This is a genomic window from Carboxylicivirga longa (genome assembly GCF_050589825.1).
GTDB lineage: Bacteria > Bacteroidota > Bacteroidia > Bacteroidales > Marinilabiliaceae > Carboxylicivirga > Carboxylicivirga longa.
In genome coordinates this window covers 57,672-115,342 of record NZ_JBNGOZ010000008.1, presented here as the reverse complement: position 1 = coordinate 115,342, position 57,671 = coordinate 57,672, and the positions used below count along the sequence as shown (strand labels likewise).

At 44.8% G+C, this 57,671-nt stretch carries 50 protein-coding genes (2 of these 50 cut by a window edge); 32 read left to right on the top strand and 18 right to left on the bottom strand.

Translation table 11 applies throughout. The features are described 5' to 3' along the window. The 8 genes from ACRD7A_RS08980 to ACRD7A_RS08945 all read right to left on the bottom strand — a co-directional run. Nucleotides 1-493, bottom strand: the start of a protein-coding gene (locus ACRD7A_RS08980; RefSeq protein ID WP_430810616.1) for a sensor histidine kinase. The gene continues 3,296 nt to the left of window position 1, outside the view; the window shows 493 of its 3,789 coding nt (coding positions 1-493); it begins with the start codon at nt 491-493; its stop codon lies off the left edge, out of view. A 109-nt stretch (nt 494-602) separates the two neighbouring features. Further along, nucleotides 603-2,105 carry an MBOAT family O-acyltransferase gene (locus ACRD7A_RS08975; protein ID WP_430810617.1) on the bottom strand — a complete coding sequence of 501 codons (1,503 nt, stop codon included), beginning with the start codon at nt 2,103-2,105 and terminating at the stop codon, nt 603-605. After that, entirely contained in the window at nt 2,090-3,445 is a 1,356-nt protein-coding gene (locus ACRD7A_RS08970; protein WP_430810618.1) for a GDSL-type esterase/lipase family protein, read from the bottom strand. Before ACRD7A_RS08970 ends, ACRD7A_RS08975 begins: the two co-directional genes overlap by 16 nt. Before the next feature lie 161 nt (nt 3,446-3,606). Then, nucleotides 3,607-5,139, bottom strand: coding sequence for a lytic transglycosylase domain-containing protein (locus tag ACRD7A_RS08965; RefSeq protein WP_430810619.1), 1,533 nt, complete (start codon nt 5,137-5,139; stop codon nt 3,607-3,609). 9 nt (nt 5,140-5,148) lie between these two features. After that, a complete protein-coding gene (locus ACRD7A_RS08960) occupies nt 5,149-5,802 on the bottom strand; it encodes a DUF5683 domain-containing protein (protein WP_430810620.1) in 654 nt (217 codons plus the stop codon). A 31-nt stretch (nt 5,803-5,833) separates the two neighbouring features. Then, the gene (locus ACRD7A_RS08955) at nt 5,834-6,718 is read right to left on the bottom strand and encodes a ParB/RepB/Spo0J family partition protein (protein WP_430810621.1); all 885 of its coding nucleotides are present in this window, start codon (nt 6,716-6,718) and stop codon (nt 5,834-5,836) included. Between the two features lie 51 nt (nt 6,719-6,769). Next, the gene (locus ACRD7A_RS08950; RefSeq protein ID WP_430810622.1) at nt 6,770-7,549 is read right to left on the bottom strand and encodes a ParA family protein; all 780 of its coding nucleotides are present in this window, start codon (nt 7,547-7,549) and stop codon (nt 6,770-6,772) included. A gap of 132 nt (nt 7,550-7,681) precedes the next feature. Beyond that, entirely contained in the window at nt 7,682-8,683 is a 1,002-nt protein-coding gene (locus tag ACRD7A_RS08945) for a bifunctional heptose 7-phosphate kinase/heptose 1-phosphate adenyltransferase (protein WP_430810623.1), read from the bottom strand. A gap of 136 nt (nt 8,684-8,819) precedes the next feature. Between ACRD7A_RS08945 and ACRD7A_RS08940 the strand changes: the two genes are divergently transcribed. Both ACRD7A_RS08940 and ACRD7A_RS08935 read left to right on the top strand, forming a co-directional pair. Then, nucleotides 8,820-9,389 carry a FecR domain-containing protein gene (locus ACRD7A_RS08940; protein ID WP_430810624.1) on the top strand — a complete coding sequence of 190 codons (570 nt, stop codon included), beginning with the start codon at nt 8,820-8,822 and terminating at the stop codon, nt 9,387-9,389. Nucleotides 9,390-9,437: 48 nt separating this feature from the next. Next, on the top strand, nt 9,438-11,303 hold the full coding sequence (locus ACRD7A_RS08935; RefSeq protein WP_430810625.1) for a glycoside hydrolase family 13 protein: 1,866 nt from the start codon (nt 9,438-9,440) through the stop codon (nt 11,301-11,303). 97 nt (nt 11,304-11,400) lie between these two features. On the opposite strand, the gene carB is transcribed toward ACRD7A_RS08935, so the two are convergent. Then, the gene (carB, locus tag ACRD7A_RS08930) at nt 11,401-14,616 is read right to left on the bottom strand and encodes a carbamoyl-phosphate synthase (glutamine-hydrolyzing) large subunit (protein ID WP_430810626.1); all 3,216 of its coding nucleotides are present in this window, start codon (nt 14,614-14,616) and stop codon (nt 11,401-11,403) included. Between the two features lie 480 nt (nt 14,617-15,096). Between carB and argR the strand changes: the two genes are divergently transcribed. The 18 genes from argR (at nt 15,097) to ACRD7A_RS08840 (ending at nt 32,891) form a co-directional block, all read left to right on the top strand. Next, a complete protein-coding gene (gene argR, locus ACRD7A_RS08925) occupies nt 15,097-15,576 on the top strand; it encodes an arginine repressor (RefSeq protein WP_430810627.1) in 480 nt (159 codons plus the stop codon). 149 nt (nt 15,577-15,725) lie between these two features. After that, the gene (locus tag ACRD7A_RS08920) at nt 15,726-16,373 is read left to right on the top strand and encodes a GNAT family N-acetyltransferase (protein ID WP_430810628.1); all 648 of its coding nucleotides are present in this window, start codon (nt 15,726-15,728) and stop codon (nt 16,371-16,373) included. 33 nt (nt 16,374-16,406) lie between these two features. Beyond that, nucleotides 16,407-17,624 carry an argininosuccinate synthase gene (locus tag ACRD7A_RS08915; RefSeq protein WP_430810629.1) on the top strand — a complete coding sequence of 406 codons (1,218 nt, stop codon included), beginning with the start codon at nt 16,407-16,409 and terminating at the stop codon, nt 17,622-17,624. Then, complete coding sequence (argC, locus tag ACRD7A_RS08910; protein ID WP_430810630.1) at nt 17,617-18,579, top strand: N-acetyl-gamma-glutamyl-phosphate reductase; 963 nt, start codon at nt 17,617-17,619, stop codon at nt 18,577-18,579. The genes ACRD7A_RS08915 and argC overlap by 8 nt, the downstream gene beginning before the upstream one ends. Nucleotides 18,580-18,750: 171 nt before the next feature. After that, a complete protein-coding gene (locus ACRD7A_RS08905; RefSeq protein ID WP_430810631.1) occupies nt 18,751-19,881 on the top strand; it encodes an aspartate aminotransferase family protein in 1,131 nt (376 codons plus the stop codon). 13 nt (nt 19,882-19,894) lie between these two features. Beyond that, nucleotides 19,895-20,485: an HNH endonuclease gene (locus ACRD7A_RS08900; RefSeq protein ID WP_430810632.1), complete on the top strand. Its 591-nt coding sequence runs from the start codon at nt 19,895-19,897 to the stop codon at nt 20,483-20,485. 98 nt (nt 20,486-20,583) lie between these two features. Further along, nucleotides 20,584-21,384, top strand: a complete 801-nt coding sequence (proC, locus tag ACRD7A_RS08895) for a pyrroline-5-carboxylate reductase (protein WP_430810633.1) — start codon at nt 20,584-20,586, stop codon at nt 21,382-21,384. A gap of 3 nt (nt 21,385-21,387) precedes the next feature. After that, entirely contained in the window at nt 21,388-22,476 is a 1,089-nt protein-coding gene (gene proB / locus ACRD7A_RS08890) for a glutamate 5-kinase (protein ID WP_430810634.1), read from the top strand. 33 nt (nt 22,477-22,509) lie between these two features. Then, nucleotides 22,510-23,757: a glutamate-5-semialdehyde dehydrogenase gene (locus ACRD7A_RS08885; protein WP_430810635.1), complete on the top strand. Its 1,248-nt coding sequence runs from the start codon at nt 22,510-22,512 to the stop codon at nt 23,755-23,757. Nucleotides 23,758-23,806: 49 nt separating this feature from the next. Then, entirely contained in the window at nt 23,807-24,757 is a 951-nt protein-coding gene (locus ACRD7A_RS08880; RefSeq protein ID WP_430810636.1) for an N-acetylornithine carbamoyltransferase, read from the top strand. A 6-nt stretch (nt 24,758-24,763) separates the two neighbouring features. Further along, nucleotides 24,764-25,546 (top strand): acetylglutamate kinase, encoded by a 783-nt coding sequence (argB, locus tag ACRD7A_RS08875; RefSeq protein WP_430810637.1) that lies wholly within the window; start codon nt 24,764-24,766, stop codon nt 25,544-25,546. Nucleotides 25,547-25,550: 4 nt separating this feature from the next. After that, a complete protein-coding gene (locus ACRD7A_RS08870; protein WP_430810638.1) occupies nt 25,551-26,618 on the top strand; it encodes a M20 family metallo-hydrolase in 1,068 nt (355 codons plus the stop codon). Between the two features lie 184 nt (nt 26,619-26,802). Then, nucleotides 26,803-28,134 (top strand): argininosuccinate lyase, encoded by a 1,332-nt coding sequence (argH, locus tag ACRD7A_RS08865; protein ID WP_430810639.1) that lies wholly within the window; start codon nt 26,803-26,805, stop codon nt 28,132-28,134. A gap of 46 nt (nt 28,135-28,180) precedes the next feature. Continuing rightward, a complete protein-coding gene (locus tag ACRD7A_RS08860) occupies nt 28,181-29,521 on the top strand; it encodes a citrate/2-methylcitrate synthase (RefSeq protein ID WP_430810640.1) in 1,341 nt (446 codons plus the stop codon). A gap of 289 nt (nt 29,522-29,810) precedes the next feature. Next, the gene (gene carA, locus ACRD7A_RS08855) at nt 29,811-30,893 is read left to right on the top strand and encodes a glutamine-hydrolyzing carbamoyl-phosphate synthase small subunit (protein WP_430810641.1); all 1,083 of its coding nucleotides are present in this window, start codon (nt 29,811-29,813) and stop codon (nt 30,891-30,893) included. 144 nt (nt 30,894-31,037) lie between these two features. Next, entirely contained in the window at nt 31,038-31,268 is a 231-nt protein-coding gene (locus ACRD7A_RS08850) for a putative signal transducing protein (protein ID WP_430810642.1), read from the top strand. Between the two features lie 5 nt (nt 31,269-31,273). Beyond that, nucleotides 31,274-32,221, top strand: coding sequence for a pyridoxal-phosphate dependent enzyme (locus tag ACRD7A_RS08845; RefSeq protein ID WP_430810643.1), 948 nt, complete (start codon nt 31,274-31,276; stop codon nt 32,219-32,221). 322 nt (nt 32,222-32,543) lie between these two features. After that, nucleotides 32,544-32,891 (top strand): hypothetical protein, encoded by a 348-nt coding sequence (locus ACRD7A_RS08840; protein WP_430810644.1) that lies wholly within the window; start codon nt 32,544-32,546, stop codon nt 32,889-32,891. Between the two features lie 97 nt (nt 32,892-32,988). Here ACRD7A_RS08840 and ACRD7A_RS08835 read toward each other — a convergent pair whose 3' ends face one another. Continuing rightward, entirely contained in the window at nt 32,989-33,420 is a 432-nt protein-coding gene (locus ACRD7A_RS08835; RefSeq protein WP_430810645.1) for a Rieske 2Fe-2S domain-containing protein, read from the bottom strand. 158 nt (nt 33,421-33,578) lie between these two features. Between ACRD7A_RS08835 and ACRD7A_RS08830 the strand changes: the two genes are divergently transcribed. From ACRD7A_RS08830 to ACRD7A_RS08780, 11 genes are all read left to right on the top strand, one after another. Beyond that, the gene (locus tag ACRD7A_RS08830; RefSeq protein WP_430810646.1) at nt 33,579-33,977 is read left to right on the top strand and encodes a hypothetical protein; all 399 of its coding nucleotides are present in this window, start codon (nt 33,579-33,581) and stop codon (nt 33,975-33,977) included. A 328-nt stretch (nt 33,978-34,305) separates the two neighbouring features. Further along, the gene (gene greA / locus ACRD7A_RS08825; protein WP_430810647.1) at nt 34,306-34,770 is read left to right on the top strand and encodes a transcription elongation factor GreA; all 465 of its coding nucleotides are present in this window, start codon (nt 34,306-34,308) and stop codon (nt 34,768-34,770) included. A gap of 13 nt (nt 34,771-34,783) precedes the next feature. Next, a complete protein-coding gene (locus ACRD7A_RS08820; RefSeq protein ID WP_430810648.1) occupies nt 34,784-35,176 on the top strand; it encodes an HIT family protein in 393 nt (130 codons plus the stop codon). Nucleotides 35,177-35,769: 593 nt separating this feature from the next. Beyond that, a complete protein-coding gene (locus ACRD7A_RS08815; RefSeq protein ID WP_430810649.1) occupies nt 35,770-37,524 on the top strand; it encodes a T9SS type B sorting domain-containing protein in 1,755 nt (584 codons plus the stop codon). Then, nucleotides 37,521-38,459 (top strand): PorP/SprF family type IX secretion system membrane protein, encoded by a 939-nt coding sequence (locus ACRD7A_RS08810; protein ID WP_430810650.1) that lies wholly within the window; start codon nt 37,521-37,523, stop codon nt 38,457-38,459. Before ACRD7A_RS08815 ends, ACRD7A_RS08810 begins: the two co-directional genes overlap by 4 nt. A 15-nt stretch (nt 38,460-38,474) precedes the next feature. Then, nucleotides 38,475-39,872 (top strand): PKD domain-containing protein, encoded by a 1,398-nt coding sequence (locus ACRD7A_RS08805; RefSeq protein ID WP_430810651.1) that lies wholly within the window; start codon nt 38,475-38,477, stop codon nt 39,870-39,872. After that, nucleotides 39,872-40,843: a hypothetical protein gene (locus ACRD7A_RS08800; protein WP_430810652.1), complete on the top strand. Its 972-nt coding sequence runs from the start codon at nt 39,872-39,874 to the stop codon at nt 40,841-40,843. The genes ACRD7A_RS08805 and ACRD7A_RS08800 overlap by 1 nt, the downstream gene beginning before the upstream one ends. A 60-nt stretch (nt 40,844-40,903) precedes the next feature. Beyond that, on the top strand, nt 40,904-44,098 hold the full coding sequence (locus tag ACRD7A_RS08795; RefSeq protein WP_430810653.1) for a two-component regulator propeller domain-containing protein: 3,195 nt from the start codon (nt 40,904-40,906) through the stop codon (nt 44,096-44,098). A 136-nt stretch (nt 44,099-44,234) separates the two neighbouring features. Continuing rightward, nucleotides 44,235-44,582 carry a hypothetical protein gene (locus tag ACRD7A_RS08790; protein WP_430810654.1) on the top strand — a complete coding sequence of 116 codons (348 nt, stop codon included), beginning with the start codon at nt 44,235-44,237 and terminating at the stop codon, nt 44,580-44,582. Between the two features lie 192 nt (nt 44,583-44,774). Further along, nucleotides 44,775-45,998, top strand: a complete 1,224-nt coding sequence (hydF, locus tag ACRD7A_RS08785; RefSeq protein ID WP_430810655.1) for a [FeFe] hydrogenase H-cluster maturation GTPase HydF — start codon at nt 44,775-44,777, stop codon at nt 45,996-45,998. Nucleotides 45,999-46,070: 72 nt separating this feature from the next. Then, the gene (locus ACRD7A_RS08780) at nt 46,071-48,548 is read left to right on the top strand and encodes an AMP-binding protein (protein WP_430810656.1); all 2,478 of its coding nucleotides are present in this window, start codon (nt 46,071-46,073) and stop codon (nt 48,546-48,548) included. A gap of 141 nt (nt 48,549-48,689) precedes the next feature. Here ACRD7A_RS08780 and ACRD7A_RS08775 read toward each other — a convergent pair whose 3' ends face one another. The 8 genes from ACRD7A_RS08775 to ACRD7A_RS08740 form a co-directional block, all read right to left on the bottom strand. Then, nucleotides 48,690-49,235 carry a hypothetical protein gene (locus ACRD7A_RS08775; RefSeq protein ID WP_430810657.1) on the bottom strand — a complete coding sequence of 182 codons (546 nt, stop codon included), beginning with the start codon at nt 49,233-49,235 and terminating at the stop codon, nt 48,690-48,692. 162 nt (nt 49,236-49,397) lie between these two features. After that, nucleotides 49,398-50,840, bottom strand: a complete 1,443-nt coding sequence (locus tag ACRD7A_RS08770) for a lyase family protein (RefSeq protein ID WP_430810658.1) — start codon at nt 50,838-50,840, stop codon at nt 49,398-49,400. Nucleotides 50,841-50,845: 5 nt separating this feature from the next. After that, nucleotides 50,846-52,009 (bottom strand): sigma-54-dependent transcriptional regulator, encoded by a 1,164-nt coding sequence (locus tag ACRD7A_RS08765; RefSeq protein WP_430810659.1) that lies wholly within the window; start codon nt 52,007-52,009, stop codon nt 50,846-50,848. A gap of 10 nt (nt 52,010-52,019) precedes the next feature. Continuing rightward, the gene (locus ACRD7A_RS08760; protein ID WP_430810660.1) at nt 52,020-52,949 is read right to left on the bottom strand and encodes a Ppx/GppA phosphatase family protein; all 930 of its coding nucleotides are present in this window, start codon (nt 52,947-52,949) and stop codon (nt 52,020-52,022) included. Nucleotides 52,950-53,050: 101 nt separating this feature from the next. Beyond that, a complete protein-coding gene (locus ACRD7A_RS08755; protein WP_430810661.1) occupies nt 53,051-54,403 on the bottom strand; it encodes an ABC transporter permease in 1,353 nt (450 codons plus the stop codon). Between the two features lie 6 nt (nt 54,404-54,409). Beyond that, complete coding sequence (locus ACRD7A_RS08750; RefSeq protein ID WP_430810662.1) at nt 54,410-55,339, bottom strand: ABC transporter ATP-binding protein; 930 nt, start codon at nt 55,337-55,339, stop codon at nt 54,410-54,412. Nucleotides 55,340-55,402: 63 nt separating this feature from the next. Next, a complete protein-coding gene (locus tag ACRD7A_RS08745) occupies nt 55,403-55,843 on the bottom strand; it encodes a hypothetical protein (protein WP_430810663.1) in 441 nt (146 codons plus the stop codon). A gap of 95 nt (nt 55,844-55,938) precedes the next feature. Then, entirely contained in the window at nt 55,939-56,838 is a 900-nt protein-coding gene (locus ACRD7A_RS08740) for a CHAD domain-containing protein (RefSeq protein ID WP_430810664.1), read from the bottom strand. A 106-nt stretch (nt 56,839-56,944) separates the two neighbouring features. On the opposite strand from ACRD7A_RS08740, the gene ACRD7A_RS08735 reads away from it, so the two are divergent. Beyond that, nucleotides 56,945-57,671, top strand: the 5' portion of a protein-coding gene (locus tag ACRD7A_RS08735; protein ID WP_430810665.1) for a hypothetical protein. Its footprint extends 314 nt past the window's final position; only the first 727 of its 1,041 coding nucleotides appear in the window; its start codon is at nt 56,945-56,947; its stop codon lies off the right edge, out of view.

Sequence of the window (57,671 nt, the reverse complement as noted above, 5' to 3'; positions counted from 1 at the left end):
TTTCTTTAAGCGCCTCCGTCATGTTGGTGGCTACCTTGTTCTCAATTTTGTAAAGGCGGTTTTCTCCCGAAATCATGCGTGCCATGCCCCAAATGGTGCCATTCTGTGTTTCGCAAAATGTTACATTGTCCACAAAGCAGGTGGTATCAGAGGCTAATACTGAATTGAACCGCAAGCCGTCATAACATTGAATACCCTTGGGGGTGGCTATCCATAGCTTGTAATTTTTATCGTGAAAAATACCCAGTATCAGGTTGTCAAAGAGTCCGTCTTTTTTGGTGTACACTTCGAAATTTTTGCCATTGAAACGGCAAAGCCCACCTCCGTTGGTGCCCAGCCATAGATATCCAAATTGATCCTGTGCCATGGTGTTTACCTCCGATTGGGGTAAGCCTTCCTCTAGTGCATATTGCTTAAAATGGAAATGTTGTGCCACAGTTGTATGGGGCAGGAGACATATTAGAAGTATGAGTATTAATAGGCGGTATTTCATGTATCTTCTATTGTTAGCTAAATATACCGTTTTACCCTTAGCATAACAAATTCCTTTTGATAGCCCCCGGTATATTTACTTTAAATTGGTTAGTGTTCGAGGGAATCGGTTAAAAACGGAAATAGATAAATGGCAACAGAGTGCTTTGGTGCAGGGCATAAATAATATAGAGTGTAGTTGCTGTCAATATTATTTTTAGCCATGACGGACTCTTGATAAAGCGTATTTTAATGGCTAAGCGCAATTTTTCGGGCATCCAGTGAATCATAAACCCTGTTATTAGCAAAAGGAAGATGTAGGGCATGGAACCGATGATAGCGTTCACCTGGCCAAAATTCTTGAAGTGGATCATTCGATCAAGCATTATCTGGGCATTACGTATGGAGTCAACCCTGAATATTATCCAGGTAAATACAACAAAATGAAAGGTGAGCAACCACCCAATACCCATAATCAGTTTGTTTTTACCCCTGATGATATTATTCAACAGGCGGTTGATGATAAGCCCCAATCCGTGCATACCTCCCCATATTATAAATTTAAGGGCTGCCCCATGCCATAGTCCCCCTATCAGCATGGTAAGCATCAGGTTGATGAACATGCGTATTTTGCCTTTGCGGCTGCCACCCAAAGGAATGTAAAGGTAGTCGCGAAGCCATGACGAGAGACTCATGTGCCAGCGACGCCAGAAATCGCTGATGGAAGTTGCCTTGTAGGGGTGGTTAAAGTTTTTTGGTAATCGAAAGCCCAATAACAAGCCAATACCCAGGGCAATATCGGTATAGCCCGAGAAGTCACAATAGATTTGCAAGGCATAAGCGTAAACAGCCGTAAGTACTTCAAAACCAGAGTAGGCAATGGGGTGCTCAAACACGCGATCCACAAAGTTAACGGAGATAAAATCCGAGATAAGCATCTTCTTAAACAAGCCTCCTGTAATGAGCAGGATGGCCCACCATATCCATTTTTCGGATAGTATCAGTCGCCGGTGTATCTGTGGGATAAAGGTTTTAGCTCTAACGATGGGGCCGGCTATTAGCTGTGGGAAGAAAGATACATAAAATCCAAAGTCGATAATGTTGCGCAGGGGTTTCACCTCTTTTCGGTAAACATCAATGGTGTAGCTGATGGTTTGAAAAGTAAAAAACGAGATGCCCACCGGGAGCGTTATGTCAGCAATTGAGAAGGAGGTTCCCAGTACTTTGTTGGCAAAGGCTGCCAGATAGTCATGAGCCGTTAAGGGGGTGTTGGTCCACGATGCCACCAGATCGACCAGGAAGTGCGTGTATTTAAAATAGATTAGCACCGACAGGTTAATGAGCAGGCTGAGTGCCACCAGTAGTTTACGGGCTAGCGTCCTCTCTGTTTTTCCCAGTGCCAGACCAATGCTGAAATCAAGCACAGTAGAAAGCAGCAGTAAACTAAAAAAGTAGCCGCCAGTTTTGTAATAAAAGAAAAGGCTGGCCAGCAGCAGAAAGCTGATGCGTAGCGATCGCCTGTCCTTCAGGATAAGGTTGAAGAGCAGCACCACTGAGAAAAATACCCAGAAAGCCAGGTGCGTAAACAAAAATAAGTCGGACTGTCCTGTTAATTGTTTTAGTAACTCTGCCATGCTTCCCTTTTTAATGTTATCGCGCTGCTATCGGCGCTCTCCATTTCGTTAAATTGTGCCCACAAGGCTTTTGTGAGATAACCCGCTGCTTCTTTGCCACCTCGCCGCGAAAAGTGGATATAGTCGCTAAGCGCCCACGGTGGTGATTTTTGCGACCATTCAATGATAGCTCCGCCGCCTCCCATGGCTTCGTACAAATCAAAAAATGCAAAATCATATTTCAGGGCAATGGCCTTTTGTGCTTCGTTAATGCGGTTGAGATGATCATAGGCTTGCAGCTGTCCGTCGTGTAGGTGGGCGGCATCGGAAATACCTAGCACTACCACGGGTACATCGGGGAAGAATTTTTTGATGAGGTCGAACTGGCGGGCTAACTGCACCTGATAGAAGCGGTAGTTAGGAGCAATGGTGGGGATTATATTGGTACCAAACTGAAAGATCAGCATGCCGATATTGAGTTGTTCGGCCATGGCTTTATATAACTGTTCATCAGTTCGGTGTAGCAGAGGCGTGCTTTGTCCGCGCAGGGCAATATTATCTACCGACACACCGGCGGTGCTGTCCAGCGCACAGCCCAGTATGTGCACATCATCATGGCTGCGTAGTTCAAAGCTAATGGCCGGTGACACCTGTTCAAACTCCCAGTTTATCTCGGTCAGATTGATCGAGGGGGGCAATGAGTCATTGATCACTTGTGCTTTTTTGATGTGTCCTTTTATGAAGAGGGTATCGGTGTGGGGCGCAATAAACAAACGTACTTTTTGATAGCGAGTGGCGTGGTCTTCGGCCCAAGGTGAGGCATTCAGGCGAAAATAGCCCGGTGAATTCGCTGACAGGGAGGCCGTTTGACCCATCAGGCCGTAGGTATTATCAGGCAGGGAGCGTCGTCGGTTATAAACACTGTGTATGCGCCAGTCACCCTCGCTGTCAAGCCATACCGAGGGGTTGATGCGTTGGGGATCATAAACGGTGGTGAGACCCGGTCCGCTGCCGCCGAAACGTTGCTGAAAAGCCTCACGTAGGTAGGCTGTGATGCGGTCTCCTTCAATTTGTGAGTCGCCGTAGTGTAGGATACGAATATTTCTGTGATATGCGGCAGCTTCCTGCAAGCGTGCGTGTAAGTAATTTAGCTGCTGACAGAAAGTTGATGTGTAGCTCAGGAAATGTCTGGTAATGACCGTATCGCGGATCGGCTCGACAGGGGGCTGAAGCAGCGTGTCGGGTGGGATGCGGGGTACTGATTCTGTGCTGTCCAGGTTGCTTATGGCCACCTCTTCATGATTGTGTAGCCTCCACTGATCCGGTTTAATAGGAAACGGTAGAAAATGATGCAGAACCATTGCGATCGCAATTATGAGAAGTACATAAAGTAAAATGCGAAATTGTTGGCTCATAGAATTTTAATAGAAGCTTTAAAATAGGAAATATCTTTTAAAAAACAGAACAGGGGTGAATATTATCCTCGAATAATACGCACCCCTGTGATGTGTTGATGATCATATCAGGACTTAGGCCTGATTTTTAGTTTTTGGCCTACCCATAGTTTGGATTTTTCAGACAGGCCGTTGAGCTGCATCAGGTCTTTATTGGAGATGCCACTGTATCTCTTTGCAATGGACCACAGGTTATCGCCTGAGCGCACTGTGTAATATTCGAAGCCGGCATCCATAGGTGCATTTACCTTTGGCTGGGCATTGGCTGTCACCGTTTTGCTGCTAAGGTTTTGCTTTTGCGCAAAGGTCATGTTGTTTATACGACCGTAGTAGTCGGTTTTGTTTTTAGGTACATACACGCGCAGTCGTTGTCCAACGCGAATAATATTACGGCGTATGTTATTCCAATAGCGCAGATCGGAGGTGCGTACATCATACCAGTCGGCAATAAGGCCCACGGCATCGCCCGATTTAACAGTGTAGTACACCGTGGCTTTATTTTTGGGTGTGTCCGGCGTATAGGCCGTGTATTGGGGTTTCACCGTGCTCTTGCCATCCACAAAATAGGTGTTACGCTTGTGGGCATAGATGGAGTCTTCCTGTGCTGCAAAGTTGGAGGCATCAGCCAGGGCCAGGCGCAGAGCATAATCATCGCCGGCAGGTATCAGATCCTTGCGGTATTGCGGGTTAAGGCTTCTAATATAATCCACGTTCACATCCAGCATTTCGGCCACTTGCTTAAAATGGAGGGGCTGACTGACGGAAATGGTATCGGTCACCATCGGCAGGCTGTTGGGTTTAGCATACAGTTGATGCTCTTTGGCATACATAAAGGTATAGGTGGCGGCAATAAAGGCCGGCACATAACCCCGTGTTTCGCGCGGAAGGTGGTAGTATATTTTCCAGAAATCACGGTGTCCGCCCGATCGGCGTATGGCTTTATTAACGTTGCCGGGGCCGCAGTTGTAGGCTGCGATCACCAGAAACCAGTCTTTATAAATAGCATATAAATCATCGAGGAAGTTAATGGCGGCCACGGTTGATTTATAGGGATCGCGTCGCTCATCCACGTAAGAGTTGATGGTAAGGCCGTATTGTTTGCCCGTGTAATACATAAACTGCCATAGCCCCGAGGCACCCGCACGCGAGTAGGCTTTGGGGTTGAGCGCTGACTCAATGATGGGCAGATATTTAAGCTCCATGGGCATCTGCCGGGCATCAAGCTCCTGCTCAATCATCGGAAAGTAATACTTCGATAGTCCCAGCATGTTTTGCACCAGTTCGCGACGACGCACCGTATACAGCTCAATGTGGCTTTTTACAATGGTATTGTAGGTGTAAGGCATGGGAGAGTTAATGGCGGCCAGGCGCGCAATATAAAGCGAGTCGCTTACCTTGGGGAGTGGGGTTTCTGCTGTTGTATCCTGCGATAAGCGATCGTCAGCTTTGCTGATGTACCACTGGTTTACGAGGCTGTCTAAACATGCTTCAAGATAAGGCGGCGTTTCCTTTTCCAGGATTAAATCCACTTCACTCTGTGCTTTTGCAAACACCCCAACAATCATCATACTGGCCAATAATGCCATCTTCACCTTTTGCATAATCAAGTCCTAAAATTTGAATTTCAATTGCAGACCTAGGCCCGCAAAATCTCCGGGCGCCGGTGCCATCATCGAGGGCTTTACCTGCATTGTTAAATCATCACTCACGTCGAAGTTATAGAAGTGGGCATCTACGGCGGCATCTACAATCTGAATGACATAAATACCTACCATGCCGATGTAACTTAAATCGCGATAGCGACGGTAGTATTGTTTCTTACTGTTTAAAGCCTCTTCAAACCATTGTTCGTATTCACCATAGATGTCCTTCTCCTCCAGCCCTGTTGGAATAAACTCCAGATAGCTTTTGTTACCGGGGTCACGTATGATAAAATCGCGGTAGGCGGCTTTGTATTTTTTATAATATTTTGAGTTAAAGTGTATGGCGTAGGCCACACCGCCAATGCCGGCATACAGGATAGGTATTTTCCAGTACTTTTTATTGTAGGCCTGCCCCAGGCCGGGTAATATGGCCGCGTAAAAAGAGGCTTTATGGGGCGAGTGTTTTTTTTCTATGACGGGTGCCCCTACCTGCGGCACCTGTTGCACTACCGTATCGCCCTGTGTGATCATTGCGTCGCTTAGTTGTGCCTTTAGCGAAAAGGATGTGCTAAGCAAGGCCAGCAGACACCACAGCCATTTATGATGTGTATTTGTGGTCAAAATATGTTCTTTTACAAGCAATTAAATGGACTTATTTTGTTTTGTCCAGTATGCTAATGATTTTTTCCAATTCATCATCGGACGTAAAGGGTATAACAATTTTGCCTTTCCCCTTATCGCTTCGTGAAAATTGAATGTTGGTTCTAAAGAACGTTGACAACTGAGATTTCAATGCCTCGTACTCTTCCGGTAGATTTTTTTTCTTTTTGGCAGGTTTTTCCTGGCTCACGCCATTATTTAGGTCACGCACCATCTGTTCTACCTTACGAACAGATAGGTCGTTTTTTATGGTCTCTTCAAAAATCATCAACTGCGCCTGTGGGTCCTCAACGCTGATGATGGCACGGGCATGGCCCATACCAATTTGTTTTTCAACCAAGCCGAGCTGTACTTCAGCCGGTAATTTTAGCAATCGCAGGTAGTTGGCAATGGTCGATCGCTTTTTTCCCACTCTTTCCGACATGCTTTCCTGCGTGAGTTTACACTCTTCGATCAAACGCTGATAACTGATGGCTACTTCGATGGGATCCAGATCTTCGCGCTGTATGTTTTCCACCAGTGCCATTTCCAGCATGGTCTCATCATCAGCGGTACGAATATAGGCGGGCACGGTGTTTAGGCCGGCCATTTTGGAGGCTCTGAAACGACGCTCACCGGCAATCAGTTGATACTTGTCGGGTCCAACCCTGCGTAGCGTTAATGGCTGTACAATACCAATCTGTTTGATGGATTCCGATAACTCGGTCAAACGCTCCTGATCAAACTTGGTTCGTGGCTGCCAGGGATTGACCTCAATCTTATCAACTTCAATTTCGTTAATTGATGCCGCAGGTTTGGTCTCCCTTTTGTGAGTTACCTCATCGGCATTTTCAATTAATGCACCCAGTCCACGTCCTAAAGCGTTTTTTCTAGCCATTGTTTACTTATCGTTTATTCTTCTGGTCAAATATCTATACGTCAGAAAGGATTATTTCTTTTCCGACAGGTTATTCTTTTTTAAGAGTTCACGTGCCAGGTTCAGGTAATTTACTGCACCTTTAGAGGTGGCATCGTACATCACTACGGCTTTACCGTAGCTGGGTGCCTCGCTTAGCTTAATATTGCGCGATACGAGTGTTTTGAATACCATATCCTGGAAATGACGCTGTACTTCCTCCACCACCTGATTGGACAGGTTAAGGCGCGAGTCGTACATGGTTAGCAGGAAGCCTTCAATTTCCAGCTCCGGATTTAATCGGCTCTGGATTATCTTAATGGTGTTCAGTAGTTTACCCAGTCCCTCAAGCGCAAAATATTCGCACTGTACCGGTATAATAACTGAGTCAGCAGCCGTTAAGGCATTCACCGTGATTAAGCCAAGTGATGGCGAGCAGTCAATTAAAATAAAGTCGTACTGATCGCGTACCTTATCCAATACCTTGGTGAGTACATTCTCCCGATCGGGCAGATTCAGCATCTCTATTTCAGCACCAACCAGGTCGATGTGTGAAGGCAGTACATGTAAATGCTCAATTTCGGACTGAAGGGTTGCCTCGCGCGGATCGGTGCCGTCAACGATACATTCGTAAATACTATTTTCAACTTCCCTTAAGTCAAAACCAAGGCCTGATGTGGCATTGGCCTGAGGATCAGCGTCAACAATAAGAACGTTGTACTCCAGTACCGCTAAGCTTGCAGCCAGGTTAATGGCTGTGGTGGTTTTTCCAACGCCTCCTTTTTGATTTGCCAACGCAATTACTTTTGCCATATTGTGGTTTTTTTTGTGAATGAGGTTAAGGGTTACAAAATGGTTATTTTATTCTAAAAAGCCAAAGTTAAAATTTTCTCAAATATATAGCTTAGCTACGGACAAAAATACCTGAGGTTTCAATTATTTAATCTATTCGTTGGTCAATTTCTCAAAGCATTCGTCCAGTAATGCCTGTTTGTCGATCGGTACCACACCGGAGTACTCACACACCAGTCCGCCTGCCATATTGGCGATGCCTGCCACATGCTTTTGATCCAGTCCGCCCGCTAGGCATAAGGCACTTACGCTAATTACTGTATCGCCGGCACCCGACACATCGGCTATTTTTCGCACCTGAGCCGGTATAAAATGGTGCTGTTGCTCGTTAAGTATCAGCACGCCCTTTTCGGCCATGGTGAGCATGAAATGACGGATTCCTTGCTGTTTTGCAAAGTCCTTAGCCGCTTTCAGCAGTCCTTCGCGGTCGTTGCCGTTGATCTCCACCTTGGCCCCCTCCTTAAACTCTTTTAGGTTGGGTTTAAAAAAGGTAACCTCATTGTAGGCCAGGAAATTACGTTTCTTGGGATCAACAAGGGTGGGTATTCCTTTGCTCTGGGCCAACTTAACCGTATACTCGATGGTCGCCGGTGTCAGCACCCCTTTGTCGTAATCCTCAAATATGATGGCATCAATGCGATAAGTATTCAGCAAATCTTCGATATGGGCCTGCAACTTACCCTCCAATGATTCGTCAAGTGGGGTATTGGCTTCCTCATCAATGCGCAGCAGGTGCTGTTGTTGGCTGATGATGCGGGTTTTTACGGTTGTTTGTCGCTTGCCGGTAGTGATAATACCCTGTGCCGGTAGTTTATTCTCCTTCAGAAGATCCATGAAAATAGAGCCGGCCTCATCTTTGGCAATCACCGAGCACATAATGGGTGTAGCCCCCAGTGCCTGAATATTCAGCGCTACGTTGGCAGCACCGCCCAGTCGGTTTTCGCGTCCGGTGGTGGCAATGATGGGCACAGGTGCCTCTGGCGAAATACGACTCACATCGCCCCATAGGTAGGAGTCGATCATGACATCACCAATGATTAATACGTTCATCGTATCAAATGCACCAAAAACCCGGGTAAGCTCCTTTCTTGTCATGCTTATTCAATTTTGCAGCAAAGATAGAAAAAAGGGGCCAGCTTTTGTAAGGGCATATTTTTTATAACAAAACCTGGGTTTATGCGTATTTCAATGCGTTGAATATTTTCTATTAGAACGAAATTAAATTGCATTCATGTTGAAACAATCATTTTTTATCGCTTTTATCAATGTATGTCTCATGGCAGTGTGCCTGAGTTGCTCTGCACCTTCGGTGCGCACAGGCGACAAGGCTCAGTTAGTTAAACTGTCCGATGGATCCCAGGTAGTACTTAATCAGCATTCTGTTTTGCAGTATGAGATCAACGATGAGCATCGTGATGTGACGCTTCAGGGCGATGCCTTTTTTAAAGTTAATAAAACCGGAATTCCTTTTAAAGTGCATACGGCCCACGGGTCGGTTACCGTGCTGGGTACAAGTTTTGCTGTGGCCACCACCGAGGAGAGCCTGGCTGTGGAGGTGGATGAAGGTGAAGTGGAAGTGGAAACAGTACAGGGAAGTAAGCGCGTGAAGAGGCGGGAGCGTGTTTTTTACAGCGATGTGAAAAAACTATTTAAAAAGGGGCATGCCGAGTTTAAACACCATATCTGGACTGATGAATTTAAGGACGATATGCGTGCTTTGGGCAAGGAAATTGAAAGAGGCGGAAAAAAGGTGGGTAAGGAATTGAAGCGTTTGGGGCGCGACTTGAACATTAAAATGTAATGGCTATCTTCGTATTGTATCAACGCAATACTAATGAAAGTCAGGCTTATGAAACGTTTTTTTCTTTTGGGTTTTACCCTTTTGGTAACCCTTGCAATGGCTCAGGCCGCCTATAAAATTGAACGCGTCGAACCGGCTTTTTGGTGGGCTGGCATGGAAAATGAAAATCTTCAGTTGCTGGTTTATGGCCAAAATATTTCCGATTTGCGGCCCAGTATTAATTACGAGGGGGTTCTTTTGGATCGAAGCGTACAGGTGAAATCGCCCAACTATCTTTTTCTGTACCTTAAAATTGATAAAGATGTCAAACCCGGGCGTTTTGATATCGTTTTTAATCGAAAGAATAAAGCACAGCTAAAATACAGTTATGAGTTAAAGAAGCGTCGTGAGGGTTCTGCCCAGCGGCAGGGTTACAATACTTCTGATGTGATGTACCTGATTACGCCCGATCGCTTTGTTAATGGAGATCTTTCCAATGATGAAGTGGAGGGCATGAAAGAGGGGCTTGACCGGTCGGCCGAGTTTGGCCGGCATGGTGGCGACTTAGCGGGTGTCATCAGTAAGCTCGATTATATTGAAGAGATGGGCTATACCACCTTGTGGCTAAATCCGGTGATGGAGAACGATATGCCTGAAGGCTCCTACCATGGCTATGCCATCACTGATTTTTATAAGACCGATGCGCGGCATGGGAGCAATGAGGATTATGTGAAGCTGTCGGAGGAGTTGAAGAAACGCGATATGAAGCTGGTGATTGATATGATTATGAATCACTGTGGCTCCCATCATTGGTGGATGAAAGATTTACCGGCCGACGACTGGCTGAACTTTCAGGAGGGCTGGCAGGTAACTACCCACTTGCGCGAAACCAATATGGATCCTTATGCATCGGATTATGATAAGCGCAGGCATGCCGATGGCTGGTTTGTGGAGTCTATGCCCGATCTCAATCAGCGAAACCCTTTAATGGCCGATTATTTGATTTATAACACTATCTGGTGGATCGAATACGCCGATTTGGATGGTATTCGCATGGATACCTATCCCTATCCTGATAAGGCGTTTATGAGTGAGTGGACGCGTCGCGTAATGGCTGAATACCCTTACTTTAATATCGTGGGTGAGGAGTGGAGCACCAATCCGGCAATCGTATCGTATTGGCAAAAAGGAAAGCATAATTCTGACGGCTATATTTCGTATATGCCCGGTGTATTTGATTTTCCCTTACAAGATGCTTTGGTAAAGGCTTTGAATGAAGATGACAGCCAGTGGGGGCAGGGCCTGCCCAAGTTATATGGTATGTTGGCCAATGATCATCTGTATGCCGACCCCACGCAGCTGGTGGTTTTCCCTGATAACCACGATATGAGTCGTTTTTATACTCAGATCAATGAAGATTTTGATTTATTTAAAATGGGAATGGCCTACATTGCGATTACCCGCGGTATTCCGCAAATCTACTATGGAACCGAGATACTGATGACCAACCCAAACTCCGACTCACATGGCGAGATACGGGGGGATTATCCCGGTGGATGGCCGGGCGATAAGGTAAACGCCTTTACAGGCGAAGGACTGACAGCTCAGCAAAAGGAAGCGCAGCAGTTTGTAAAAACCTTGCTCAATTGGCGCAAGACCTCCAATGCGGTTCATAAGGGTGATCTAAAGCACTTTGCACCCAATCATGCCAACGGACTTTATACCTTGTTTCGTTATGACGATGAGTCGGTGGTGATGCTCATGATGAATAAAAATCCTGAGGCCAAAGATGTAAATATCCTGCCTTTTAAAGATGAGGTGATTGGTACGGCAACACAAGGAACGGATGTAATCAGTGGTAGCGTTGTGTCGCTTGCCGGAGATAAGGTTACGGTCGGTCCTCGTTCCTTCCTTTTGGTGGAGATAAAGAAGTAAATTCATAATTTGAATATCATCCATTACCAATAGAAAGCCCCACATCCATGGATGTGGGGCTTTTTCTAAGTGTCTAAACTTTCTACAAGTCTATTGTCTATTTATACTCATCCCAGTGCTTAATGCTTATTTTATCCATATCCAGCTTGCAAAATGAATAAATAAAGGCACTCGCCAAACGGGCGTTGGTAATCAGCGGTATGTTAAAGTCAATGGCATCACGACGAATCTGGTAGCCGTTTTTCAGCTCATCCTTGCTCAGATTCTTAGGGATGTTAATCACCAGGTCAATCTTCTTCTCGCGGATGTAATCCATGGTATTGGGCTTTTGATCCTCGTTGGGCCAGTACAGCAGGGTTGTTTCCACGCCATTCTCGGCAAAGAACCTATGTGTTCCACCCGTGGCAAATAGGTTATAGCCACGCTCCTTTAGCATACGTGCACTTTGCAGCAATTCGAGTTTGGAGCGTGCAGGACCCGATGAAATAAGAATGTTCTTCTCGGGCACGCGATAACCCACTGATAGCATGGATTGAAGCACAGCGTCGTAGTAGTTTTCGCCGATGCAACCTACCTCACCGGTCGATGACATATCCACACCCAGTACCGGATCGGCCTTGGCCAATCGGGCAAAGGAGAACTGAGGGGCTTTAATACCCACATAATCCAGCTCAAAAGAGCTCTTGGTTAGCTTCTCCACGGGCAAGCCCAGCATGGCGCGGGTAGCCAGGTCAATCAGGTTTACTTTTAGTACCTTCGATACAAAGGGGAAGCTTCGCGAGGCGCGCAGGTTACACTCAATTACCTTAATATCATTGTCCTTGGCCAGTAGCTGCATGTTAAAGGGGCCGGTAATATTCAGTCCCTTGGCAATCTCACGGGCAATCCTCTTCACGCGGCGGATGGTTTCCACATACAGTTTCTGAGGAGGGAAAACAATGGTGGCATCGCCTGAGTGTACACCGGCAAACTCAATGTGTTCGCTGATGGCGTAACCCACCACTTCGCCCTTGTTGGCTACGGCATCTACCTCAATCTCTTTGGCTTGCTCAATAAACTCCGATACAACCACCGGAAATTCTTTGGATACATTGGCGGCCAGCGTTAGGAAATGCTCCAGCTCGTCTTTGTTGGATACCACATTCATAGCGGCACCTGACAGTACATACGAAGGACGCACCAACACGGGGAAGCCTACTTCATCCACAAAAGTGAAGATGTCGTCAATGGAGGTTAGCTCGCTCCAGCGGGGCTGATCAACACCCAGTTCATCAAGCAGGCTTGAGAATTTCTGACGGTTCTCAGCACGGTCAATGTCCTCGGGCGAAGTACCCAGGATAGGCACCTGCTGACGATGCAGTTTCATGGCCAGGTTGTTGGGTATCTGCCCACCTACCGACACAATCACACCCTTGGGTGTTTCCAGATCGATGATGTCCAGCACGCGCTCCTGTGTTAACTCATCGAAGTATAGGCGGTCGCACATATCGTAGTCGGTACTTACCGTCTCGGGATTGTAGTTAATCATTACCGAGCGATGATCCTTCTGCTTGTTGATGGTGTTGAGGGCATTTACACTACACCAGTCAAATTCTACCGATGAGCCAATGCGGTAGGCACCTGAGCCGAGTACAATCACCGAATGACCATCTTTCTCATAGTCAATATCGTGTGTGGTGCCACTGTAGGTCAGGTACAGGTAATTAATTTTTGCCGGAAACTCACCCGCCATGGTGTCAATCTGTTTCACCACAGGAAGGATGCCATGGGCTTTACGGAAGTTGCGAACCTGTAGCAGACCCTCCTCCATATTATCGGGCTTAAGCACCATGCGTGCTACCTGAAAGTCGGAGAAGCCCATTTTCTTGGCATCCAACAGCGCTTCGTCCGGCAGTTTATCCAGAGAATTGTGTTGTTGCAGAATAGCAGCGTGGTCGGTAATGTTTTTCAACTTCTCGAGGAACCATTTGTCGATGCGTGTCAGCTGATGAATTTCATCTACCGTAGATCCGGCCTGAAGCGCTTCAGCAATGGCAAATACCCGCTGATCGGTGGGTTCTTGCAGTTCCTTCTTCACGTCTTTTGTAAAAGGATGGTTGCCCACAAAGCCGTGCATGCCTTGTCCTACCATTCGCAGCCCTTTCTGAATGGCTTCTTCGAAATTGCGGCCGATGGCCATGATTTCACCTACTGACTTCATGCTGGAGCCAATCTCTTTGGATACACCGCTAAACTTACCCAAATCCCAACGAGGTATTTTACACACGATGTAGTCCAGCGCGGGTTCAAAGAAGGCCGTTGTTGTTTTGGTCACTGAGTTTTTCAGTTCGTGAAGGCTGTAACCCAGACCTAGCTTGGCAGCGATAAAGGCTAGTGGATAACCGGTTGCCTTTGAGGCTAGTGCTGAGGAGCGCGATAGGCGGGCATTTACCTCAATTACACGGTAATCTTCCGAGTAAGGATCTAAGGCGTACTGCACATTACACTCGCCCACAATGCCAATGTGGCGGATGATTTTAATGGCCAGCTCACGCAATTTATGATACTCGGCATTGGATAGAGTTTGCGAAGGTGCCACTACAATACTCTCGCCGGTGTGGATACCCAGTGGGTCGAAGTTTTCCATGTTACACACGGTGATGCAGTTATTATAAGCATCGCGCACTACTTCGTACTCTACTTCTTTCCAGCCTTTCAGTGATTCTTCCACCAGTATCTGGTTTGAATAGGAAAAGGCATTTTCGGCACGTTCAATCAGTTCTTCTTTATTCTGGCAGAATCCCGAGCCCATACCACCCAGTGTATAAGCGGCACGTACAATAATGGGGAAACCAATCTCGTCCGATGCTTTTAAAGCCTCCTCAACCGATGTAACAGCGATGCTAACCGGTGTTTTAACATCGATCTCACGTAGCTTATTGGCAAATATTTCGCGGTCTTCGGTGTTAATAATTGCTTGTACAGGAGTACCCAGCACCTCCACATTGTACTTCTTCAGAATGCCGGTTTCGTACAAGGCTGTTCCGCAGTTAAGGGCTGTCTGCCCGCCAAAAGCCAGCAGAATACCCTCCGGACTTTCCTTTTTTATCACCTGCTCAACAAAGTAAGGTGTTACCGGCAGATAGTAGATCTTATCGGCAATGCCTTCCGATGTTTGAACCGTGGCAATGTTGGGGTTGATCAATACCGTTTCAATACCTTCTTCCTTAAGGGCTTTCAGGGCTTGTGAACCCGAGTAGTCAAACTCGCCCGCTTCACCAATTTTTAGTGCGCCTGAGCCCAGTACAACTACCTTCTTGACGTGCTTCTTCATGTTATTTTATTATTGTTGTTTCCTTTTTGTTGTAATCTGCCTCGCTTCATTAAGCAATTTCCAAACATATTGGACAATAAACAACCCGTGCGCTGCACTTTTGAGTTAAAAAATTTAACATCTTTTGGCCATAATTATGCGACCCCGTGTTTGATTTTATTAGAATGATGTTGCATGCGCTCTCTCTTTTCTGCGTTTTAACGCAGGCCATAGCTACTGTTTGCCTATGGGCAACTGTGATGTGAGTGGCGAAGAAAGAATAAATGAAAAACAGCGTGCTTGTCCCGTAACGAGCTAATGCAGATAAGAGTATATGCAATTCAAAAATAGTCACTTGCGACTGCTGTTTTATGCGGTTTTGAATTTATTGTCGCGCAAAAATACAATTTTTTTACTAAAAGTAACTTTGAAATTTATAATTAATGAATAAATTTGCATCGACGATGTATAAATATACATTTATCAAAGAAGAAGAACCCAATGAAGATTAAAGCAAAACGACTGATTGCGATCAAGCAAATTATCAGCACTCAAAAAGTCAGTTCGCAGGAGGAGCTGGTGGTGCTGCTTGAAGCAGAGGGCTATAAGATAACACAGGCTACCTTGTCCCGCGACCTCAAGTATTTAAAGGTTGCCAAGGTGCCCGATGTTGAAACAGGCTATAAATATATAGTGCCTGAGGCGACTCAACGACAGGATGAGGCTCCCGTACAAGAGGAGTTTCCTGTTAGTGGTGTGGAGTCCATTGAATTTTCCGGACACTTGGCCATTATAAAAACACGGCCTGGTTTTGCCAACGGAATAGCCTCGGTTATTGATAGTCATGGTCCTTATGAAATACTCGGCAGTATTGCCGGCGACGATACCATTCTATTGATTAGTCGTGAAGGGGTTTCAAAGTCAGACGTGATCAATGCTTTGTCTTTATTTATGCCGGGGTTAAAGGAAAAGAGTTTATAAAATGTCTGCTTTTTGTTAGGCATAAGCACCGCTTTATTAGTATATTATAGCGTGAGGGTGATGAAGTCTGACTGCTGTAAGCAGATGATATGAAAGTGTGAGGGGCCGGTTGTGAAGCGTGCATCGCAGCGGTATTATAACAAAGGACTATGAGTAAGTTTAACATTTTTGTGGCAACGGAGGAGCATCTAAGTTATGTGGATGTGGTGTTGAATACGATAGCGGAAGCAGCTAAAGTGCGTGGTACAGGTATTGCAAAGCGTAATCCGGAATATCTTCAAAAGAAAATTGAAGAGGGGAAAGCAATCTTGGCCCTTCATCAGGGTGAGTTTGCCGGTTTTTGTTATATCGAAACCTGGGGGCACGATAAATTTGTTGCCAACTCGGGGCTTATTGTGGTTGACTCATTTCGGGGTAATGGATTGGCTAAGGCCATTAAAACAAAGGCTTTTGAATTGTCGCGTAAGCGTTATCCGCAGGCTAAAATCTTTGGTCTTACCACGGGTCTTGCTGTCATGAAGATAAATTCCGACCTTGGTTATCGGCCGGTCACCTTCTCAGAGCTTACTGATGATGAGCAGTTTTGGAAGGGCTGTCAGAGCTGTGTTAATTACGATATTTTGCTGCGTACCGAGCGTAAGCATTGTTTGTGTACCGGCATGCTGTACGACCCTATGCGTGCATCGCAAAAGACATCAAAGCCAGCGTCTGGTATGCTGTCACGACTGCGCAGTGCCGTAAAGAAAAGAGATTCCAAAGGCGGTCGGTTTTTTAAAGGCCTGACAGCTCTGTTTTAAGCATATAATTTAGCATACGATAATTATTTAACGATGAAAGAAAAGGTAGTTTTAGCGTACAGTGGAGGTTTGGATACTTCGTTTTGTGTGAAGTATCTGGCCGAGGAGAAAAACCTGGAAATATACTCTGCTATTGCCAATACAGGTGGTTTTAGTGAAGAGGAATTGTCGGATATAGAAGCGAAAGCTTATGAGTTGGGTGTGGCCCGCCATGCCACCCTCGATGTTACTGAACGCTACTACCGCCGCTGCATTCGTTATATGATTTATGGCAATGTGTTAAAGAATAACACTTACCCACTCTCCGTTAGTTCGGAACGTATTTTTCAGGCATTAGCAATTGTTGATTATGCCCGTTCCATTGGTGCCAAATATATTGCACATGGTAGCACTGGAGCCGGTAATGATCAAATTCGTTTTGACCTGACATTCCAGGTTTTAGCGCCTGACATTAAGGTGATTGCTCCTATCCGTAACCTACAATTGTCACGTGAGCAGGAGATTAGTTATCTGAAAGAAAGGGGTGTGGTGCGCGACTGGACCAAGATGGAGTATTCCATTAATAAAGGACTATGGGGTACCAGCGTGGGGGGTAAAGAAACGCTTACCTCCAACCAAACACTGCCGAGCGATGCTTATCCCAGTCAGTTGAAAAAGGACGGGGAAGAAACTCTGGAGATTGGTTTTGTAAAGGGTGAAATAGCAACCATCAACAGCTTTGCTTTTGATGATCCTGTAGAAGCTATTAAGTATATTGAGCAGTTGGGTGCGGCCTATGCCATTGGTCGTGATATGCACGTGGGCGATACCATTATTGGTATTAAGGGGCGTGTAGGTTTTGAGGCAGCAGCTCCTATTCTGATTATTAATGCCCATCGGGTGCTGGAGAAACATGTACTTACCAAATGGCAGATGCATTGGAAAGAACAGCTGGCCAATTGGTATGGTATGTTCCTGCATGAGTCGCAGTATCTGGAGCCGGTGATGCGTGACATTGAAAAGTTTTTGGAGAGTTCGCAGCAGAATGTTACAGGTAAAGTCATCATCAAGCTAATGCCTTACCGTTTTGAGGTAGTAGGTATTGAGTCGGAGCACGACCTGATGAGTGATGTTTTTGGCGAGTATGGGGAGATGAATAAAGCCTGGACAGCCCAGGATGTAGAAGGTTTTACCACCATTATGTCTACGCCATTGAAGATATACAATGCCGTCAATAAGGGGCAACTGGACTTAAAAGAAGGTGATGATTAAAGTAGGAATTGTAGGAGGTGCCGGCTATACGGCAGGAGAATTATTGCGCATATTATTGCAACATCCCAAGGCTCAAATTGGTTTTGTGCAGAGTACAAGCCAGGCAGGACTGCCGGTAACGGCCATTCATACTGATCTGGTAGGTGATACGGATCTTGTTTTTGACGGGGAAATTGACTATTCGGTGGATGTGCTGTTTTTATGCATGGGCCATGGTCGATCACGACAATTTGTAAAGGATATACCCACTACTTATGCAGGTAAGATTATTGACTTGAGTCATGACTTCCGCCTTAAAGAGTTGGCTGATGGCTTCGTCTATGGTTTACCTGAGTTAAATGGTGCTGCCATCAGAGAGGCAAAATACATTGCTAATCCGGGGTGCTTTGCCACAGCCATACAGTTGGCCTTGCTTCCTTTAGCGGCAGCAAAGCAACTTAGCGAGGTGCATATTCATGCTATCACGGGATCGACGGGAGCGGGGCAGGCTTGCTCTCCTACCACGCATTTTAGTTGGCGTAATAACAATGCATCAGTATACAAATCCTTTGAGCATCAGCATTTGGGTGAGATCGGTGAATCCATGCTGCAGCTGCAGCCGGATTTTGCGCAGGATATTAATTTTGTGCCTATGCGGGGTAATTATCCTCGCGGAATTCTGGCCTCGGTTTATCTCGATTCCGATTTAAGCGAAGAGGAGGCCGTGAGTCTTTATGGTAGTTATTATAAGCAGCATCCCTTCACGCACACTGTGGTAAGTAATCCTGATGTGAAGCAGGTGGTAAATACTAATAAAGCATTGGTTTGTGTGAAAAAGCACGGATCGAAACTGCACATTGTCAGTGTGATCGATAACCTCTTGAAAGGGGCATCAGGTCAGGCTGTTCAAAATATGAATCTTTTATTTGGTTTGGATGAGGCAGCAGGCCTTCGCTTAAAATCTGTGGCTTTTTAGCCGGTTAAAGAATCGGTTTGTCATAGTTTATTTGGTTTAAATTTTAGGTGTTCATTCTTCTTTGTATGAAGGCCAACTGTTCTAGAGTGCCACAGGTATTATGCCTGTGGTGCTTCATCCACTTACCGCTGAGATACACTTATCTGACAGCAGATAGAAAAGATTAACAATATGAATATATTTGATGTATACTCGCTTTTTGATATAACGCCCGTAAAGGGTGAGGGCTGCTATGTTTGGGACGATAAAGGGAATCGTTACCTCGATTTATACGGAGGTCATGCGGTTATTTCCATCGGACACAGTCATCCACACTATATCGAGCGCATATCGAGTCAGCTGAAGCAGCTTGGCTTTTACAGTAACTCAATTCAAAATCCTTTGCAGCAGGAACTGGCCGATAAGCTGGGTGCCCTCAGTGGAATGGATGATTACCAGCTTTTTTTATGCAATTCGGGTGCCGAAGCCAATGAAAATGCGCTTAAACTGGCTTCTTTTCAAACCGGACGGGCCAAGGTGGTAGCCTTTGAGAAGGGCTTTCATGGTCGTACATCCGGCGCTGTTGCGGCGACTGACAATCCCCGTATTCAGGCACCTTATAATCAGGGGCACCAGGTAGAGATTGTGGCCTGGGAAGACCTGGAGGCGTTGGAGGCTTCCCTAATGAAAAGAGATGTGGCCGCTGTGATTATTGAAGGTATTCAAGGGATTGGGGGTATACACATTCCGTCGGCCTCCTTTTTGCAAGATATGCAGACGCTGTGCAGACGCTATGGTACTTTGCTTATCCTTGATGAAATACAGTCGGGCTACGGCAGAACCGGCGAGTTTTTTGCCTTTCAGCATGCTAATATCGAACCCGATATGGTGACCATGGCCAAAGGGATGGGAAATGGTTTTCCCATTGGGGGTGTCCTTATTTCCCCTGCCATAAAGCCCAAGAAGGGCATGCTGGGTACCACTTTTGGTGGCAGTCACCTGGCCTGTGCAGCTGGTCTTGCTGTTTTGGAGGTGATGGAACAGGAGAAACTAATGGATCAGGTAAAAACTAATGGAAAATACTTTTTAAAAAGTCTAAATAACATAAAGAAAGTTAATGAGATACGTGGTTGTGGACTGATGTTGGCCCTTGAAATGAAGGAAAATATTGCATCCATAAGGCATGACTTGTTAATTAAAAATCATATTTTTACGGGCATTTCCGGCACCTATACATTGAGGTTATTGCCTCCATTGACACTCCAAAGGGGTCAAATTGACACCTTTATGTCCAGATTGGAGGCTTGTGTAGACAGCAGTTAACATCCAAATAAATATGATTAGATCGTACTGGAACGAAGAGTGGAAGGAGCTTGAATTTGAAGAGGGTGCACTTAAGAAGCGTTATGCCCTTTCCAATTATGGAAGAATAATTAGTTACATCGGAAATATGAACGATGGCGACTACATTAAAGGAGGTAAGTTGAGGGGATATCCTACATTGCCCTTGCGGCCGTTTGGAAAGTCGAAGACCTTTTATATTCATAAGCTTGTGGCTGAATTATTCCTGCCTAAGACATCACCCGATCAGAAGTACGTCATTCATCTGGATTATAACAAATCCAATAATTATATCGATAATTTGCGCTGGGTGAATAAGAGTGAGATGTTTGCTCATCAGCAAAATAACCCGTCGGTATTGGAGGCTCGCGAAAAGCAACGAGGACGAAAAACACAACAGGGTCATAAGCTCACCGCTACCCAGGTGATGCGCTTGAAAAAGAAAATAAATGACCCCAACCGTAAAACGCGATTAAAGTTAATAGCACGCGAATTTGGAATCAGTGAGATGCAACTATACCGGATTAAATCCGGCGAGAACTGGAGCCATGTAGAAGTGGATGTACCGGTGATGGAAGATAAGTAGTTTGCATTGAGGTTTTTCGACGGTTTTTGTGTAGATTTATAAGTTCTAATTTGCTTTTGCTTATATCTTAACACAATAACCATAGAAAATCCTACTACATGAAAGTTTCAAAAGTTGCAATTATTGGCGGTGGTAATTTGGGCACCGCCATAGCGCGGGGTTTACTAAGCAAGGGCCTGTTTACTCCCGGGCAAATTGCCATAACACGCCGCCGCACTGCCCTGTTGGCCGATCTTAAGGCACAAGGATTATGGGTATCTAATAATAACGCTGAAGCCGCCACAGCTGCCCAGGTTGTTTTTCTGGGTGTCAAGCCCTATCAGGTTGAAAAAGTTTTAAAAGAAATTGCGCCCGTGCTGACGGAGAATACTTTACTAATTTCTCTGGCTACCGGTGTGGCATCCACCACCTTGCAATCATACTGTAGTGTTCAGTTACCCATTTTCAGGGCCATGCCCAATACGGCCATTGAAATAGGTGAGTCCATGACTTGTATCTCTTCCTATAAAGCCACACAGGCGCAAGAGGAGCAAGTAGTGCAGTTGTTTGCACAAATGGGACAGGCGCTGATCATTCCCGAGGAGTTGATGGCGGCAGCAACAGTGCTTGCGGCTTGTGGCATAGCCTATGCCATGCGCTTTATTCGGGCGGCAACCCAGGGTGGCATTGAAATAGGTTTTGGCTCTCGCCTGGCAGCGCAAATATCTGCTCAAACCATTAAAGGGGCCGCTGATCTGCTTATTCAGAAAGGAACACACCCCGAGGATGAGATTGATAAGGTAACCACTCCGCGCGGAGTTACCATTTCAGGATTGAATGAAATGGAGCATCAGGGTTTTAGCTCTGCCCTTATTAAAGGACTCCTTACCTCGTTTAATAAAATTCAAAAAGGTCAGTAGCGTATGTATCAGCAAGTATGTATAAAAATTGGGTCGAATGTTTTGGCTGGCGAATCAGGAGGACTCAATAAGCGGCATATTAATCAGCTGGTGATGCAACTGGCTGACCTTCATCGCTCGGGTAAAAAAATCATTGTGGTTTCTTCCGGTGCTGTGGCAGCAGCCCGTGGGCTTGTTGTGCCCGATAAGAAGTGTGACCGTGTGTCGCAGCGTCAGCTCTTATCGTCGGTTGGGCAGGTTCGATTAATGCATTTGTATGCTGATTTGTTTGATTTGCATGGGATTCAAATTGCACAGGTGCTGGTTACCAAGCAGGACTTTAGTACGCGTGAGCATTATCTGAATATGAAAAATTGTGTCACTGCCTTGTGGGAAAATGGTATTGTACCCATTGTGAATGAGAATGATGCGGTGTCAGTAACGGCCCTTATGTTTACCGATAATGATGAGCTCAGCGGTATGATGGCGACCCTGATGGCTTGTGATGCACTGTTGCTATTAACCAATGTGGATGGTATTTACAACGGTCATCCCGATGATGAGGGTGCGGAAGTGATTACTGAGATAGACGCTGAGCAAAAGGATCTTCACCGTTATATTTCAAGTGTTAAATCAGATTTTGGCAGGGGGGGGATGCTTACCAAATGCCGGGTGGCACAAAAGGCTGCCATGTCGGGTGTTCATGTGCACATAGCCAATGGGCAACACGATAATATTATTAGGCAGTTGTGTACATCGCCACAAGCAGTGCACCATACACATTTTAAGGCCGGCAGTGGTTATCCAGCAGTGAAAAAGTGGATATCCCATTCCGCGGGTTTTGCCCGAGGACAGGTAAGCATTAATGATGGGGCGGCGCTAGCCCTGTGCTCAGCCAAAGCAACAAGTTTGTTGTTAGCGGGTGTTCATGCTATTGATTATGAGTTTGAAAAAGGCGATCTTATTCGCATCTGCAACATGCAAAAGCAAACTGTGGGTATAGGTAAGGCGGCATATAGTAGTGCAAAGGCGCAAAAGCACCGGAGCGACGAAAAGTATAAACCCTTGGTGCACTACGACTACTTATATGTGTTTCCTGATTTTTTAGCGTAAGCCTTTATTGTTTATAAAACCAAACAAATATCTATGTATCAGTTGTTTTTTGATAAGGTAAAACTCGCATCGCGACAGCTGACAAGTGTTAGTGATGAGGTACTGCAGGCTGTATTACTTGATTTAAGTGCAGCATTGTTGGCTGCCAAAGAAATGATTATAAGTGCCAATCATAAGGATTTAATGCGTATGGATAGAAGCGACCCGCGCTATGATCGTCTTCTGTTAAGTCCTGAGCGTATCGATGATATAGCACGAGGTGTGAAAGAAGTAGCGAATTTACCCGGCCCTCTGGGTGAAGTGCTCGAGCAGCGAATCTTGCCCAATGGTTTGCAGCTCACAAAAAAGCGTGTTCCCCTAGGGGTGGTGGGTGTCATTTACGAGGCACGACCCAATGTTACTATCGATGTGTTTGCCCTTTGCTGGCGCAGTGGCAATGCGTGTGTACTAAAAGGAGGCAGCGATGCTGCTGATAGTAACGCAGCATTGGTGAGCATCCTGCACAAGGTGTTGCAGCGGCATGGTCTATCGCCCGATGTGGTGCAGCTACTACCCAACGATAGGGCTGCCACTCAGGCCTTGATGCGAGCTGTCGATCAGGTGGATGTGTTAATACCCAGAGGATCGCAGGGGTTGATCAATGCGGTGCGCGATCAGGCTAAAGTGCCGGTTATAGAAACCGGTGCCGGTATTGTCCACGCCTACTTTGATCAGTCAGGTGATGTCAAGTTAGGACAAAAGGTACTTTTAAATGCTAAAACACGTAGGGTGAGTGTGTGTAATGCCCTGGATTGCCTTATAATACATCGCAGCCGTCTGAGTGATTTATCTGCTTTGCTTGCGCCCATGGCAACAGCTGGTGTAGCGGTGTATGCCGACGAAGCTGCTCATTATCAGTTGAAGGGTAATTATCCGGATGCTATCTTATTTGAGGCAGGTGAAAATGATTTCGGAACCGAGTTTCTGGCCATGAAGCTGGCTGTAAAAACAGTGAGTGGTCTGCATGAGGCATTGGATCATATTGCACGTTATAGTTCAAAGCATAGTGAAGCGATTATTGCAGAGGATAAGGAGGTGATTGAACGCTATCTTAATGGGGTAGATGCTGCTGCCTTGTATGTGAATGCCAGTACCGCTTTTACCGATGGTGCTCAGTTTGGCTTAGGAGCTGAAATTGGTATTAGTACACAGAAGCTGCATGCACGCGGACCGATGGGTCTTCGTGAGCTTACTACCTATAAATGGATTGTGAAAGGGCAGGGGCAGGTTCGGCCGGCATAAGGTAATCGCCCACGCAGATTAATAATAAAATAGCTTAATACGATATAAAATGAAGAGATTTTTAACGGTTGATGATATTGGAAACTTAGAGGCGGCATTAAAAGAGGCAGCTGAAGTGAAGCAGAATCCCTATGCCTGGGACACATTGGGTAAAAATAAAACGATCATACTTTTGTTTTTTAATTCCAGTTTGCGCACGCGGCTGAGCACTCAGAAGGCGGCCATGAATTTAGGTATGAATGTGATTGTGCTGGATGTTAATAAGGATGGCTGGCAGCTGGAAACGGAGTTTGGTGTGGTGATGGATGGTGATAAACCTGAGCACTTGCGTGAGGCTGTGCCCGTGATTGGTCGTTACTGCGATATGATTGCAGTACGTTCCTTTGCATCTTTGAGTGATAAGAAAGCCGATTATGAGGAGCAGATTTTAAATCAGTTTATCGATTTTGCCGGTGTGCCGGTTATTAGCATGGAATCGGCCACGCGTCATCCTCTACAAGCCTTTGCCGATTTGATTACCATTGAGGAACACAAGCAGAAGGCACGACCCAAGGTGGTGCTTACCTGGGCACCACACCCGCGTGCTTTACCGCAGGCTGTGCCCAATTCGTTTGTTGAGTGGATGAAAACTGCCGATGTGGATTTGGTGGTGACGCATCCTGAAGGATATGAGTTGGCCGCTGAGTTTACCGATGGCGTAAAGGTAGAATATGATCAGAACAAGGCCTTTGAAGGGGCTGACTTTATCTATGCCAAAAATTGGTCGTCCTACAACGATTATGGTAAGGTGACTAACCACGATCGCAGCTGGACGGTTGATGAAGAAAAAATGGCACTGACCAATGGAGCCAAATTTATGCATTGCCTGCCGGTGCGTCGTAACATGATTGTTACCGATGCAGTGATTGACAGTGCCAATAGTATTGTTATTGATGAGGCCGCCAATCGAGTAGTGTCTGCTCAGGTGGTGATTAAACGCGTTTTGGAAACCCTAAAATAGAGAAGTATGCACGATCGACTAACAATTGTAAAAGTAGGAGGTAAAGTGGTCGAAGAGTCCGCTTCATTGCAGTCTTTCATTCAGGATTTTGCCGGTATTGCCGGGCAAAAGATTCTGGTACATGGAGGAGGACGATCGGCCACTGCAATGGCCGAGCACCTGGGGCTTAAAACTACCATGGTGGATGGACGTCGAATTACCAATCGGGCAATGTTGGAAGTTGTGGTGATGGTGTACGGAGGACTGGTCAATAAAAATATTGTGGCACAGCTTCAGGCGCTCAATAAGCAGGCCGTTGGTCTTACCGGGGCTGATCTGGATTGTGTGCGAGCCGTCAAACGACCTGTAGTGGATACCGACTATGGTTACGTGGGCGATGTTACGGCTGTTAATACTGAGCATCTGGTGGAACTGTTGCGTCAGGGTGTGGTGCCGGTGGTGGCGCCCCTCACACATGACGGGAAAGGGCAGCTGCTCAATACCAATGCTGATACCATGGCGGCCGAGTTAGCCAAGGTCTTGGCAAGGGATTTTCGAGTGCAGCTGGTGTATTGCTTCGAGAAAAAAGGAGTGTTGGAAAATCCTGATGATGAGGATTCCGTGATTCGTGAACTTAGCACCAGTTTGTACACCGAACACAAGGAGAGCGGAGTGATCAATGCCGGTATGATTCCTAAGCTTGACAATGGTTTTGCCGCCTTGCAACAGGGGGTTGAGCAGGTTTGCATTACAAATATTGAGGGACTCAAAAATGGGTTTGCCTCCGGAACCCGATTATCACAGGAATGAATAGATGGAACAAAAGCAAGAAAAGTACACGCGTGAGGCCATTGCCCTGTTGAAGCGTTTGATAAAAACACCTTCCTTTAGTCGGGAAGAGGGCGCTGTGGCCGATATGATGGCCGGCTATCTGAAAGAGCAAGGGTTGGATGTGAAGCGACAGAGTAATAATGTGTGGTGCTGGGCGCAGGAGAAAGATCCGCAGAAACCGACAATATTGCTCAATTCTCATCTGGATACGGTAAAGCCCTCGGATAAATGGAGTTATGATCCCTTTGGAGCCTATCAGGAGGGTGATAAGCTTATTGGTTTGGGGAGTAATGATGCCGGTGGTCCATTGGTGGCTCTTATGGCGACTTTTCTCTGTTTAAAAGATGAGGCATTACCCTATAATCTGGTTTTTGCTGCCACCGCTGAAGAGGAGGTGTCCGGTGCTGATGGTGTAGCGCTTGTATTGCCTCATCTGGGATCCATTGACCTGGGTATTGTTGGCGAACCAACGCAGATGCAGATGGCCGTGGCCGAGAAAGGACTGATGGTCTTGGATTGCGTGGCGCATGGCAGAACGGGGCATGCCGCGCGTGACGAGGGAGTGAACGCTATTTATAAAGCCATGGAGGCCATTTCGTGGTTTCGAACTTATCAGTTTGAAAATGTATCCCCTCACCTGGGGGCTGTTAAAATGACGGTTACACAGGTGACAGCCGGCAGTCAGCATAACGTAGTGCCCGATGTCTGCCGTTTTGTGGTGGATGTTCGTCTGAATGAGTGCTACAGAAACAAGGAGCTGCATGCCATAATAGAACAGCATGTGGATTGTGATGTTACGCCGCGATCCTATCGCTTGAACAGTTCGTTTATTCCGTTTGAGCATTCTTTGGTGCAGCGGGGTAGGGCATTGGGCTTGTCGCATTACGGATCACCCACAACTTCCGATCAGGCGCTGATGGATTTTACAACGCTGAAAATAGGTTGTGGTGACTCTGCGCGCTCACACACGCCCGATGAATATATTTATTTGTCGGAAATTGAAGAAGGTATAGCTACTTATATCAAACTGTTGGCAGATCTTGATTTGTAGGTATTTAACCCTGTTTTTAGGATGAGTAAAATGTGATAAAAGTCATATAAATCACCTAAAATTGCTTAATTATAAATTAAAAGTGAATATATTTGCCAAATCGAAAGGCTTAAGTTTTAAAATGTTACAGATAGTAACTTCCTTGGATTGGCCATAAAACCATTAACAGCTAAAACGTTAAGATATGAAGCTTTGGGATAAAGGCACCTCTGTTGATAAAAGGATAGAAGATTTTACTGTAGGGCGTGATCGTGAATTGGATGTGCTGTTGGCACCATTCGATATTATGGGTACCATGGCGCACATTACCATGCTCGAGAGTGTAGGATTGTTGTCAGAAGATGAATTGTCTGTACTGCTTACGGAACTAAAAGCTTTACATCGTCTTGCGCTTGCCGGAGATTTTGTAATAGAGGCAGGTGTGGAAGATGTTCACTCGCAGGTGGAACTTATGCTAACACGTAAACTGGGCGATGTGGGCAAAAAAGTTCATAGTGGGCGCTCGCGCAACGATCAGGTATTGGTCGATCTTAAATTATACACCCGTCATCGCATTGAGGCCTTGGTGCAGAATATCGAAAAGTTGTTTGCCGTATTGCAGGAGAAGAGTGAGGCAAATAAAGACATTCTGATACCCGGTTACACGCACTTGCAAGTGGCTATGCCATCGTCTTTCGGAGTCTGGTTTGGTGCTTTCGCCGAGAGTTTGGCCGATGATCTGCTGTTGTTGCAGGCTGCGTGGCGCACCGCCAACCAAAATCCGCTGGGAACAGCGGCCGGCTATGGCTCCTCCTTTCCACTCAATCGAACGCTCACAACGCGCTTATTGGGCTTTGAAGACCTTAACTACAATGTGGGATATGCTCAAATGGCTCGGGGTAAAATGGAGCGAACCGTGGCCTATGCCATGTCATCGGTGGCACAAACGCTGGGTAAGTTGGCGGCCGATGCCTGCATGTATACCAGTCAAAACTTTGGATTTATTAAGTTGCCCGATGAGCTAACCACGGGTTCAAGCATCATGCCGCATAAAAAAAATCCTGATGTATTTGAATTGCTCAGGGCGCATTGCAATAAGCTACAGGCGCTGCCCGAATCCATCGGAATGATGACCGCTAATCTGCCATCCGGCTATTTTCGGGATCTCCAGCTGATAAAAGAAGTGTTTATGCCCGCCTTTGATGAATTAACGGATTGTCTTGAGATCGCCATCTTCGCCATTGAAAATATGGAGGTGCGCCATGATGTAATGCAGGATGAAAAATACAAACTGGCTTTTAGTGTGGAAGAGGTAAATAAATTGGTGCTGAGTGGTGTGCCTTTCCGTGATGCCTATAAACAGGTGGGGTTAGCCATTGAAGCAGGTACCTTTAATACTGATGCTCAGGTGCAGCATACGCACGAAGGTTCCATTGGCAATTTATGCAACGAAAAAATCAGGGAAAAGAAAGATAGAATTATAAAGGAATTTGGTTTTGGGCAGGTTAATACGACCCTTGCCGACTTGCTGAAGTGAGAGAATTATTGATAACTGTTTGAACGATTAACAAAAGGAATAAAGTATGGCAATACATGAGAAGTTGGCAAAGGATGCTGTGATGTCGAGTGATATTGATAAATCGTTATTTGATAAATTTAGCGTTAAAAGAGGATTGCGTAATGCCGATTTTTCTGGAGTGCTGGTGGGTTTAACTACCATAGGAGACGTAGTGGGTTACGATAAGGTAGAGGGGAAGCTTATTCCCCGTGATGGACAGTTGTTTTACCGCGGTGTTGAACTGAAGGATCTGGCCAGAGGGTTTCAGTCGCAGGGAAGACATGGCTTTGAAGAAACGGCTTATTTGCTGCTTTCAGGGCAACTGCCCAACCGTGAGCAGCTGGGAGCTTTCACGGCAGAGCTGGAGCATGAGCGTCATCTACCCCCTTTCTTTTCAAAAAACATGATACTCTCCTTGCGGGGGCGTGACATCATGAACATGCTTGCGCGTTCTGTTCTCGGGCTTTATACGGCCGACGATCATGCCGAAGATTTATCGCCTGAGAATTTAATTAAACAGTCCATTAGCCTGATTGCTAAGTTTCCGGTAATTGTGGCTTATTCATACTTTGGTATGCGTCATTCATATCAAAAGAAATCATTGGTGATCCGCCATCCGCAGCCCGAATTAAGTACTGCCGAGAATTTTTTATACATGCTCAAGGGTAAAAACTATTCGAAGCTCGAGGCTGACTTATTGGATTTATCGCTGGTGATACATGCTGAGCACGGTGGTGGTAACAATTCATCGTTTACCACACGTGTGGTGAGTTCGGCTCAGACCGATACCTATTCGGCCATTGCTGCTGCTCTTGGTTCGCTGAAGGGTGGGTTACACGGGGGTGCTAACCTGAAGGTGATGGATATGATGAATAATATTAAGGCGAATGTGAAGGACTGGAGCGATGAGAACGAGATAAGGGCCTACTTGTTGAAGATATTGAATAAACAGGCTTTTGATAATACGGGTAAGATATATGGTATCGGTCATGCGATCTACACCAATTCCGATCCGCGTGCTGTACTGTTAAAGGAAAAGGCGCAGTCCCTTGCGGTGGAAAAAGATCGTGTGGATGAATTTAATCTATATGCGGCCATCGAGCGCCTGGCACCGCAAGTGTTTTACGATTTTAAGGGAGCTAATGCCAAGGTGATTTGTGCCAATGTTGATTTTTACAGTGGTTTTGTTTATGATTGCTTGCAGATACCCAAGGAGATTTATACACCTATTTTTGCCGTATCGCGCATTGCCGGATGGTGTGCTCATCGTATTGAAGAGGTGACCTTCTCAAGTCGCCGGATTATCCGTCCTGCCTATAAAAATGTGTCCGAACGAATAGCTTATACCGACCTGGACAAGCGTTAGTAAAAAAAAATATTTTTGTTGATTGGGTATGAGGGATCAGTGCATAGGGGAGATTTGCACGGTCCCTCATTTTTAGTCTAATCAGTGCTTGTTGTTGTATAAATATGCAGCAACTGAAGACGAGGTCTATAATTATGCATGAACAGATAAAAAAATTCGGAGGTGAGGCAAATAATTATTACCTTTGTGCCGCATAAGGGAAGCCTTGTGCATGCATTTATTCAGAGCGTTATGAGTAAATGCATTTTTTGTGTCGAGATTAGTGTAAATGATTTAAGTATCAGAAGGTATGCCTGAAGTACAAAAGATTAAATTAGTGTTGGAAGACGGAACAGTCTTCGAAGGAAAATCATTTGGATACCACAAGTCGGTAGCGGGTGAAGTAGTGTTCAATACAGCCATGACCGGCTATCCCGAAAGTTTGACGGATCCGTCTTACGAAGGGCAAATCCTTGTCTCTACTTATCCTCTCATTGGTAACTACGGTGTGCCAAAAAACGATACCGAAAACGGGATACCAAAATTCCATGAGTCGGATCGCATTCATATCTCCGGATTAATTATTTCGGACTATTCTTTTGAATACAGCCATTGGAATGCAGAAAATAGCCTTCGCGAGTGGTTGATACAGAATAAGGTGCCGGGTGTATTTGGCATCGATACGCGGGCTTTGACTATGATTCTGCGCGAAAAGGGTTCGATGTTGGGTAAGATTGAGGTGGAAGGTGAAGCCATCGATTTTGTCGATCCCAACAAAGAAAATCTTGTGGCCAAGGTGAGTATCAAAGAGAAGAAAGTGTATGGATCAGGTAAGCATAAGGTTGTGCTGGTCGATACCGGTGCTAAAAACAATATTTTGCGTTGTCTGCTAAAACGCGACACTACAGTTATTCGTGTACCTTGGGATTATGACTTTACACAAGAGGATTATGATGGCATTATGCTGTCCAATGGTCCCGGTGATCCCCAGATGTGTGAAGTTACGATCGAGCATATTAAAAAAGCAATGGCTATTGGTAAGCCAATCTTTGGCATCTGCCTGGGTAATCAGCTCATGGGTATTGCTTCGGGTGCTTCTACCTATAAGCTAAAATATGGTCACCGTGCCCATAATCACCCTGTGATTAAAGTGGGAACCGATACTTGTTATATCACCAGCCAAAATCATGGTTTCGCCATTGATAACAATACACTAAGTAATGAGTGGGAGCCATTGTTTTTAAATGTTAACGATCAGACTAATGAGGGAATTAAGCATAAAACCAAGCCATTTTTCTCTACTCAGTTTCACCCTGAAGCATCGAGTGGACCTACCGATACGGAATTTTTGTTCGATGAGCTGATTGCAAAAATTGAAGCAAGCAAGAAGTAAATAGACAATATAGAACAGGCAGATCGCATCCTGGTTGCATAATGCAATGGGGTTGCGATTTGTTGCATTACAACAATCCATTAATCAAATATTTATAATATCTTTAGTGAGCTAGCTTGTTTAACTTTTTAAAAGTCGCTGCTTATGAAGGATATCGTAAATATTTATTCCGACACCGAATTAACCGTTATGCATCTGAAAAATGTATTGGCGGACAAAGGTATCGAGGCCATGGTGAAAAATGATTTTCAATCGGGTGTATCGGCTGGTTTTGTTGCCGGGTCGGCCACTTCTGTGGACTTATACGTGTTGCTAAAAGATGAAGTGCGTGCACGTGCCATTGTGGAGACGTTTGTTAAGGAGCTTAAGAAATAGCGTTTATGAACTACCCCTCATTCTATGATGTTGTGATCGCTTATGATCGCATTAAGTCTTATGTGCACCAAACGCCTGTTTTGAGCAGTAGCAGTATCAATGATATGATGGGCTGCACTTTGTTTTTCAAATGTGAGAATTTTCAGAAAGTAGGAGCATTTAAATACCGGGGTGCAAGTAATGCTGTATTGAGCCTCAATGCGATGCAACGAGCGCAGGGTGTGGCCACGCATTCATCGGGCAATCATGCGGCTGCACTGGCCTTGGCAGCTCGCGAAAATGGGCTTCCGGCCTATATAGTGATGCCGGACAATGCACCTGAAATAAAGAAGAAGGCCGTGAAAGGTTATGGCGCCCAAATTACTTTCTGTGCTCCCACCCAGCGCGATCGTGAGCTTACACTGAAAGCTGTTCAGGCACGAACCGGTGCCATTCTTGTGCATCCCTATAATCAATGGGAGGTAATTTGTGGTCAGGGAACAGCGGCACTGGAGCTAATGCAACAACAACCCGATCTGGAGGCTGTTATGGCCCCGGTGGGTGGAGGTGGCTTACTGAGTGGTACGGCTACCTACTTGAAGGGGAAGTATCCCGGAATAAGGGTATTAGCAGGTGAGCCGCTTATGTCCGATGACGCCTATCGGTCTTTTAACAGTGGTGTACTACACCCTGTTGATAAGCCCGAAACCATCGCCGACGGCCTGCGTACTTCATTGGGTGAACTTACTTTTGCCATTATCCGCGAGAAAGTGGATGATATTTATACTGTTTCTGAGGCATCCATTATTTCGGCCATGCGCCTTATCTGGGAGCGCATGAAGATTATTGTGGAGCCTTCATCTGCGGTGCCTTTGGCTGCTGTTATGGAAAATAAAGAGGCTTTCAGGAAGCAGCGAGTGGGTATCATTCTGTCAGGTGGTAATGTTGATCTTGCGCACCTTCCTTTTTCTTAATTATGATGAGGCGGAAAGCTTTTGACAGTTAGTTAAATTAGTATTTTTCTCATAAGTAAGATTCATTGAATTATGAAGTAATTAGTAAAATATCAACTTGTCAAAATAATTTATCTGGTAATAATGCAATTGTCTTTGTCCAAATTTCAAATAAGTAATGCGAGAATCTCTTCATTTTTATACGTATATAGATCATTCTAAAAGTTTATTATTGGCAGGTAATGAGAATCTCAAGATGTTTAAGAATTTTATCTACTCTTAAGGTTATGACGATAGATTAAGACAACTAGGTTTACTTAGGACTACAAACTTGATTTATGCTTTGGCTGTCGAATTAATATTCAAGTCAAGAGCTTTATATGAGGAAAGAGAGAATATAGAGGCTGGAAAAATTAATAATTACAATGAACTCAAAAAGAAATGGGGTAAGAATGGACATGTAATACAAAATATCCTTGATTATTATCAGATAGATATAAGTGAGCACGAGCAACTTATGATAGAGGAACTTCAGCCATTTATGATTTGGGCAGGTAGATTTCCATTTCCTTTAAATGACGATTTGGCAAAACACTATGAAGTAGGTAATAAATCCTTGAGTTTAAGACCTGATTTGCACATTAAAGTACAACAGATTATAGAAACTCAAATTCAAGTAATGAGCAAATAGAGTTTATCGCTGCAATGGCTAATTAAGTATTTTGTTTAATATAAAAAAACTGCCAATCAATCACGATTGCGGGTCATGAGTCACATCTTAATAATTGCTAATTGCGGATGGTTAACTGACCATTTGAGTAAGATGTGTAGTATGATTTTAAGGCGTAAACAGCGGGCCCTTTGATAATATCACCATATTGGGTAGCTACCAGAAATTCAGATCCGCATTGGGGGCATTTAACAATGGGGTTGCCTTCCTCAATAATTTCCACATAATGCAAGCGGCCATCTTCGTGCTGGTAGGTGCAGGTACGGTCAAAGGCATAATACTGGTCACTGCTGGCACTCCACACGATTACACCATTAACGCCCGGCACGCGTCCGTTGCTGCCACGCATTATTACAAAAAGGCTCTTTCCTGCATATTGCGGCACAATATCGATGGTGGTTGAAAAGTGTACATTGGGTATAATTTCAGAATCTTTGCCGCAGCTAAGTGCCATTAAAGAAATTAATATGGCAAAGGTAAAACGTTTCATGTCATTCATTTTTAAGAAAAACGTTGATCGCTATATTTTATTATTATGGGGCAGGACTCAGCAATCTTTAAGCTAACAAATTTATTACATTGGAATTGAGTTTTTTTATAATATCTGACTTTAAATTGGTAATTTGGTGCATTAAATAAATTACTGCTATGGATGATTTAGGAAATATACTATATGTACTGGCTATGTTGGCTGCTCTTGTATTTAGTGCGCTGAAGAAGAAAAAGCAGGTAGATAAATCACCGCCAGTTCCCGGGGAGGAGCGTCCGGAATTTGACCCCATGGCTGAGGATGATATTATGGGTGAATTGCGGGAGCTTTTTCAGTCCAAAGCCAAAGAGGAGCAGCCCGTAGTAAGGCCTGCAGTCAAGAAGGAGCCGGTGCGTTTTGAGAAGGATCTTACAAAGCAGGTGGGTAAACCCAAAGTGATGGTTAAAAAGAAAGAGCCGATACGGTTGATTGAAGATGATGAGGTGTATGAGCAGGAGCAGATAGACCTTCGTCAGGCAGTGATTTACTCCGAAATATTAAAACGGCCTTACGAATAGCCAAGCGTCTATCAGGTAGTTATTTAGCGGTATTGCTATCCTGTTCTTTGATTTTCTATTTAACTTTCATATATTTGTAACAAAGAGTCTCGGCAAGTCGGGATTCTTTTTATTTTTAATACCTTATAAAATTAATAATTAAGAAACTGCCAGTTGCCTGTGTTGGCTTGCCAATGTAGTTTGTAACTGGTTGTTGGTTTAGTAATGTAAATGAAATTGGTTAGTTGTTACTTCATAATAAATCGATGTCCTGTTGATTAACAAAACAAAGGGATAACGATTTATTTATGATCGTTACAGATAGCCTTTGTTCAATAAATTTAAAAGCATGAAATATATAACAGAAGCCGGTTTAAAGAAGCTGAAGGAGGAATTGCATCAGCTTGAGACTTATGAGCGTCCTTCCATATCTAAGCAAATTGCAGAAGCACGCGATAAAGGTGATCTATCGGAGAATGCCGAATATGATGCTGCCAAAGAAGCACAGGGTCTTCTTGAGATGCGCATTGCGAAGCTAAAGGATACCGTTGCGAATAGTCGTATCATTGATGAGTCGCGTATTGATACCTCCAAGGTACAGCTGTTGAATAAGGTAAAGATTAAAAACCTAAAGAACGGTGCTGCCATGACTTATACGCTGGTGCCTGAGAGTGAAGCTAACCTTAAAGAAGGTAAGATATCCATTTCAACACCCATTGCCAAAGGTCTGTTGGGTAAAGTGGTGGGCGATCAGGTGGAGATAAAAGTGCCTTCGGGATTGATGACTTTCGAAATTATTGAGATATCCATTTAAAAATCTTGTCGCCATGCCTAGCATTTTTACGAAAATTATAAAGGGGGAGATTCCCTGTTATAAAATTGCGGAAGATGATCGTTTTTTTGCCTTTCTGGATATTAATCCTTTGGCGAAAGGACATACATTGGTGGTTCCCAAGCAGGAAACAGATTATTTGTTCGACCTGGATGATGCGCTGCTGGCCGACATGAATGTGTTCGCTAAAAAGATAGCTGTGGCACAAAAGAAAGTAATTGACTGCAAGCGCGTGGGGGTGGCGGTGTTAGGTTTGGAGGTGCCGCACGCGCACATTCATTTAATACCCATGAATAGCGAAGCCGATGTTAACTTCAGAAACCCCAAGCTGAAGCTGAGTGCCGATGAAATGGCGGCCATCGCCAATAATATTCGTACGGCACTGTAAATATTGAGTAATATTAAGCATAAATACGAGAGATCAGTTCACCGAGCTGGTCTCTTTCTTTTTTTAGATAGCTTGTTAGCTGCTTGGTTTTACTGATGTAATTTCATCTGGTAGTACTTCCTTAGTAGTTAGACGTTTTCTTTATGGCCACGCGCCATTAATGGGCATTAAGAGGGAGGAGCTAGGAATCTGACCTCGATGCTTCGCCAATATCAGCAAAATATTCTCGCCTTTTGCCCGGGATATACTTTCGTAAAAGGGCCAACAATGGCATGCTGTGCGGGTTATTTATTTATTGTGTTATTTTTTTTTGATTAAAGGAGGTAAAAGTGCCATTAATGCCGTGGGTAGCTTGGCAAAGGAAATCTATGCTAAGCATTTTTTTGACTATGTTTGTAGTAGATGGAACATTATTAATAGTCAGGCGTATAACAATTTGTTGTTGAGCAGAGTTGGGGACTTTTTACAATTGCTAACAATATGACGAAGGCGGCGCGAATCCGCATATATGACTTCATAAATGGGAAGCTTAGGCAGGCTTTCTATAAATGTGCGCCTTATGCTGTTGAGCCTTTGAAAATAAGTTTTTTCGAATGAAAAAATATCGAGTATTATTTGTATTGCTGATATGCTGGGTAGGGGTGGCCTTAAGTTACGGACAGGTTGCTAAACCCACTTTAACTGTTACCCCCAGCGAAACGCATTTTTGCGAATCGGGTACCACAACTTTTGAGATTGAATTTACCGGTTCCGGGGTGTTTGACTTTAGATACGAGGTTGATAAAGATGGGGATGGAGTATTTGAGCAGAGGAGTGAACCTACTTTTAATGGCTACCTCTTTCGACCCGTGTTAGCATTTCCATTTACCGGCAATGGAGCCTTCAAGGTATCCTATGTTTATGACGATAACTATCGGATAGAGGATGGCGTGCCGGGTATTCTGATTGATGGCCGCACAGGAGAGGAGTTTGATGGCATTATCAACATTATTGTAGATAAAAAGCCCGGGCCTGCATCAATTAGCCAACTTAGAAACTGCGATCTGGATGTTCACTTAAATGCCCTACCAAACTTTGAAACAAGCACCGGCAGGTGGCGCTTAGAGAATCCGGCTGATGGTACGCTGGACGATGCGGGTCTTTTAAGTCCCATATTTACCGCCATTGCCGAAGGAAGTTATCACCTAACCTTTATTGAGCAACAAGGAGTTTGTACAACGGAAACACCGATGGTGGTGGAGGCCATCGATAACCCAAGTCCTTCGGGGGGTCCTGTGTCTGCTATGGATACGACCTGTTCAGGTACGCCGGCTAGCATTGAACTGGAAGTGGAAGGAAGTTTTCCTATTACGGTGGCATGGAGCGAAGGAGTGCGCACTTTTCAGCAGGCTCCCTTCCAATTGCTAACACCTGAATTGCAAAATCATCAGCGCTTTGAGGTGTACACCTATACCGATAAGGAGGGCTGCGTAAGTGAAATTAATCAGGTGGTTGAGATACAGGTAGATCGCACACCATTTGCCAATGCTCTTTCTTTCTCTACACCCATATGTGATTCGAAGGCAACGCTGCAAGCCAATTATACAGCTGGCATAGAATCCACCGGCTTTTGGACCTTGGTGGATGATCATCAAGGTTCCGGAATAAAGGTGGATAATCCATCAGCTGCCCAAACAGAAATAGCGCTTAATTATGGGGATCAGCTGGCCAGGGAGCAGTATGATTTTATATGGACGGAGATCAATTCAGATAATAAGGAGTGTGTGGATAGCGACAGGGTGACAATAAACTTTCACAAACCGCCGGAAAGTAAGATTATTAGCGAAGAAACAGAGTTTTATTTTAAGAAAAATATAAGCCTTACTGCCAGTGATATTACCGAGGGAATGGAAGGGTTATGGACCATTGAGGAAGCGCCATCAACAAGTACTCATCTGGTGAGGCCCAATAGCCCTGAGACTACCGTGGAAGGCATGGAGATGGGAGAATACACTTTTCGCTGGACCGTGAGCAATGGCATATGTGCTTCTGATTGGGATGAGCATTCCTTAACAAATAATGACATCTTTCACACCACGGGCTTTTCGCCTAATGGGGACGGTATTAATGATACTTTTATCATTGGCGGGGCCGAAAATGTGACCAATAATAAACTAATGGTGTTTGATGTAACCGGACAGGTCGTGTATCAGGTGCACGACTTTATGAAGACGGATGATACTTTGTTGGGCTGGGATGGACTTCGCAACGATGGCGAGATAGAGGACGGTACTTATTACTATGTTTTTACCGGTGACGAAATTGAGCCTGTTAAGAATTACCTAATTATTAAAGGAAGCAAGCCATGATGAGAGTCAGTCAATTGATATTAATGACCGTTTTTATGCTGCTTGTTGCACTCCCTTCAAAGGGGCAAAGAGATGTAGTGATGAGTCAGTATATGCACAATCGCTATGCTGTTAACACCGCTTTTGCAGGTAATCGCGAGGTGCTTTCTTTATATGGAGGCTATCGTCAAAAGTGGTTGGGCTTCAATGGGGCGCCTGGCTCTATGTTGTTTAGTATGCACACGGCACTTAAAAAGGAACAAATGGCACTGGGGCTTCAAGTCTTTAATCAGCAGTATGGAGTGAATAAAGAAACCGGCTTTTCACTGGCTTATACTTACCGTTTAAAAATGCCGAAAGGGCAAAAGCTAGCCTTCAGTATCAATGGCGGAGGTGTTTTTTATAACGCACAGTGGACCGATGTGGATGTTTATCCCGGAACAAACGGAGGCAACGATGATCCGGAGTTTGCAGCCAATGAATCTAATTTTGCACCGGCCATTGGCTTTGGGACTGCCTGGTATGCCCATGACTTTTTCCTGGGTGTTTCCATACCCAACTTTTTTTACTTCGATCCTTACTCGCAAGGGGGTGAAAATACTTTTGCATTGGAGCGAGCCGACTATCTGCTCACCGCGGGTTACCTGTTTAGTCTGAAGCAAAAATGGCATTTACAGCCCAGTGTTTTGGCACGTGTGAACCCTGAGTTTGGAAGTTTCGTGGATGTAAACGCCTCTGTAATTTATAATAATCAACTATGGATGGGCGTGGGCTATCGCAGCACCAAGGACTTAACGGCAATGATGGGTTACCAGATAACGCCTCAGTTTCGTTTGTCCTACAGCTATGATTATAGCACGGGCCATATTAGCTCTTATAACCATGGCTCCCACGAACTGGCCATTCAGTATGATTTTGGTTTTCGTGTAAAGTCATCTAGTCCTAAATTTTTCTAAACCGAGCCTATGTATATGCGTGTGTTTATAATTGGTGTTTTGCTACTGACAAGTCTCAGCGGTCTTACAGCGCAGGGTTTGCACGTAAAGAAACTACCTTTCTGTCGTAAAAATCAAAGTGAAATTGCTCCTTACAAGAAAGACACACTCTTATTTTTTAGCTCTGATAAAAATATTAACTGGCTGAATAAGCTGACAGATCATAAGCGTCGTAATTTCTATAATCTGTTTACGGTGCAGCAGTCTGCTGATTCTGCCTGGTTCAATGAGCAAGCTTTTGAAAGTGACTTTTTCTCCGATTTTCATACATCAACCATATCCTTTTCGCCCAATGGGGAGCTTGTATATTTTACCGAGGCGCATTACAAGGATAAGAAACGTCTGCAAAAAGGCATGGAGAATAAACAGGGAGTATATAGTGCGCAGTTGGACGGTAACCGTTTGTCACGGGCGCGTAGCATGCCTTTTAATTCCCGTCGCAGTTATAACACAGGGCATCCTACCCTTTCGGCCGATGGGCGCTACCTGTTTTTTGTATCGGATCAGGCAGGGGGGTACGGAGGTGCCGATATTTACGTTTCGGAGCGCCAGGGCGATGAATGGGGACCTGCGCTTAACCTGGGGGCTACGATCAATACACGAGGCAATGAAATTTTTCCCTTCTGTCATCAAAGTGGCAAATTGTACTTTGCTTCAGATAGTCTGGGCGGACAGGGAGGTTACGACCTATTCTACACACTGAAAACAAAGGAGGGATGGATGAAACCGGTACCCCTTGATAGTGGTATCAACACGGTTGCCGATGAGTTTAGCTGTTATATATCAAACGATGAGCTGCAGGGGTACTTTGCCTCCAACCGGCATGGCGATGATGATCTTTTTGAATTTATCCAATATTTTCCGGTATTTGGACCCGGTCAAAAGCAAAAGGATAATACCTTCAGGTATCGGTTCTACGACCGGCTCGGTGGAAAAGGAGATGGACCACTTAAGTATGTGTGGTATTTTGGTGATGGACAAAAAGCCGAAGGCGATACCGTGATTCATCAGTATAAGGCGCCAGGCAGCTACCATGTGCAGTCTGTGCTGGTGGACACGCTGCTAAATGAGGAGCTGTTTGTGCTCAACGATTTTCATCAGGAGGTGAAGAAGAAAGTACAAGTCTTCATTGCAGTGCCCGATACGTTGCGTGTAGGACAACAAGTAACCTTGGATGCGCGTAAGTCGCACTTGGGCGAATTTGTTCCCAACGGCTATTACTGGGAGTTGCCCGACGGATCGCGTAAAAAAGGTGTAACTATTCAGCATATTTTTCGAAAAAAGGGAAAGCAGATCATCAGGTGTGGTACCATAAGTGCAGATGACCCCAATAAGAAGATGTGTACATACAAAGAAATTAATGTAATTGAATAATGATGACCAAACTACTCAAGCTATTAGTACTTATGTTGCTGACCACCGCTTTGGTTCAGGCACAGCCAGTGCCCGGTGACGATGAGAATATTCCTAACCTGATTACTTTTGGTGCCGATGGCGAAACATCATGGGGCGACCCTAATTTTTGTCAGATTATATTTTTCACAGTGCCCGAAAGTCATACTGCGCCCATCTATATTAAAGTATATGACCCCGATTGTGGAGGTGAAAACGATGAGTTACAGGGCGTGTGGAATACGTCTACGTGTTTTAGTATTTATGGGGGACAGGGTAGTTGCTCCAACGAAGATGCCAAAAAGCTTAATCTGGATGGTGACTATGATGAAGGAACGCTGCTGGCTTCAAAAACCTTTGGTGATGAGCCGGAATATGATAGGTCATGGTACACCTTTGGTCCCATCAACCCGTCGGAAGGCGAGTATCTGCCTGAAGAAGGGGGCTATGTATTTAAAGTGATTGTAGAGGGCTTGTCGGGCGATGACGGTAATATGTATCAGCTTTTTATGAGTACCCAAATGGATGAATTGAGTGAAGTAGAGGGCGGCTATGCCTTTTATTATAAATACACCATTCGTTTGCATGATAATCCGCGGGAGTTGTCACACATTTATCCTTATGTCAACGATTCGAGTATTGTCTCCATCAAGCAAACCAATTTCGATTGGGACAACGATGGGTGGATTATTGTACGGTCAGTTGCAACGGCAGGTCAGATGATGAAGATATCGAAGGACGATGAGTGGATCAGTAGCCTGTATACTATTAAGCCAGCAGAATACAATACTTCATTGGATATTCAGATGAAGAAGCATCCCTCGGGTAGCATACGCAACAATAATGTCGTCATCTATTTTGAAAACCAGTATGGCGAGTTGCTTAAATCCTACAGTGTGCCCATTGGGGGAGTGCCCAAGTACAAAGGGAAGCCAGAAGCTGAAGAATTGTAAAAGAAGAATGCCCTTTGTATGCTTCTGCATTGGGAATACATCCATAAAACAGATTACAGTATGAAGTTCATAAGTGGCCTTTTGGGCTTATTGCTATTGTCCCTGTCAGGTTTTGCACAGTCCTTTGATTTTAAGGTATATAATACATCCAATGGGCTGGCAGATAATGATATTATAGCACTGGAGCAAGATAAAAATGACTATGTGTGGATGGCCACTGACGAAGGGCTTATTCGTTATGATGGCATTGACTATAAAGTGTATACCACCAATGATTCACTGGCGCATAATTACATCAACTGTCTGCACTTCGACCCCCAGGGGCGTTTGTGGATAGGTCATAAAAATGGCTTATTGAGCTATCTGGAAGGCGGTACTTTTCACAAGCTAGCCATTGAGGGTGCCACACAACTTATCGCTGATCTTACCAACGATGAAGCGGGCAATGTATGGGGCATCGATCAAAAGCGTGGACTCTTCCGCATCGATAAGGACGGAGTAGTCACTACCTTTTTCGATCGTAAAATGTTTGGGCGTAAGAATTATACGGCTCTTCAGTTGTTATCAACACACAGATTGCTGGTGGGCACTGCGCGGCAGGGAGTCTTTTTGTTCTCCTTTTCCCAGGATTTTCAAAGTGTGGACATTGAAAAGATAAGTGGAATTCCTAATGTGTGGATAACTACCATAGAAAAGAGCATACAAGCCGATAACTATTGGATTGGAACACGCGAGAAAGGTTTTTACAGTTATCACGAAGGTGCTGGCAATAAGGATGTACGGCATGTTACTGACAATAAGCTGTGTCGTAAATTTAATGTGGAAAATGAAGAAGTAACCGATATTTACGAGGAGGTAGAAGGGCACCTCCTGATTGCCACTATTGGCAGTGGTGTTATACGTCTTATCTACGATCCATTGAGTGGTGAGTTTAACGACTCATTTAAATATTCCAACAACAATGGCCTTAGTAACAACAATGTGCTGGATATATTGTGCGACCGGGAAGGCAACTATTGGTTTGGAACCAACGGAGGTGGGGTGTCATTGCTTGTTAATCAGTATTTTGTGTATTACAACCTCAATGAAATTGGTTTTCAGTACAAAGCCCGTGCTGTGCTGAGCGACGAACAAGATCTGTGGATCGGTCTTGATAGGGGTTTGATTCATACCGATCCGTTGTGCTTCGATGTAAAGTACTATGATGCTCGCTATGGTGGGATACCCAATGATGAGGTGATTGCCTTGTACAAAGGAGAGGATGATCGCTTGTGGGTGGCTACGGCTAACAGTGGACTGTATTTTAAAGATCCTGGCCATACGCGATTTAAAAAGAAGGAGTACTTCAATGATCAGCTTGCGCTGCGTATCAACGGACTGGCGGCCTATCAGCATACCCTGTTGCTGGCAACACAAAGGGGATTGTTTGTCCTCGACCTGAAAACCAATGCTATTAAAAATTATCAGATTAAAGATGGCTTATCGCACAATAATATCAATTTTGTGTTTGTTGATCAGCGCGATAATATATGGGTAGGACCTAAGGATGGGGGGCTTTGTAATATCAATATTCAGCTTGACCGCATTGAGCGTCACCCGGTGATCAATAACAAAGCCGTTGATGTAACGGGGATGACACAGGATGATGAAGGAAAGCTGTGGATCAGTACTAAAGGTGAGGGTGTTATGTGTTATTCACGCGAAGCCATCCATTATCATTATACCACCGGGGATGGGCTAAAGAAGGATTTCTGTTACGGCATTCAAAAGGATATCAAAAATCGCTTGTGGGTGTGTCACGATGGCGGTCTCTCGCGCATTAGTCTTGATCAACCCGGCGTAATCCGAACTTTTGGCTATAGCGATGATTTGGGAAGTGAGTTCGTGCAGGTTACCGGAGATGACAAAGGAGGGCTCTGGTTTGCCTCTAATGATGGTGTGGTTAATTATCTGCCGGTGAATGACCGGCGCAATACGGTGGCGCCTATCCTCAATATTACTGAAATAAAGCTGGATGATGTGGTGCAGCCCTTGAGCTCCCATCTCAATCTTGAATATCCATATGGTGTGGGTCATTATAATCTTCAACTGACTTTTCGTGCCATCAGTTTTAAAAACCCCAATGGTGTTCATTATGAGGTGAAGATAGAAGAAGAAGGAGCCGATAATGAAGTTAAGAAATGGAGTCAGCTCGGGAATGTTAATCGTAAGGAAATTGATTACCTGGGAGCGGGCAACTATAAAATACGTATACGTGCTTTTAATGCCGATGGTGTGGAGACCAGTCTGCAGAAAACCATTCATGTGTCGGTAGCCAAGCCCTATTGGAATCATTACTGGTTTTATGCCCTTGTACTGGTCATCATTAGTATGGGTATCTGGGGGCTGATCAGATTTCGGGAGCGGTCGCAACGGCGCGCTCAGCGAATATTAGAACGTGAAGTGGCTTCTAAAACAGTGGCTTTGCGTGAGAAAAATGCTGAAATAGTACTTAAAAACCAAGAGATTACTGATAGTATCAACTATGCAAAAAAAATTCAGTCTTCCATATTACCGGCTATGGAGGACCTGATGAGCTTATTTCCCGAATCCTTTGTTTATTTTAAGCCGCGTGATATTGTGAGTGGTGACTTTTATTGGTTTAACCGCTCCAAGGATTATTTTGTGGCTTGCTGTGCCGATTGTACAGGTCATGGTGTGCCGGGTGCTTTCATGTCCATGATTGGTACCACTATCCTTAATGACATCTTTCGTCTTCCCGAGGTGGACTCGCCGGCAGCCATGCTGGAGCGGCTGGATGAAGAGGTGAAAAAGTTGCTGCAAAAAACTGAAGGAAATGAAAGTACTGATGGTATGGATATTTCGGTACTGGAAGTGCACCTGCCCACACGCCGGGTGCGCCTGGCATCGGCCAAGCGTCCGGTTTATCTGCTTATCGATAACGAGATGACCTTGTATAAAGGAAGCCGCCGAAGCATTGGTGATCATTATGAGGAGTTGCTGAGTCCTTATGTAAATGTGGAGTATAACTGCCATAAAGGCGATAAGGTCTATATGTTTTCCGATGGTTATACCGACCAGTTTGGTGGTCCGCTCGGCAAAAAGTTTATGAAAGTGGGCGTACAAAATATGATCAATGAGATTCATGATTTGTCAGGCGATAAACAATATCAGCGTGTGAAATCAAACTTTGAAAACTGGCAGGGACATTTGGAGCAAATCGATGATGTATTGTTTATGGGAATCCAACTGTAGGTACATTATGGTAACTACATTAAGTTGTTGATGATGAGTAATATAATGCATTAATTGAGTTAAGATTCAAAAAAAATGTGTTACGTTTTGTGGTTGTGGGTATTAACTTATAGAGAAACCCAATAACCAAACCTAAATGAAGCATATTGTAATCAGTGGCTTAATAGAGAAAGTATGCAGTGTATGGAGTGATATTGATGCAGGGATAGAGTACAAGGCGAGTGTATTAAAAGTTGTCAATAATCGGCTGGCTGAACTGACATCACCTCAGGAAGAAAATTTTATTAAGATTGAAATTGTGCGTGCAATTTGTCGGCAACTTAAACTCCGTTACCCTAATTATGCCAAGGCGGTAGATGATGTGCTTCGCCCTTTTGAATGGCAGCTGCAGCGCGATCAGATGGCAGTGCTGCCCTTTAAGCAAATTGATACCTTAACCTATCGCATTTATATGCAGCAAACTATAACGGGATTTGCTGTTTAAATCTTAAAAACAGACTGCCTCATTTCTCGGCATCAGTAATTCCTTGTAATAATAAGTATGACCTGCTGTTTTGTTGCGTTTTTTAAGCTTTTCCTAAAGTCTATTTTACCTAAGTGCCATTGAACAAGTGTGTTGGTGAAGTGTTGAATTAATATTATTTGCCTAAATTTGTATTGGATTAAGTAATCAGGGATGGGTAGAGAACGCACACCACACATTGGCCTCTTTGGGAGGCGTAATAATGGAAAGAGTACCATCATTAATAAACTTTCTGGTCAGGACATTGCCATCGTATCGGAGCAAGCTGGTACCACTACCGACCCGGTGAAAAAGTCGTTTGAGATAACGGGTTTTGGCCCCGTTGTATTGGTCGATACAGCCGGTATTGATGATGAGGGAGAGCTCGGTGCCAAACGCATTGCCAGCACCCGCAGAGCCATTAAAACGGTAGATTTAGCCGTTCTTGTGGTGGTTGATAATCAGTGGGAATCGCCTGAAAAAGACCTGGTGGAAGCCTTTCGCGAAACCGATACTCCATTTATTATAGTGCATAATAAAACTGATCTTCAACTGCTCGATCCGGAGCAAAGTAAACAGTATTTAAACGCAGGCTGTTATCGTGTGTTGCCTTACAACGAGCAAAATGGCGATACCGAAAATTTGGTACAGGCCATCCGCGATGCAATGCCCGAATCAGCTTATACAAGTGCTTCTCTTGTGGGCGATTTAATACAGTATGGAGATATTGTATTATTGATAACCCCTATTGATATTGAAGCTCCCGAGGGGCGACTTATTTTGCCACAGGTACAAGCCATTCGCGATATACTTGATAACGACGCTGTGTGCATCGTATTGAAAGAGAGAGAAGTAGATGCCTTCCTAAAGAAATCGAATATACGACCGGCATTGGCCATCACCGATAGTCAGATATTCCTTAAAGCTGATGCTTCGGTGCCCAAGGATATCCCACTTACCAGTTTTAGTATTTTACTAGCCAGGTTTAAGGGCGATTTTGAGAATTATCTAAAAGGCACACCCCGTATCGATACCCTAAAAGATGGAGATCGTGTGCTGCTGTTGGAGTCTTGTTCGCACCATGTTGCCTGCGATGATATTGGACGTGTTAAAATACCTCGTTGGTTAAGTGCGTATACAGGCAAGCAACTGAACTATGATGTGGTAGCCGGACTAGATAAAGTGGAGCGCCCCATTAGTGATTATGCTCTGCTCATTCAGTGTGGGGCATGCATGATTACGCGAAAGCAATTAATTAACCGCCTGGGACCCGCAGTGGCCAGCCAGGTGCCCATCACCAACTATGGTATGGCCATTGCCTATGTGCAGGGAATCTACCGGCGTGCCATAGAACCTTTTGTACGGCCATCCGTGCAGGATGCTGCCGATTATTTATAGCAGTTGTACAAAGGCGTTTGAATAAAAAAAAATAATTAGGTTTGTCAATTGAAACAACGCAAAGTAGAAGATATGATTTTTAATGCTGGAGAAAAAACCGCCATTTCCTGTGGCGATGTTAAGATTAGCTATAATACATTAAAACAGCATATTGCAAGTTATTCAAAATTACTTGAAGAGTTAAGCATAAACCGTCTGGCTATTTTCTCTGAGAACCAGGTGGGTTGGATATATTCATTTTATGCCGGCTGGCACAACAATGCCACCATTGTACCTATTGACTTTATGTCATCGGAAGATGAGGTGGCTTACATTCTGAAAGACTGTTTCCCCGAGGCCATTTTTACCTCGAAGGATAAGAAGTTACTGCTGGAAGCGGCCATTGCCAAGGCGGGTATTCACACAAAAGTATTTGTTATTGAAGAGTGTGATCAGCTGCCTTTATGTGATAGCCAGGAGTTGAAGCCGATAGATACCCATAAGGACAAAACAGCTGTAATCATATATACTTCGGGCACGACAGGAAGTCCCAAGGGAGTTATGCTGTCCTTTGAAAATCTGATGGCCAATGTGGAAGCGGTATCGAAGAAGATTAATATTTATACGGAGGACGATGTGGTGATGATGTTGTTGCCGATGCACCATATTTTTCCATTGATGGGTACTATGATTGCTCCTTTGCTCGTGGGAGGTACCATTGCTGTGTCTCCGTCTATGGCGTCGGAGGATATTATTAAAACCTTGCAGGCAAATAAGGTGAGTATCATCATTGGGGTGCCGCGTTTGTATGCCGCCATTCGGAAGGGTATTCGTGCAAAAATAGATCGAAGCCCTGTGGCTCGAATGCTGTTTAAAATGGCCAAAGGTATTAATTCGCAAAGCTTCTCGCGGACACTGTTTAAGTCGGCGCATCAGAAATTTGGCGGTGCCGTAAAATACATGGTATGTGGTGGTGCCGCTTTGGATCCTGAGGTGGGGCAAGACTTTAAAACCTTGGGCTTTGAAGTGCTGGAAGGTTTTGGTATGACCGAAGCAGCTCCCATGATTACCTTTACCCGACCCGGACGCGTTCGTATAGGTAGTCCCGGCGAAGTGTTGCCCGTGGCCGAGATAGAGATACGCGACGGCGAGATTGTGGTGAAAGGCCCCAATGTGATGCAAGGCTATTTTAACCGACCCGAAGAGACGGCCGAGGTGCTGAAGGAGGGTTGGTTATATACCGGTGACTTAGGGCGTCTGGATGAGGATGGTTATCTGTATATCACCGGGCGAAGAAAAGAAATAATTGTACTGTCTAACGGTAAGAATATTAACCCATCGGAAGTAGAAGCTAAAATAGAGAATCGTGCGGCTTGTGTGGCGGAAATAGGAGTATATGCCGATGGTGATCAGTTAAAAGCCATTGTGGTACCCAATAAAGCTGAGTTTGCAGGCATGGATAAAGTCCGCATGGAAGAGAAGCTGCGGTGGGAGGTAATAAATGAGTATAATCAGTCGGTGGCACCTTACAAAAAGATTATGGACTTCTCGCTTACCGATGCTGAATTACCGCGTACGCGCCTGGGTAAGCTGCAACGGTTTAAACTAAAAGATTTTGCAGCTGCCCGTGAGGAGGAAACATTGCCTGTGCAGGAGGTGAAGCTTGAAGAATATAAGCTGGTGGCTGATTTTATAGCCAATGAGAAAAACTGTAACGTGCGACCCAACCATCATGTTGAGTATGACCTGGCACTTGACTCGCTCGACAAAGTAGGCCTGCTGGTGTTTATCGAATCTACTTTTGGCATTAAGATGGAAGTGGAGGAGTTGATCGCCTTTCCATCGGTGCTGGCGCTGAGTGAGTTTATTGCTGAGAAACGCACTAAAATGGCTGTTGAGAAAATCAACTGGTCCAAGATATTGAAGGAGAAAGTTACGTTACAGCTGCCACGTACCTGGCTTACCGGAGCGCTCTTCCTAAAAATGTCGAAGTACTTCTTTCACGTCTATTTCAGGTTTCGCGGTAAGGGTGCTGCCAACATACCCGATGGTCCCTGCATTATTGCACCCAACCACCAGAGTTACTTCGATGGCTTGTTTGTGGCTTCGTGGCTGAAGAGGAATAGTATTCGCAATACCTACTTCTACGCGAAAGAGAAGCATGTTAAATCGCGTTTCATGAAGTTCTTTGCCAACCGTCATCATATTATCATCATGGATCTGAATAAGGATTTGAAAGAGTCGATACAGAAGATGGGTGAAGCGCTGAAAAAGAAAAAGAAATTGATTATATTTCCTGAGGGTACGCGCTCATTTGATGGTTCATTGGGTGAGTTTAAAAAGACTTTTGCTATTTTGAGCCGCGAGCTGAATGTGCCCATCGTGCCGGTTTCCATCAAAGGCGCCGTTAATGCTTTACCACGCGGATCTAAGTTTCCACGCCCTTTCAAAAAGGTAAGTGTTGAATTTCTTAAGCCGGTTTATCCAAGTGGTGAGTCATATGAAATGTTGGCCGAGCTGGTTTATAAAAGTATCTCCAGCAATCAGAAAGTGATGAATACAAACGTTTAGAACGATTGCTAATAGCAAGCTACAATGAGTCAGCACATGCGCAGCGGTGCTGGCTTATTTTTTTTGAAACCACTCAATACACTGTAGTTTTGTGTTGAGGAGTATTATTTATATTCGGGTTGTTGTCTTCCTGAATAATAGTTAGGTCAGTAGAATATCAATTTCATCACTGAGGGTGCCCAATCGTCCTTTGGTGGGTATCCAGTGGCCTTTTTCAATCAAGTGCTTTTTCAGCAGCAGAAAATAGGTGATGGGAAATTCATCCTTTTGCCATTTTTGCTCGTAGTTAAGTAGTCCCAGCTGCTTAATAAATACATCCAGACTTTGTGTAATGCCATAATAAAAGTCCAGCAGGCTCATGGCTGTATCAAGCACTACCTTGCCCGATGCTTCGTCGAAAAAGTCGTCATAACGAATTATTTTCACACGTACCACCTGTCCGTCTTCTGTTGATAAAACCCATTTGAGGCCACCTGTTTCTTCATACCAATCCACCCAGCTTGTATTGTCTTCACCCCAAATATGGGAAGGCTCGAATACCAGGTTAATCATTCCTTTTAGCAAATCGTGGAGGGGGTTGCTGTTATTGCTCAGGGTGAAAATCACGTTTTGATTGTCGGCTTTGATTGCGCCTGCTACCTGGCCAACGCCCACTAATTCGTAGGTGAACTGAAAGGGTAGTTTCATCTTTTTGGGCTTATCAAAAGATAGTTTTTTATCCTCTGTTGCATTTTGGCTCACGGTTGTAAATGCTTATTAAAGGGTTTGTTAAGTGCGATTATGACGCTAAATATAGGAAAGATGTTTGAAACTAAAGCATGGAAGTGCATATTTTTGAGGTTCAGATAGTTATTTAAGATCATTGAGGCTGTAGCCCTGTTGAACCAGGGCTTCGGGTCGCAGGATACTCTTTAACTTATCGTTGCTTATTAGTTGAAGACGCTCATTGGCCGCAAAAATATTGATTTTCTCCGTTTGCATGAGTTGTGCCAGGCGCACCGCTGCATGGTAGCCAATATAGGGTATCAATGCCGTACTAATAGCCGGCTGCGAATATGCTGGATGGAACTCTTCGGAATTGGGATTGATTTGCAAGTCTGCAAACAAGTTTTTAAGGAGTGTTTGGTTGCAGGCAATCAATAGATTCAGCGTGTCGAGCAGAGCATGGCCAATGGACGGTATATATGCGTTTAGATCGAGGCATCCTTGCCCACATAGATTGCTTATCTGTTGGTCGTTAGCGTAGATCTTATGAACGGCGCTAATTACAAACTCGGGTATCACCGGATTGACCTTGGCCGGCATTATAGAGCTGCCTACCTGACACTTGGGGAGTTGTACTTCACGATTTGCCATCAGGTCGGAACCCAGTATGCGCAGGTCGTTCACCATTTTTTCCAGATTCACGGCGTGGGCCTTAAGGGTGGCATGTACTTCCACAAAACGATCGAGGTTAAGGGTGGCATCGGCCAGGTTTTCACTGCGCGTTAGGGGCAGTCCGGTAAGGTGTTGTAGTTCACTCACCACCTGCATAATAAAGTAGCGCGGTATACTTATGCCGGTGCCTATAGCGCCGCCTCCCAGATTCACCTCTTTAATGCGTTCGTGGCATTTGGATACGCGCCACCAATCGCGCGACAAGGCATTGTTATAAGTACTGAAAAGGCGGTCGTAGGTGGTGGGAACGGCAGCTTGCATCTGTGTATAGCCTTGCCGTAGCACATTGCGGTGTTTTTGTTCCTGCTGTTCAACCGACTGGCGCAGTTCGTTAATGGAGGCCTCTAACTGACTGAGCAGCTGCATAGCAGCCACGGTAAGTGCTGTGGGTATTACATCGTTGGTTGATTGAAATACATTGGCCTGCTCAAAGGGATCAATCAGGTCGTATTGACCCGGTGCTTTTCCCATTTCAGCGAGCGCCAGGTTGCTTATGATCTCATTAATATTCATGTTAATGGAGGTGCCTGCGCCCCCTTGTATAGCGGGTACAATAAAATGCTCAAAGGCATTGCCGCCACTTAATTTAGTGGCACTCTTCTCCAAGGCATTCAGCTGCTCATCACTGATAAAGGAGAGCGGTAGCCGCTCAGCTTTATATTTCTGCAAGGCAGCATTTTTAAACTTACGGTAGCTTCGGTAGCAGGCAAGTTTGACCGTACCCAATGCTTTGTACCATGCGAACGAGAAGCGTGTTTGATCAGGGAAGTTATCAACAGCACGTAACGAGTGTATGCCGTACAGGGCATTATCGGGCAGTTGCAGGGAGCCTAAAAAATCGTTCTCTGTTCTCATGGTGTCTAGTTCATGGGGCGGGCGTAGGCCAGTACATCCGCTTTGGTAATGGTTTCCTGACCCAATATAATCAGGCGTTCAATCACATTTCTGAATTCTCGTATGTTACCGGTCCAGTTGATCGTTTGTAGTTCTTCAATGGCATCATCGGTGAAGTTTTTGGGTACCATGCCCAGTTCATCACAGATAATGGTTTTAAAGTGATCGGTCAGCAGTGGAATATCATCTTTCCGATCGTTGAGCGCCGGCACATGAATTAATATGACACTGATGCGGTGGTATAAATCTTCGCGGAAAGTGCCTTTGGCAATCTCCTCCTTGAGGTTTTTATTGGTGGCGGCCAATACGCGTACGTCCACCTTAATGTCCTTGTCACTGCCCACGCGGCTTACAATATTCTCCTGTAAGGCACGCAATACTTTGGCTTGTGCAGGCAAACTCATGTCGCCAATCTCATCCAGAAAAATAGTGCCCCCGTTGGCTTGTTCAAACTTGCCTTTACGCTGCTTGTGAGCCGAGGTAAAGGCACCTTTTTCGTGACCGAATAGTTCACTCTCGATCAGTTCGGAGGGAATGGCGGCACAGTTTACTTCGATAAAGGGTTTACCGGCACGGTTACTTTTCTCATGCAGCCATCGGGCAACAAGCTCCTTACCTGTTCCATTCTCACCCGTAATCAGCACGCGTGCATCGGTGGGTGCCACTTTATCGATCATGGTCTTAACACGTAGGATGGGCTCCGACTCGCCAATCATATCATACGTTTTACTCACTTTGCGCTTGAGCACTTTGGTTTCTGTAACCAAATCTTTTTTCTCTATGGCATTGCGAATCGTTACCAGCATGCGATTCAGGTCCAGGGGTTTCTCAATAAAATCGTAGGCTCCTTTTTTGATGGCTTCCACTGCAGTATCGATATTGCCGTGCCCCGATATCATAATAACCGGTGTATCTGAGTTTTCCTTATGCAGGTGATCCAACACCTCCATGCCATCCATATTGGGCATTTTGATATCGCATAGAATAACATCGTACTTATCGGCTTTAAAGCGTTCGAGCCCCTGTTCGCCATCTTCGGCCAACTCAACGGTGTGACTTTCGTATTCAAGTATGTCTTTCAGGGTGTTACGAATGCTTCGCTGATCGTCAATCACTAAAATTTTTGCCATCTTATTTTGCTTATAGCTGCTTATTCACAATTTGGTAGATGGTGCCTTCTTTGAGGGCAAAGGCACATTGCCAGATTTCTTTAATATTAAATTCATTAACGATGAAGTTAATAAAAATACTCGCTAATACAATCATATCAACACGGTGCGAGTCCAGGCGTTTCATGTTAAGCCGTTCCTCCGTGGTGGAGCGCAGAAACTGTTCATGCAGTGCTTGTGCGCTGTCAATAAGTATTCGGTAGGTCATTACCTTTTCCATGTCGAGATGCGGATGGTGTACTCCGGCCAACATTGCCGCCAGGGTATCGAAGGAGCCAGAGGATCCAATAAGGGTGGAGCAGGGAAATTTGCTCAGTGCTTCGTATAGCAGGGTGAGTTCTGATTTTATGTATTGCTCAACAGCGTCAATCTCCTCCTGTTTAATAGGGTTGGATGGCTGAAAGCGATCGAGCAGACGTGCCACGCCCAGATCAAAGCTGTGCTTCCACATTACGCCGTCTTTGTTGGCAATAATAAACTCGTTGGATCCACCGCCTATATCGAGTATCAGAACGCGCTCCTCGCCAATGGGCACCACCTGCTTGATGCCGTCAAAAATCAGTTCGGCTTCCTTTTGTCCGTCTATCACCTGTATGTCCAGACCAAGTTCCTGTTTTACCCGCTCAACAAAGTCCTGTCCGTTGGAGGCACTGCGTATGGCGGCGGTGGCCATGCACACCACTTTATCCACCTTGTATTGTGCAATGGTGTTTAAGTGGGTCTTCAGCGCAAGAAGGCCCCTTTCCATTGCCTCGGGAACAATCTTTTTATCGTTGATGCCGCCTTTTCCCAACTTGGCCGGGTATTTATTCTCAAGTAAGATGGTGTAGCTATTCTCCGTTTGTTCGGCAATCAACAGGTTAAAGGTGTTGGTGCCTAAGTCAATTATTGCAATTCTCATATTATGATTTTCTATCCGATTCGAAAGATAATAAAATACATAAAAGAAAGGGCTGTCCATCAAAAATGGAAGCAGCCCTTTTATCTAATTATCTCTTTCTACTAGCGACCCGAATAACGGAACCATTTCCATAGCTCCTTATACGTTACTTTTTTACCGTACATTAGTATGCCGGTACGATAAATGCGCCCTGCAAACCAGGTGGTGAAAACAAAAGTAGCAACCAGTAGGGTCATGGATAGAGCCATTTGCCATACGGGAGGCTCAAAGGGTATGCGGGCCATCATTACCACGGGTGAGGTAAAAGGAATCATCGAAAACCAAAAGGCCAAATCGCCGGCCGGGTTGCGAAAAGCCGCCATGGCTACGTAGATGGACAGGATGAGGGGCATCATCACGGGCATCACAAATTGCTGACTGTCGGCCTCGTTATCAAGGGCAGCGCCCAAGGCTGCAAACAGACTAGCGTAGAGGAGGTATCCGCCCAGGAAATAAAAGATAAATAGTAGCAGGCTGCCCACCAGATTGAGTGACATCACCTGATCCAAAATATTATTAAAGCCATCGGCAAAGGCAGCGGCCTGATTGCTGTCGCCTGCCTCCTGCATATCCATGCCGGCCATAACCTGCATTTGCTCTGCTTTTCCCGATGAGGTTACATCGGCAGCAAAAACTGTATGCAACACCCCTACAATGGCGATGGTTAACACGATCCACAGCATAAATTGTGTAAGAGCCACCAGGGCAATACCAATAATTTTTCCCATCATCAGCTGAAAGGGTTTTACCGATGACACAATGACTTCTACAATGCGGTTTACCTTTTCTTCCATCACACCCCGCATTACCTGCATGCCATACACCAGCACAAACATATAGATCATCATGGCAAATACGATGGCTGCAATCATTACCAGCTCTGTAGAGCTTTCTTTTTCAGAGCCATCCTCGGCAAGCTTAATGGTCTTCAGGTCAATCTTTACATTGTTGATTTCCTTGATGATGTTATCCAGACCATCAATCTGGTAGCTGCCCAGCTTTTCTTTCTCCAGATAGCGTTCAAGACTGCGCGATATATGGTCTTTCACATCAATGGTGATCTGTGTCTCGGAGTAGATTTTAACGGCATCAGGGCGTTTCAGCAGGTTATCTTCTATCACCAGGTAGGCGTGGTAGCCTTCTTCCCGGTAATTTTCAGCCAGCCCTTCCGTATCTTCCGTTTTCAGCCAGCTAAACTTCAGAAACTCGGTGCTATTAATGCGGTTGGTGTAAAGGCCGGTCTCATCAATAACGGCTATGTTTTTTTCTTCAGTATCCTCCATGGAGGCAAACCAACCGGGCAGTACCATCATGGCGGCGAACAGAATGGGGCCGATGATGGTCATTACAATAAAGCTTTTTTTCTTAACTCGGGTGGAATATTCCCGTTGTATGATTAATGATATTTTGCTCATAGTAGATTATTTTCCGGTTTGATTACTGTGTTCAACAACTTTAATAAAGATGTCGTTCATAGTGGGTAATACTTCATGCAGACCATAGATTTTCACATCATCAATCACGCTGTATAACAGTTGATTGATGGAGGCATTGTTGAGCATTTTTACATATGCAGTGTGGTGTCCGTTGGTCTTCTCAATATTTTCTACCTGGAAGTCGTTGCTCAGTTGTTGGCGGATGAGATTACTATCGCCTGCAAACTCCAGTTTAACCAGATTGTCTTTATAACTCTGACGGATGGTGTCGATGGGGCCATTGAGGATGGTCTTTGATTTGTTAATCAGTGTGATGTGATCGCACAACTCCTCTACCGATCCCATGTTATGGGTCGAAAATAAAATGGTGGCGCCTTCCTCTTTCAGTTTAATTATTTCCTGTTTTAGCAGGTTGGCGTTAATAGGGTCAAAACCGCTAAAAGGCTCGTCGAAAATCAGTAGTTTGGGGTTGTGTAATACCGTTACCACAAATTGAATCTTTTGCTGCATCCCCTTGGAAAGCTCTTCTACTTTCTTATCCCACCAAGGTTGTATCTCAAATTTTTCAAACCAATAGCGCAGTTTTTTAATGGCATCGTTGCGGGTGAGTCCTTTCATGCGGGCCAGATAGATGGCTTGTTCGCCCACCTTCATTTTTTTGTACAGCCCACGCTCTTCGGGTAAATAACCAATGCGGCTCACGTCATCAGCACGCAGTGCTTGTCCATTTAATAGTATTTCACCCGAGTCGGGACCCGTGATTTGGTTGATAATGCGTATCAAGGTGGTTTTGCCGGCTCCGTTAGGTCCCAGCAAGCCGTAGATGCTGTTTTCGGGCACCTCCATGTTCACATAATCAAGCGCCAGGTGGTTAGCATATTTTTTAACCACTTGTTTAGCTTCCAGAAACATCATAGCTTAGTTTATTTGTTTGGCGCATGAAGATAGTACTTTTTATGAGTACTATAAAATAGGGGCTTAGAACCAGCCGGCACCCAGTTGCTCGCGGAAGGGCCAGGGGATGGAGGCCACCACCAGCAGCAGACCCAGCAGGTTGTACCAAAAAAGACGTTTATGGGTGGTGTAATTGCTGTATATCTTGGCTTTGGCGGCACTGTGTACAATCAATATAGTCGCAATCAGCATCATAAGCGGATGCTCAAGCGTAAAAAAACGCAGTAGGGTGCTTTTCATCATGCCGGCATCAAACAGCACCTTGCTGCTGATGGCATAGAGCGCCACGCCTGCCACAAACTGAATGGTAAATACAATTGCATGCAGCTTGACAATGGAATGATGCTTATGGGTGTATTTTCGTTCCTTAAGCCAGTTGTTCAGGCTCATGATGAGGGTAACCAAAAAAAGGGCCAGAATGATATAACGCAGGCCACTGTGGAGATGTAAAAGTCCGTTGTACATATTTTCTTTTTTTAAGAAAGAAACATACTCACACATTAATTGTTCTTACGGACGGCCATCTTCTTTATTCCAGGCTAAATTGGTATTGCAAAAGTCTACTCTCTGCTGATTAACCAGTACGAGGTGATGCGTTTAACAAAAGACTTGGCATCTTCTGTAAAAAGTTTACCCAGCAAGGGCCATATCTCACGATGGATATGTTCGCGTTCGGCCTCTAAAGATTTTATGAGGCTTTCTTTATCTGCCGCACTTACGACAGCAAGCGGCAATTTACTAATAATTTGAATGGTTTCAGCAATATTATGGTCGTCACCCAGCAGGTCAGATGCTTGCTTTAGCGAGGATGCATAGTGTTTGAAAAACTCGGGCCATACCTCACGGATCAATATCATCTGATTAAGCAGGTACTTTACACATTTACGCAATTCATGCAAGGGATGATCATCTAGTTTTAGTTGTGCTTCAGATATTTTATTCAGGCACTGATTATACGAATTAGTAACCCCCTGACGGATCGTGTGGGGTCCCAGGAAATTAGTGGGGTATTCTTCCAGACCTTGCTTCGAAAGTATCATCTGTTCCTGAATGGTTTCCAGGGTTTGATTGTCGATCAGTCGCTTAAGTTCGGCCTCTTTTCGTGTGTTCAAATATTCAACTATTCGGATAAATACTGTCTCAGGAATCTTTAACTCATCGGCCTCAAAGTTTTCGGCCAGGTAAGTGATGATGACATGGTAGTCGCGTAGGCTGGATAGTTGTCGTGCCAGATCGCGGTAGCGCATATTCTCTTCCTGATAAAGCTCTTCGCCAATATCCCAGCGGACAAGTCGCAGGATGGCTCTGATTCGTTTGAGCGCCTTGCGGATTTCATGAACTGTGATATCTATGTTGTCAGGAATAGTTGTCAGGTGTTCGATAAAGGTGAATTGCTCGCGTAAAACCCGTGTTACTCCGTCTTGCAGTTCTTCCTCGTTGTCAATGGCAAATCGATACATAATCACTTAGTTTTAAAACTTCAAACTACGACTTAATATTTTCAATATCAAGCCGATTTTTACTACTGCTATTTTTTTTTGTAATTTCTTACAAAAACCAACAATCGTGATGTTGATAAGTCGCTATCATATTTTAGTTGTATTAGTTACAATGCCCTTGTGCCTGCATGGGCAAACAGCCGACACTACATTTTATCCTTCTTTTTTTGAGGGTGATAATGTGCTTAGGGTCAGTCTGTACTTCGATATCAGTCAACATATTCGTAAGAGTGAAGAATATAGTGATGGAGCCATTGTCGTTTACGATGCCAAAGGGGATTCGGTACGTCATAAAGTACGCTGTAAGGCGCGGGGTAATTATCGCAGGGACAACTGCTTTTTCCCACCTGTGATGCTTAATTTTAAGCCCGATACTCTTTTTACCACCGATGGCTACCTTACCAAGATGAAGCTGGTGAGTCACTGTGTAAATTCTAAAGCATATCTTAAATATCTGTACAAAGAGTACTTAGTTTATAAGCTGTGGGAACAGCTGAGTCCTTATGCGCTGCGCACGCGCTTGCTCGATGTGCAGTATTTTGATGAAGGTAAAAAGGGGAAACACTACCGGGTGGCTGCCTTTATTATCGAACCCATGTATATGATGGCGCAACGTACTAACAGCGCGGAGGTGAAAGGCGAATATTTTAACGATGCAGTAATTAATGAGCTGGATGCCGACCGGGTTGCTTTTTTTAATTATATGATTGGAAATACGGATTGGCGCATTAAGAGTGCTCATAATATTAAGTTTATCAAGTCGTTGGAGCAGGGGCGCGAAGAGGTCACTGCCA

Excerpts from the sequence above, each read along its gene's own strand:
- ACRD7A_RS08975 (WP_430810617.1), bottom strand. The coding sequence starts at position 2,105 with ATGGCAGAGTTACTAAAACAATTAACAGGACAGTCCGACTTATTTTTG.
- ACRD7A_RS08970 (WP_430810618.1), bottom strand. The coding sequence starts at position 3,445 with ATGGTTCTGCATCATTTTCTACCGTTTCCTATTAAACCGGATCAGTGG.
- ACRD7A_RS08965 (WP_430810619.1), bottom strand. The coding sequence starts at position 5,139 with ATGCAAAAGGTGAAGATGGCATTATTGGCCAGTATGATGATTGTTGGG.
- ACRD7A_RS08955 (WP_430810621.1), bottom strand. The coding sequence starts at position 6,718 with ATGGCTAGAAAAAACGCTTTAGGACGTGGACTGGGTGCATTAATTGAA.
- ACRD7A_RS08950 (WP_430810622.1), bottom strand. The coding sequence starts at position 7,549 with ATGGCAAAAGTAATTGCGTTGGCAAATCAAAAAGGAGGCGTTGGAAAA.
- ACRD7A_RS08945 (WP_430810623.1), bottom strand. The coding sequence starts at position 8,683 with ATGACAAGAAAGGAGCTTACCCGGGTTTTTGGTGCATTTGATACGATG.
- ACRD7A_RS08940 (WP_430810624.1), top strand. The coding sequence starts at position 8,820 with ATGTTGAAACAATCATTTTTTATCGCTTTTATCAATGTATGTCTCATG.
- ACRD7A_RS08935 (WP_430810625.1), top strand. The coding sequence starts at position 9,438 with ATGAAACGTTTTTTTCTTTTGGGTTTTACCCTTTTGGTAACCCTTGCA.
- carB (WP_430810626.1), bottom strand. The coding sequence starts at position 14,616 with ATGAAGAAGCACGTCAAGAAGGTAGTTGTACTGGGCTCAGGCGCACTA.
- argR (WP_430810627.1), top strand. The coding sequence starts at position 15,097 with ATGAAGATTAAAGCAAAACGACTGATTGCGATCAAGCAAATTATCAGC.
- ACRD7A_RS08920 (WP_430810628.1), top strand. The coding sequence starts at position 15,726 with ATGAGTAAGTTTAACATTTTTGTGGCAACGGAGGAGCATCTAAGTTAT.
- ACRD7A_RS08915 (WP_430810629.1), top strand. The coding sequence starts at position 16,407 with ATGAAAGAAAAGGTAGTTTTAGCGTACAGTGGAGGTTTGGATACTTCG.
- argC (WP_430810630.1), top strand. The coding sequence starts at position 17,617 with ATGATTAAAGTAGGAATTGTAGGAGGTGCCGGCTATACGGCAGGAGAA.
- ACRD7A_RS08905 (WP_430810631.1), top strand. The coding sequence starts at position 18,751 with ATGAATATATTTGATGTATACTCGCTTTTTGATATAACGCCCGTAAAG.
- ACRD7A_RS08900 (WP_430810632.1), top strand. The coding sequence starts at position 19,895 with ATGATTAGATCGTACTGGAACGAAGAGTGGAAGGAGCTTGAATTTGAA.
- proC (WP_430810633.1), top strand. The coding sequence starts at position 20,584 with ATGAAAGTTTCAAAAGTTGCAATTATTGGCGGTGGTAATTTGGGCACC.
- proB (WP_430810634.1), top strand. The coding sequence starts at position 21,388 with ATGTATCAGCAAGTATGTATAAAAATTGGGTCGAATGTTTTGGCTGGC.
- ACRD7A_RS08885 (WP_430810635.1), top strand. The coding sequence starts at position 22,510 with ATGTATCAGTTGTTTTTTGATAAGGTAAAACTCGCATCGCGACAGCTG.
- ACRD7A_RS08880 (WP_430810636.1), top strand. The coding sequence starts at position 23,807 with ATGAAGAGATTTTTAACGGTTGATGATATTGGAAACTTAGAGGCGGCA.
- argB (WP_430810637.1), top strand. The coding sequence starts at position 24,764 with ATGCACGATCGACTAACAATTGTAAAAGTAGGAGGTAAAGTGGTCGAA.
- ACRD7A_RS08870 (WP_430810638.1), top strand. The coding sequence starts at position 25,551 with ATGGAACAAAAGCAAGAAAAGTACACGCGTGAGGCCATTGCCCTGTTG.
- argH (WP_430810639.1), top strand. The coding sequence starts at position 26,803 with ATGAAGCTTTGGGATAAAGGCACCTCTGTTGATAAAAGGATAGAAGAT.
- ACRD7A_RS08860 (WP_430810640.1), top strand. The coding sequence starts at position 28,181 with ATGGCAATACATGAGAAGTTGGCAAAGGATGCTGTGATGTCGAGTGAT.
- carA (WP_430810641.1), top strand. The coding sequence starts at position 29,811 with ATGCCTGAAGTACAAAAGATTAAATTAGTGTTGGAAGACGGAACAGTC.
- ACRD7A_RS08850 (WP_430810642.1), top strand. The coding sequence starts at position 31,038 with ATGAAGGATATCGTAAATATTTATTCCGACACCGAATTAACCGTTATG.
- ACRD7A_RS08845 (WP_430810643.1), top strand. The coding sequence starts at position 31,274 with ATGAACTACCCCTCATTCTATGATGTTGTGATCGCTTATGATCGCATT.
- ACRD7A_RS08835 (WP_430810645.1), bottom strand. The coding sequence starts at position 33,420 with ATGAAACGTTTTACCTTTGCCATATTAATTTCTTTAATGGCACTTAGC.
- ACRD7A_RS08830 (WP_430810646.1), top strand. The coding sequence starts at position 33,579 with ATGGATGATTTAGGAAATATACTATATGTACTGGCTATGTTGGCTGCT.
- greA (WP_430810647.1), top strand. The coding sequence starts at position 34,306 with ATGAAATATATAACAGAAGCCGGTTTAAAGAAGCTGAAGGAGGAATTG.
- ACRD7A_RS08820 (WP_430810648.1), top strand. The coding sequence starts at position 34,784 with ATGCCTAGCATTTTTACGAAAATTATAAAGGGGGAGATTCCCTGTTAT.
- ACRD7A_RS08815 (WP_430810649.1), top strand. The coding sequence starts at position 35,770 with ATGAAAAAATATCGAGTATTATTTGTATTGCTGATATGCTGGGTAGGG.
- ACRD7A_RS08810 (WP_430810650.1), top strand. The coding sequence starts at position 37,521 with ATGATGAGAGTCAGTCAATTGATATTAATGACCGTTTTTATGCTGCTT.
- ACRD7A_RS08805 (WP_430810651.1), top strand. The coding sequence starts at position 38,475 with ATGCGTGTGTTTATAATTGGTGTTTTGCTACTGACAAGTCTCAGCGGT.
- ACRD7A_RS08800 (WP_430810652.1), top strand. The coding sequence starts at position 39,872 with ATGATGACCAAACTACTCAAGCTATTAGTACTTATGTTGCTGACCACC.
- ACRD7A_RS08795 (WP_430810653.1), top strand. The coding sequence starts at position 40,904 with ATGAAGTTCATAAGTGGCCTTTTGGGCTTATTGCTATTGTCCCTGTCA.
- ACRD7A_RS08790 (WP_430810654.1), top strand. The coding sequence starts at position 44,235 with ATGAAGCATATTGTAATCAGTGGCTTAATAGAGAAAGTATGCAGTGTA.
- hydF (WP_430810655.1), top strand. The coding sequence starts at position 44,775 with ATGGGTAGAGAACGCACACCACACATTGGCCTCTTTGGGAGGCGTAAT.
- ACRD7A_RS08780 (WP_430810656.1), top strand. The coding sequence starts at position 46,071 with ATGATTTTTAATGCTGGAGAAAAAACCGCCATTTCCTGTGGCGATGTT.
- ACRD7A_RS08775 (WP_430810657.1), bottom strand. The coding sequence starts at position 49,235 with ATGAAACTACCCTTTCAGTTCACCTACGAATTAGTGGGCGTTGGCCAG.
- ACRD7A_RS08770 (WP_430810658.1), bottom strand. The coding sequence starts at position 50,840 with ATGAGAACAGAGAACGATTTTTTAGGCTCCCTGCAACTGCCCGATAAT.
- ACRD7A_RS08765 (WP_430810659.1), bottom strand. The coding sequence starts at position 52,009 with ATGGCAAAAATTTTAGTGATTGACGATCAGCGAAGCATTCGTAACACC.
- ACRD7A_RS08760 (WP_430810660.1), bottom strand. The coding sequence starts at position 52,949 with ATGAGAATTGCAATAATTGACTTAGGCACCAACACCTTTAACCTGTTG.
- ACRD7A_RS08755 (WP_430810661.1), bottom strand. The coding sequence starts at position 54,403 with ATGAGCAAAATATCATTAATCATACAACGGGAATATTCCACCCGAGTT.
- ACRD7A_RS08750 (WP_430810662.1), bottom strand. The coding sequence starts at position 55,339 with ATGATGTTTCTGGAAGCTAAACAAGTGGTTAAAAAATATGCTAACCAC.
- ACRD7A_RS08745 (WP_430810663.1), bottom strand. The coding sequence starts at position 55,843 with ATGTACAACGGACTTTTACATCTCCACAGTGGCCTGCGTTATATCATT.
- ACRD7A_RS08740 (WP_430810664.1), bottom strand. The coding sequence starts at position 56,838 with ATGTATCGATTTGCCATTGACAACGAGGAAGAACTGCAAGACGGAGTA.